We start from the raw sequence: 57,671 nt of genomic DNA, 5'->3' as shown, positions 1-57,671 counted from the left end.
ATATTGCAACCTTAAACGAAGACGCCAACGTCTTTATCGACCTAACCGTTGAAAGAGGTCGTGGATACGAACCCAGCGAATTGAAAAAAGATGAAGTCACACAAATTGGGGTCATCCCCATTGACTCCAACTACACCCCAATTCGCAGAGTCAACTGGAAGGTAGAAAACACAAGAGTTGGACAAAGAACAGACTATGACCGTTTAATTTTAGATGTAGAAACCGACGGATCCATGCCTGCCGATGAGGCAGTATCCTTGGCCGCCAAGATTCTGACAGAACATCTAAACCTCTTTATAGGCCTAACGGACCATGTCAGTGACGTCAACATTATGGTGGAAAAAGAAGAAGACCAAAAAGAAAAAGTTCTGGAAATGACTGTAGAAGAACTGGACCTTTCTGTGCGTAGTTTCAATTGCTTAAAAAGAGCAAACATCAATACTGTAGAAGAACTTACACAAAAAACAGAAGAAGATATGATGAAGGTCAGAAACCTGGGGAAAAAATCCCTAGAAGAAGTCCAAAATAAACTAGAAGATTTAGGACTATCCTTAAAAGAATCGGAAGAGTAAGGGGGAAATCATGGCAACACTTAGAAAACTAGGTCGTCCAACAGCCCATCGTAAAGCTATGCTTCGGAACCTAACAACAGACGTACTTGCAGAAGGACGGATTACAACAACCGTAACCCGGGCCAAAGAAACACGTCGTCTTGTTGATAAAATGATTACCTTAGGCAAACGTGGTGACTTACATGCAAGACGCCAAGCCTTGGCATACATTTATGATGAAGATGTTGTGACAAAACTTTTTGAAGAAATTGCACCAAAATACGCAGACCGCAATGGTGGATACACCCGGGTCTTAAAAATGGGACCACGCCGCGGAGACTCTGCTGAAATGGCAATTATCGAATTAGTTTAAGATCCATTCATAGAAAAGAGGTTCTATAATAAATGTTGGGGTCCCCCTAGACTCCAACATTTATTTTTTGCCATAAAAAATGCACTTATCTCTTTTTTCCTTTACAATAAAGTTACCACAACAAAATGAAAGGGTGAGATAAGTGCAAAACTATACTAACACAAATCTATTGAATTTAAAAGGTGTCTCTATTGACGAGGTGGTCTCTTTTGATGATCACATTGATGTAAAACTCCATTCTTTATACAAGGAGGGACTTTGTCCTGTTTGTGGGCATAAGACCTCTCGCATCCATGATTATCGTCTGCAAAGGATCCAACATACGCCCATTGGCTTGCGGAAGGTCTTTCTTTTTCTTCGGAAGAAGCGCTTTGTTTGTCCTCATTGTCAGAAGCGTTTTTATGAGTCTTTGGATTTCTTAGCTCCTTATTCTAGACGGACTAAGGATCTCCACTTCTTTATCCAAGACCAATTAAAACAGGTCCGGTCTTTATCTTCTATTGCCAAGGACTTGGGTTTATCTTCCTCTTGTCTCACAAGCTATCTAAAGTTGGCTCCAAGGAGGCGGCCAAATCTTCCTCGGGTCTTAAGTATGGATGAGTTTAAGGGAAATGCTGGTGGGGATAAATACCAATGTATTTTAGTGGATCCAATCCATCACCAGGTACTGGATATTTTACCCTCTCGACGAAAGAAGGCTTTAATGGACTACTTTTCTTCTTTTCCCAAGGAAGAACGAAGAAGGGTGAAGTATGTGGTTATGGATATGAGTCATCTTTTCTACGCCGTCTTAAAGGAATTCTTCCCTCAGGCAACCTTCATTGCGGATAAGTTTCATTTTGCCAGACAAGTCTTTTGGGCCTTAGAGAATGTCCGCAAGACACGACAAAAGGCAAGGGATGCAAAGTATCGTCTCTACTTTAAACGGTCCAAGTCCATCCTACGGAAAAAAGGCAGTCGGCTAAGCCCCGAAGAAAAAGAAAAATTGGAGCTAATGCTTTGGCAAGACAAGGAAATCAAAGAAGCTTATCTCTTAAAAGAACGCTTTTATGACGTCTTAGATGCCTCCAGCAAAGAAGAAGCAAGACAGGCCTTAGACAAGTGGCTGTGGGTTGCTAAAGAAAGTGGATTAAAGGAATTTAAAGCCAGTATTCGGGCCTATGAAAACTGGAAAGAAGAAATCCTAAACGCCTTTTCCACAGGCATCACCAATGGACAAACAGAAGGCTTTAACAACAAAATCAAAGTGATTAAACGGGTTTCCTATGGGTATCGGAATTTTGAGAACTTTAAGAGTCGCATTTTAATGGTCTTTCGAGCATAAGAAAGGGGCGAGAATGAATCTCACCCCAACATTTGACAAAGAGCCAGAAAAGATAAGGGACCTGCCTGGCAGGTTCTTTTTTTCAATCCAGATAAAGTATTGTAATAGGCAGAAAAAACCACTACAATAAAAGAAGCAAAAGAGAAAGGAAAAGGACATGGACGATAAAAAAAGTTTATCCGCCCCGGGCCCAGTGGCCCTAGCCCGGACAAGGACTGACTCCTTACATAAAGCAAGAAAGCCATGGAAGCTCCTTGGGGAAGAAAGGTCCCCGGGAGGTAGGCAGCCATGACCCTTAAACAAAAAAACATCCTCTATATCCTCTTTACCTCCCTCTTGTGGGGGTTAAATGGAAACATGGGAGCCTATCTTTTCCGGACCACCAACCTCAGCCCAGCAGGCCTTACCGCCATGCGGCTTCTTTTTGGTGGGGCCCTACTCCTGGGATTAACCCGGGCCTCTGGCCAGGACATTTTCGACATCCTAAAGACCAAGTCCAACCTGGTTTGGCTGGCTCTCTACGGGATTTTCGGCCTCTTTGTCATGCAATTTGCCCTCTATGCCTGTATCTTTTATTCCAATGCCCCTACAGCCTGTCTCTTGCAATACTGCGGAATCTTCCTGGTGATTTTTTATTCCGCCGTCTTTATGAAGGTGCCGCCCCAAAAAATGACCTGGATCGCCCTGGTCCTGACAGTGGTTGGAGTGGTCCTCCTCCTAACCAAGGGGGACTTTAACCAGCTCCATATTTCAGGAATCACCCTCTTGACAGGCTTTATCGCCATGTTGGGCTACACCGTCAGCAATATTGTCCCCCTGCAATTAACCCTGCGCTATCCCACAAAAATTGTGGCCGGCTGGGCCATGGTTATTGGGGGCCTCTTTATGGTCCTGGTCTGCATCTTAAGGCAAGAAGCCCTGCCGGACCTGGGTGGATTTTCCCTCTTGGCGGCCCTCTATTGTGTTATCTTTGGCACAGTGGTACCCTTTAGCCTATACCTGGCCAGCCAAAGGGTCGTAGGCCCCACCATTGCATCCCTGTTGGGCCTAACCGAGTCCGTTTTTTCCACAATCTTTAGTATTTTTTGGCTCAAGGAAGTCTTTTCCCTGACAGACCTCTTGGGCATGACCCTAATCTTTATTGGGGTCGTTCTCATGAGCTTGCCAGACGAATTTTGGCAAAAACCCCGCCTGTCCGGGAAGGTCTTGCCGGCAGAAAAGAATCCAAGAAAATCCACAGGCTAGGCCAGCTTTTTGTTGAATTAGCCGTATAAATATGATAAAATCAATATATTATGAAGTAGTAGAGGAGGTCACTATGCGTACACTTTTATCCGTTATCATTGCAATTGCATGTTTAGTTGTTATTGTAGCCGTCATGCTGCAAGAATCCAAGCAAGCGGGTCTAGGTACCTTGGACGGGTCCGCCGATTCATCTTGGGGGTCCTATGCAGGGACAAGCCGCAAGCAAATGCTTGAAAAAACAACCTTGATCGCATCCATTGTGATGATTGTTGCGCTCATTGCAGTTGCAGCACTGTAAGTAAATATTTTTAGAGGGGAGTAAACTATGAACATTTTAATTATTGCAGCCATAGTGGGTGTACTTGCTCTCGTTTTTGCTCTATACAAGGCATCCTTTGTAGGCAAGCAAGACGAAGGCAGCGACCGGATGAAGGAAATTGCCGGTCATATCCACGATGGGGCAATGGCATTCTTAAAGAGAGAATACCGATCTCTTATTATTTTTGTTGTCGCTTTATTTATTATCCTAGGTATCGGCATTTCATTTAAAACAGCCGTTTGCTTTTTAATCGGAGCCCTATTTAGTGTTTGTGCAGGTTATATCGGCATGAACGTAGCCACAAAGGCCAACGTTCGGACAGCCAATGCAGCCTACCAACATGGAATGGGAAAAGCCCTAGACATTGCCTTTTCAGGTGGTGCGGTTATGGGACTTTGCGTTGTTGGACTTGGAATTATCGGAATTAGTATCTTATATTATATCTTCCAAGATGCAAATATCATCACCGGATTTTCCCTAGGAGCTTCATCCATCGCCCTTTTTGCCCGGGTAGGTGGAGGAATCTACACCAAGGCAGCCGACGTTGGAGCTGACCTGGTAGGAAAGGTTGAAGCAGGAATCCCAGAAGACGACCCAAGAAACCCGGCTGTTATTGCCGATAACGTTGGAGACAACGTAGGGGACGTTGCCGGAATGGGAGCCGACTTATTCGAATCCTATGTAGGAGCCCTTTTGTCCGTGATTACCCTGGGAGTTGTATCCCATGCTGAAGCCGGCGTATCTTACGGAATCGGCATTGCAGCAGTAGGGATCCTGGCCTCTGTTGTATCCATGTTCTTCGTTCGTGGAGACAAAAACCCACAAAAAGCCCTGAACATGGGAACCTATATTGCCAGTATCATCACCATTATCGTATCTGCCATCTTGGCCAACCACTTCTTCGGGGACTTAAAATTCTTTATTCCCGTTATCGTAGGAGTTTGCGTAGGCTTGATTATTTCTAAAATTACAGAATACTACACAGCAGACCAATACAAACCCGTTCGTCACATTGCCAAAGAATCCGTTACTGGAGACTCTACCAACATCATTGCCGGCCTATCCGTTGGGATGATGTCCACTGTTGGACCCATCATTGTCCTGGCCATTGGAATCATCCTGGCCTACAACCTGTCTGGTGGAACAACAGAAGCCATTGACGGCCTTTACGGGATTTCCCTGGCTGCAGTAGGAATGTTGGCCACCACCGCATCCACCATTGCTGTAGATGCCTACGGCCCCATTGCCGACAATGCCGGTGGGATTGCCGAAATGTGTGAACTACCAGAAGAAGTACGGGAAATTACAGACTCCCTAGACTCTGTTGGAAACACCACAGCAGCCATTGGTAAGGGATTTGCCATTGGGTCCGCAGCCCTGACAGCCCTATCCCTTTTCGTATCCTATATTCAAACCACAGGCTTGACAGGAATCGATATTTCTAAACCCGCCGTTATCGCTGGGACCTTCATCGGAGGGATGCTTCCCTTTGCCTTCTCAGCCCTAACCATGTCAGCAGTAGGAAATGCTGCCGGAGCCATGATTGACGAAGTTCGTCGTCAATTCAAAGAAATTCCCGGCATTATGGAAGGAAAAGCAGCACCGGAATACGCAAAATGCGTAGACATTTCCACAGGAGCAGCCCTGAAAGAAATGATCGTTCCCGGAATGATTGCCGTAATCGTTCCAATCCTAGTTGGCGTTTTAATCGGTACAGAAGCCCTGGGTGGTCTCCAAGCAGGAGCCCTCATTACAGGGGTTCTTATGGCCATCTTTATGTCCAATGCCGGTGGAGCTTGGGATAATGCAAAGAAATACATCGAAGGTGGAGCCCATGGAGGAAAAGGAACTGTAGCCCACAAGGCAGCCGTAACAGGCGATACAGTAGGTGACCCCTTTAAAGATACCTCTGGCCCATCCTTGAATATCTTGATTAAATTAATCACTGTTGTATCCTTGGTCTTTGCACCCCTATTCATCCACTTTGGAGGAATTCTCTTATAAGAAAGACCCCAAGACCATAAGAAAATTAAAATCGACATGGAGCCTAGGCCCATGTCGATTCTTCTATTCCCGAATCCCAAGGAGGAAAACATGCCATCTGAAAATCTCACCAACCTCATCATCCTCTTTTTTAGCTTTTCAGTCCTGGGTTGGATGATAGAAGTTAGCTTAAAATTCATAGACTTTGGCCGCTTTATCAACCGGGGCTTTTTCATTGGCCCCTATTGTCCCATCTACGGCCTGGGGTCCATCCTCATCATCCTGGTGACCCAAAACTTCCGAGAACATTCCCCAGCCCTGGTCTTTTTAATTTCCCTCCTGGTTTGCGGCCTGGTGGAATACCTGGTTTCTTACTTTTTGGAGGCAAGATACCATGCCAGGTGGTGGGACTATAGCAACCGGCCCATGAACCTCAACGGGAGAATTTGGATTGGCAACCTGGTCCTATTCGGCCTGGGAGGTCTGGCCATAGACCGAGTCTTTGAACCCTGGATTATGGACGGGCTGGCCTTGATGCCCTTAGTTTGGAAACAAGGCCTGGCCCTTGCCATTGTCCTGGTTATGCTGGTGGACCTCTTGATGTCCTACTTCGTCATGAAGCTGGTCAAGGTCAATGTAGAAGGATCCAAGGCCGACAACACCCAGGCCATCCGGCAAGAAATGAAGGTCCTGGTAACCAATAAAAACATCCTTTACCGGCGCTTTATCAACGCCTATCCCGATGTAAAATACCGGACAGACCGGATTAAGGCCAAACTCAGAGAATTTGACCTGGAAAGCAAGCGGATTAAAGAGGCCATTGAAGAAAACATCGACCTTGAAAAAGCCCAACTCAAGGCCGACCTGGAACCTACCAACCTCTTAAAAACCCAAATCATCCAAAGGCAAGGAGACCTGATTCAGCTCTTGGAGGAAGGACAAGATCCGGAAGCCATCCAGGCCTTGAAGGAAGAAATCCAAGACAAAAAAGAAATCCTCAACCGCCGACGTCGCCGGCTCCACTTGGAAGAAATCCATTAAAAATTGGATAGGAAGCAAGCTCCGAAGCCCCTGAGGCTCCGGAGTTTTTTTATGACCCAAGTCAAAAAAAGAACAATTTTTCATAAAAGCAAACAATTTTCCTAAAAGAATTGTAATGTGAACCAATAAAGTATAAAATATAGAGATAGGGTATCTTACCCTAAATATAAAAAGAAAGGAGGGAGAGAAATGAAGAAAAAATTGAGGCAAGTATTAACGACAAGCTTTTTAACCCTATGCTTAGCCGGGACCATTTATGCCAACCCTGAAGAGGGGAAAGAGGCCCTGATGCCTACAAGTCCATCTATTCATACAGCCTCTCCAATCCAAACCCAGCCAGGATCTGGTAACAAGCAAGACCTAGGAGGGACTCCGGAAGACCAAAAGCCCATGGCAGATCCATCTTCTAAGGAGCCTGACGAAAATCGAGTAAGTAAGCCCGACGAGACCGAAAAAGGGGAAAACCCAAAAGCGGTAGAAGCAGCCAGCAGTCAGCCGACACCTTCAGAAGAAGCCAAGGCCCCTGGCCAAAGTAGACAGGCCAATCCGGTCCCGGCCCCAGGTTCCCAAGAGAATCCAAGTCCGGCTAATCCGGACCCAGGTCAAGGGCAAGCATCTGATCCAAAAGGGGAAGACAAAAAAGACAAGCCACAAGTGGACCCTAAAGGGGATAAAGGCTTAAGCGACTTGCAAGAGCAAATTGACAAGGCAAACGCTGCAAAAGACACTAAAACAGAAGCTGCACTTCAAAAGGAATACAATGAAAAGCTCTTTAAGAAGATTGAAGAAACTGGATCCGATAAGTATGCAGATGATACAGCCAAGCGCCTAACAGACAAGGATCAAATTGCCCTGTATAACCAAATCAAGGAAAAGAAAAAAGAACTTGATGAAAAGTTGGAAAAAGGAACTTTAACAACAAAAGATGTTAATGACTTCAATGAACTTTTGGGAAAATTTACACCGCCAAGAGCCCTTACAGGGGATGAAAAAGACGCTGTAAACAAGCTTCAAGAAACACCCTATGTTCCTGGAGTTACAAAGGATGAGGGAAATCTTTACGATACCTATGATAAGGCAAAAAAAGCCTTAGAAGCTGCTCTTGACCCCAGTAAAGATCCACTTAAAAAAGAAGACTTGGACAAACTCGTTCAAGCCTTTAAGGATGCTGAAAAAGCTTTAATTGAGGGGATTAGATCAGGTAAAGTCACTCCAAATTATGCAAAAGGTGATCCTGAAATTTATATTTACCCACTAGACAGCAATGGAAAAGCTAATAAGGAACCATTGAAGAATAAGGAGACTTATTACATTCCTGACGATACTGGCCTAGACCTCTTATTCCAAGTTAATAAGAATGACCAGCCGAAAGAATTTACTTTTACAATTAAAAATTTGGAAAAAGTAGGAAATCCAACCCTACCAAAAGTAGAGAAGGATAATTTAAAGAGCCTGGTATTTTTAAATGGAAAACCAGTTGAACTGAAAGACAATGGTGACGGGACTTATTCATTTACTACAACAGAAGCAAACCAAAACTTTGGGATTGCCCAGTTGAAGTTCAATATGCCTGGCTTTAGGGCATCCTTCCACGAAGGATTTAAACTTACGCTTGAAGGTACTGGTGGTGCCAATAAAGTTGAAACTACCTTCTTAATTACCAAGAAGGGCTACGAAGACTACACCAACCTCAACGGAAAGGGACTCCAAAAACCAGGTAAAGAAAAACCAGGTGAAAAAGAGGACATTCCAGAAATTGATGGAGGAGCAACTGAGGACAATATTGTCGACCAAAACACAAAAGAGCTCCATGATTTCTTTGTAGAACTCAAAAAGAACAATGCCTACATTGACGACGTCTTAGTGAACTCAGCCAATGGAAGGTCATTACCCTTATCGTCTGTGGACATTACCATTACTGCACCAAAAAACTTTAATGGAAACTTTGCAGACTTTATTCATAAGTCAGGACTTAACTACCATGACAATGGAAATGGAACGTATACCTTAAAATTAAACTTAGAAAAGTTTAATAAGAAAAACTTCTCTGTAGATGAAAAAGGCAATCTAATGTACGATGGGCAACCCATTGAAAACAAAAAACTTACAGATGCTATCCTAGAATCAACTGAAGGTAAAAAATACCTTGATGAAAATGGTAAAGAACATGATATAACAACAACAACTGTTCTTGAAGGTACACTTGGTGAAGGAGCTAATGCAGTAACTTACCAAGTTAGACTGGACAAGGACCATAAGGTTCAAAGCCTTTGGAAAAAGAATGCTGATGGTTCTTACGAAAAGCTTGGAGACTTCAAAGAAGGAAAAGTTACTGCTAACGGCAGAACCTATGAAGTCCGTGGTAACGACTTAATTTCCTATAAAAAGGAAAATGAAGTTTACGAAGGCAATGTTTCTAATGACAAAGAAGGCAAGGCAGATCCAACTGTTACACCAACTTTTGAAGGAACACAAGTTACAGTTAAAGAAAAAGGCAAAGATAAAACTTCCTACGGTGGAACCATCGTAGAAGATAAAATTTTCCAAAAAATTGGAAAAGACGAATATCGCTACCTTATCAATCAAACCGGCTTAAAAAGAACAGACAAAGCTTGGGTTGATGGAACTGGGAAAGAAGTTACAGAAGGAACTGCTGGGGCAAGACCAGTTGAAAAAGCAGTATTTAAAGAAGTTACTAAAGATGGTAAAGTTGAATACTATATCGTTGATGGCTTAGAATACAAATCAGGTCTAAACCTGATTGACAAGTTTGGTCGTCTCATGAATAACATTACTGTTGAAAAAGATGGCGATAATTACACCTTTACTCATGCTATTAAGAAAGATGAGAAAGGGAAGGCATTAAAGATAGAAGCCAAAAAAGAAAAAAGCGGCAATGTTTGCAAAGTCACCTATGGTGATAGAACCATCACAGTTGGACAAAACAAAGAAACAATCTTTGTTGACAATACAAACTACATTGTCAATGATGGTCATACAGCCAAAGTTGGTCACTACTACTATGACAAGGAAAAAGATCAATTTGTATCAATAGACAAAAAAGACGTTATTGGTGACAAGTACTACCAAGACCTTAAAAAGTCTGAAAAGCTTGAAAGAAAAACCATAGAAACTTATGATAACGGCAACAAGGTAATTACTGATGACAAGATTCAAAGATACTATGGCAGCCTTGATCCCAAGGAATACTTTGAAGTTGAACGCAGAACTTATGTTAAAAAAGGTTCAGGTGCTCAAACTTACCTAGAAAGTGCCGATGGTAAAGATGCAAATATTATTGCAGGCTTCGATAGTCAAGCAGTTGTTCAAACTTTAGGCGAAGGAGATAAGGCTAAAAAAGTTATCACCAATGAAACAGATATTTTTGACGCAGTGCAAAATGCAAAATTTGCCTTTAGGTATCCTGGCTTCCTAGCTGGTAAGGACATTGTTTACAGTGCCAAAGCTCAAGTGAAAGCTTATTATAAGGATCCTAACCAAAACAACACAGAAGTTTCTATTTTTGGAGAAGAAAATTCTAAGACAGTAACTAGGTACTTTACACTAAAGACCAATGACATTACAAATCCTAGATTCTTTAAGAACAAACCAGAAGAATTTGAAAAATATGGTATTCCAAACTACAACTTCTTCAATATCTTCTATAGGGATTCCACTGACCGTCAAAGAGATAACTTACTGAAACCTTTATTAAAAGAAAAAGAAGTATATGACGGAAAAACTGAAGACGAAAAGAAGAAGGTAGATGAAGAGACTCTAAATAAGTTAAAACTTCTTGAGACTATCCAAAAAGAATTGAAAAACCGCTTTGAGGGAGCACAATTTGCCTTAAACAATGAAGGCGAAGTTGTCATCCAAGACAAAGATGAACAAGTTATCAAAGAAGAGGAAGTAAACAAAATGCGGTCTCTACTTTGGGAAATCGGCTTTACATCGAAAAAAGGCGACTTGTTATTCCCAGAAGACAGAGACACCTCCATCGTAGTAGAAGACTACAATATGGACAACCGTCTAGTCTATGATGAAATTATCATCAATGACACAAAAGAAAACTGGAAAAAGGCTAAAGATAAAAAAGACCCAACACAAGCTCAAGAAGCATATGATGCTGCCAAAAAAGCAGTAGAAGAAGCTGAAGAAGCCTATAAAGCTAATAATAGTGAAGCTAATAAGAAAGCTCTTGAAGAAGCGAAAGAGACTCTAAAGGAAAAAGAAGAAGCTCTTGATAAAGCAACCTTCAAAGGCACTGACCAATACTTCTTCTTAGACCAAATCGATAACATTCGTTTTGGTGTAAGCAGGGGCTATCTTGATGGCGACTTTATAGCTGTTGGAAAAGACTTTATGATTACAAGAAAGCAAATTGAAGATGCTCTAGGTTATAACACAGAAGCTGTTACAGATGATAAGACAGAAACTGAACTTACACTTGGACCAAAAGAACCAAAAGATAAGACATTTACTGTTAAACTGACACGTGACACAGAAAAGGGACAAATTAGAATTAAGGTTCTCAAGGCCTTCTATCAAGAGAATAAAGAGTATTCTAAAGATGACAAAGCTAAAGATAATAAATTCTACAGTCCAGTCCAAGAAGCTTACGAAAAACAACGTAACGACTTTATTGAACATGCTGACAAGTACTTTAAGGCTGAAGCTAAAGATAGTGCAGAAGCAACAAAAAAAGCCTTCCAAGAATCTTTTAAAAAGTTCATAATACAAACCTATGATGCAAGAAGTGACTGTTTTGGAACTTTGAGCCATCTCTTTGAAGAAAGACTTAAAAAAGTTTCTACAAAAGATGCAAATGGCAAGGATAAAACTCCAGATGCAATTGCAGAAGAATTAGCAGATATCAGAAATGCCATGGTTAAGGCAATGGACACCATGGATCTTAAGTATCTTGATCCAAGCAAGGGCGACTACAAGTTTGACGATATGCGTTTCAACGCTATCCGGGTTGAATTAAAACCCAACATGGTTATCGGTGGTGCTATGACACCCCAAAGAACCAAGAAGTTTGGCATCACTTCCGTTATTGTTCCAGATGTGGACATTCCTTACACCGATGAATTCGGCAAGCCAATGACAAATAAGGATATGTACCTTAACAAGTTTATTAAGGAAGTAGTAAATGATGAAAAATTCACTAAAACAATAGATGGATTTGATAAGGATAACTGGAATACAAAAGAAGAATCCTATGTTAAGGTTATGGAAGAAGCCTACAGAAGACTGAACGAAAAGTATGAGTCTAAGATTGTTCCACTTGTTACAGCAAGTGGCGAAAAAGAAAAATTTGCTTGGAACAAGTACACTATTAAAAAAGGCAATGAACTTGAATCAGGAGACTTATCCATTGATGGTAAGCCACTGATGGATCCAAAAGGTGGCCGAATCAATCCTTTGTATATCCTAACGGAAGAAAAGGATAAGGATGGAAATCCTGTAAAAGATAAGGATGGAAATCCTGTAAAAGATAAGGATGGAAATCCTAAGACAAAGCTTGTAAAAATTACTGATCTTGTAACAGATAAAGAAGTAAAAGAAACTCTCAATCAAAAGTATGGCAACAAGCCAATTGACTTAATTGCCTACTATATGATTAAGGATGGCTACAACAGACCAACCTTTAAAAACTTTGCCCAATACAAGCTACCCAAGCAAAAGCAAGGTCCTGGCATCTATGGCGAAGACAACAACTGGAAGGAAAAAATCTGTCATTCTGGTATCATTGGCAAGTGTATTGAAATGTCCGGTGGAGACCAAGAGCCTCCAACACCTGGCAAGAATGCTAAGGGTGACGACGGCTTTAAGGCCAACGATGACATAACCATCGATTATCCAGAAACAGACGATAAACCGAATGAAGAACATCCAGAGGTAAAGAAAGAGTCTGATAAAAAGAATATCGATCTTTCTGAAAAAGACCAAAAGATCAACTTTACCATTGGTGTCAGCGTCAACCAAATGACCAAGACAGAAAAGCAAATCTATGATGCAGAAACTGGTAAGACGAGCCAAATCAAAGACGGAGACTATTCAGCCAATGGTCACTACAGATACCAAGATGGCACCTTGATTATGGACATCCTACCAAATATCTTTAAGCTTTCTAATGGTGAAAAAATTGAACTTAAAGTTCATTCTGACAAATTAATTAGCGGTGGATCATTTGAAAATGAAGAAGCCGTTAATAAGTGGAAAGCAGGCATCAAGTACCAATATGTTGAAGACCTAAAAGCTTATATCGATGGCTTAAAAGATCCAAAGCAAAAAGAATTATTGCAAAAAGCCTATGATAAGGCAGTTAAAGATGGCGAAAAAGTTCAAGCTGTTATCGCTTGGCTACCAGCCTTTGATGCACCTACTGGAACTACAAAGCACTTTACCTTTAAGCTAAACAATGTCCTAGTGGACAAGAAAGAATTTAAAGACTATATTGGTAAAGGAAATGGGATTGGTGAAATTTATACCAACCATGCTATCTTTAAAGACAATGGAAAAGTTTACTATGCAAGCACAGATATTACCATCAAAAAGGATAAGGAAGGCAGCGTTGATAAGTTTCTGAGAATCTATGATGAAAAAGGAAAAATTATCAATGGAAAAACTGCCAAGGAATGGTTCAAGGGCAATGCTAAGTTGAAATTTGGCGACAAATTTGACTACAAGCTTGTCTATAAGGCTGAGACTGATATCGAAGATACCAGCCGTGTAGGTGAAAAGCTTATAAAAGTTGAACTTAAAGACCTATTTGAAGGAAGAAAGGGCTTTAAGCCAGTTCTCAATGACTTTGTCCAAGTTCAAGACAAATACAAAGATAAATTTATCATCAAGTATCAAATTGGTAAAAACCAATACACTCAAGAAGAGCTTGAAAAAGCAGGCTTAAAGTTAAAAGATGTTACAGGTATCTTTGTCAAATCAGCAGATGGCGGCGTTAATGCCGGTGAAGCTCCTGAATTTATCCTACCCATGATGGTTCCAAACCTGGATGCTAAAATTGAAGACGGAAAAGTTTTCTATATTGGCACAGACGGAGAAAAGCATGAACTTGGTGATGCAAAAGACTTCTTTGACCTAAAGAAACTATTGGATTCAGGGGCTGAAATGGCCTTTGAAAACAAAGTAGAAGGTTTCAACACAGTTACTGTCTACCTTGAAAAGGAACGCTTTATCAAGGTCTTCAAGGAATTCCTAGATGGTCATGGCCAAAAGCTAAAGAATCTTGATAACTTAGAAGCTAAGTTTGACATCTACCAAATCATTGAAGAAAATGGTGTCAAGAAGCGGGTTAAGGTCGGTCAATTAACGGCCAACAAGGCCAATGACTTTACCGACATGCTGGACCACCTACCCATCTTTAAGAAGACAACCACCATTGATGAAAAGGGTAATGTTAAAGTAGAAGAAGTCAAGTATGACTATGAACTTCAAGAAGTTCCCATGGCTGGATTTGAAGGTAAGGTTTGGCAACTGAAGGACGATGAGGGTCTTGGTTTTGTATGGAAGGCTGAAAACACTGAAAAGCCTGAAAGACCACCCCACAATCCACCGGAAGAACCCAAAACTCCACCGGAAACTCCACCGGAAGAACCGGGAAAACCACCGGAAACTCCAGGGGAAAAACCCAAGTATCCTCAAGATATTCCTGGGGACACGCCGGGTAAACCGCGTAAGCCACGGACTCCAAACAATTTGCCAAAGACGGGTCTTGTAGAAGACTTAGGCCTTGTATATTTAAGTGGACTGGCTCTTGTGGGTCTGGTCCTCTTGAGAAAAAAATATTTTCTAGACTAGGAGCAGGTTATGAAAGGGAAGAGACTTTTTATCAATAGTTTAATTATTCTTGTGGCCATCTTTTTTGCCTACAAGACCCTTTCCTACCTGCGAATTCAAGTGGATGAAAAAAAGTCAATGGAGGCCTATTCTGGTCTTGAGACCCAGGCTTTTTCCAAGGGTCCGGGGTCTCAAGATGGGGGCTTGGACTTAACCAAGCTCCGGGCTGTGAATCCGGACATTTTTGCCTGGATTCGGTCCCAGGATGGGGCCATTGACTATCCCCTGGTCCGGGGCGGAGATAACGACCGTTACCTCCACACCGGGGCCAATGGGGAGAGAAATGCCCTAGGGGCGATTTTTATGGACTATCGGAATGGGTCTTTAGAAGACCCCTTTATCCTGATTTATGGCCATATGATGAAAAATGACTTGATGTTCGGGTCCTTGAAGTCTTTCAAGACCCAACCCAGGAGTCTGGAATTTTACCTGGACACGGGGGAAAAGACCATCAAGACCAGGGCGGTTTTGGCTGGGATCCTTTCTGGCCAAACCATCCTGGACCCTAGGGATTTCTCTACATATGAGAAAAGATTGGATTTTTACCGGCGCTTGCAAAAAGAAGCGGTCTATGACCCGGGCTATGACTTGCAGCCCCAGGACCAAATTATCAACCTGGTTACCTGCACTTATGAAAGGGCCAATGTCCGTCTTTTTGTCCTGACGGTAGTGGAGAAAGCTTGAACCATCCCCCAGGGGGTGGTTTTTTCTGGCTCTTTGTCAAATGTTGGGGTGAGATTCATTCTCGCCCCTTCTTTATGCCCGAAAGACCATTAAAATGCGACTCTTAAAGTTCTCAAAATTCCGATACCCATAGGAAACCCGTTTAATCACTTTGATTTTGTTGTTAAAGCCTTCTGTTTGTCCATTGGTGATGCCTGTGGAAAAGGCGTTTAGGATTTCTTCTTTCCAGTTTTCATAGGCCCGAATACTGGCTTTAAATTCCTTTAATCCACTTTCTTTAGCAACCCACAGCCACTTATCTAAGGCCTGTCTTGCTTCTTCTTTGCTGGAGGCATCTAAGACGTCATAAAAGCGTTCTTTTAAGAGATAAGCTTCTTTGATTTCCTTGTCTTGCCAAAGCATTAGTTCCAGCTTTTCTTTTTCTTCGGGGCTTAGCCGACTGCCTTTTTTCCGTAGGATGGACTTGGACCGTTTAAAGTAGAGACGATACTTTGCATCCCTTGTCTTTTGTCGTGTCTTGCGGACATTCTCTAAGGCCCAAAAGACTTGTCTGGCAAAATGAAACTTATCCGCAATGAAGGTTGCCTGAGGGAAGAATTCCTTTAAGACGGCGTAGAAAAGATGACTCATATCCATAACCACATACTTCACCCTTCTTCGTTCTTCCTTGGGAAAAGAAGAAAAGTAGTCCATTAAAGCCTTTTTTCGTCGAGAGGGTAAAATATCCAGTACCTGGTGATGGATTGGATCCACTAAAATACATTGGTATTTATCCCCACCAGCATTTCCCTTAAACTCATCCATACTTAAAACCCGAGGAAGATTTGGCCGCCTCCTTGGAGCCAACTTTAGATAGCTTGTGAGACAAGAGGAAGATAAACCCAAGTCCTTGGCAATAGAAGATAAAGACCGGACCTGCTTCAATTGGTCTTGGATAAAGAAGTGGAGATCCTTAGTCCGTCTAGAATAGGGAGCTAAGAAATCCAAAGACTCATAAAAGCGCTTCTGACAATGAGGACAAACAAAGCGCTTCTTCCGAAGAAAAAGAAAGACCTTCCGCAAGCCAATAGGCGTGTGTTGGATCCTTTGCAGACGATAATCATGGATGCGAGAGGTCTTATGACCACAAACAGGACAAAGTCCCTCCTTGTATAAAGAATGGAGTTTTACATCAATGTGATCATCAAAAGAGACCACCTCGTCAATAGAGACACCTTTTAAATTCAATAGATTTGTGTTAGTATAGTTTTGCACTTATCTCACCCTTTCATTTTGTTGTGGTAACTTTATTGTAAAGGAAAAAAGAGATAAGTGCATTTTTTATGGCAAAAAATAAATGTTGGAGTCTAGGGGGACCCCAACATTTATTATAGAACCTTTTTTCTTTTGCCTTGAGGGCCTTGAAAATATGTGGATTAAGTGGTAGTATTATTAGTGGTTTAGAGAGTGGCCCTAGGGCCCTTGAATGAAAAGATATAAAAAAATGGAGGGAAAAATGGGTTTTATTGAAGAATTAAAAAGTAAAGTTTCCGCGCAATGTCCAAGCATTGTCTTTCCAGAAGGGGAAGATGAACGGATTTTAGGTGCTTGTGTTCGTCTACAAGAAGAAAGAATTTTAGCACCAGTTGTTTTGGGAAACATTGATAAGATTAAAGAAACAGCCCAAGCAAAGGGCTTAAACATTGACAATCTTGCTGTCATTGATCCATTAAATTATGATGATACAGATGCCCTGGCAGATGCCTTTGTAGAACGTCGGAAGGGAAAAATCGACAAGGAAGGCGCCATTGAAATGCTCAAGGATCCAAACTATTTTGGAACTCTTTTGGTTTACACTGGTCGGGCTGCCGGCATGGTTTCCGGTGCTGTTCACACCACTGGGGAAACAGTAAAACCTGCCCTTCAAATTATTAAGACCAAGGAAGGCTTTAAACGGACCAGCGGTCTTTTCGTTATGCTTAGAGGGGACGAACAATACCTTATGAGTGACTGTGCCATCAACCTGGAAATGGATGCTCCAACCATGGCTGAAGTGGCTGTCATTACAGACATGACCGGGAAACAATTCGGCATGGATCCCCATGTAGCCATGTTGTCCTTCTCCACCAAGGGGTCTGCAAAATCAGACGAAGTAACCATGGTTCAAGAGGCAACTGCCCTGGTAAAAGAAAACCATCCTGAAATTAAAATTGACGGGGAACTTCAATTCGACGCAGCTTTTGTTGAAACAGTTGCCAAGAAAAAAGCACCTGGTAGCCCAGTTGCAGGTCATGCTAACACCTTTATTTTCCCAAATCTTGCAGCCGGAAACATCGGTTACAAAATCGCCCAAAGATTTGGTGGCTTTGAAGCCATTGGGCCAATTCTTCAAGGTTTGAACCATCCTGTAAACGACTTGTCCAGAGGATGTAACGAAGACGAAGTTTATTCCTTAAGTATTATTACAGCTGCCCAAGCTATCTTATAATTTTTAGTGAGTATTTGAAAGGCTTTCAGGTTTCTGAAGGCCTTTTTTCTTGTTTAGAAAGAGTGTAATATGGAAGATATACGAGATTATTTAAGGGGCTATCCCTCGATCCTGGTGGCTTTTTCCGGGGGAGTGGATTCTAGCCTTTTAATGGACCTGGCTGTGGAAAGCCTAGGAAGGGACCGGGTCCTGGGAGTTTTTATGAATATGGCTTTCCAAACCCAAGAAGACAAGAGGATTGTTTTAGAGGAGGCGGAAAGGCGGCAGTGGCCCTTGGAGATCCTTGAACTGGACTTTCAAGACCTGCCGGACCGGGTTGTGGCCAATCCGGAAAACCGCTGCTATTGGTGTAAAAAAATGATCTTTGAGAAGTTTTTGGACCTGGCCCGGGAAAGGGGCCTGGCTGTGGTTTGTGACGGGAGCAACCTGGACGACCTGGGTGACTACCGGCCTGGTCGCCAAGCCCTGGAAGAGCTGGGAGTGGTTAGCCCCTTTTTGGCCTGTCATTGGACCAAGGACCAAATTCGTCAGGAGGCCAAGGCCAGGGGACTGTCAACCTGGAACCGGCCCAGCGATGCCTGTCTTGCCAGTCGGATCTACCCCAACCACGCCATTGAAGCTGAGGACCTAAAAAGGGTGGAAGCAGGCGAGGCCTATCTGAAGTCTTTGGGCTTTAACCATGTCCGTTTACGGACCCTGGGAAGGGGGACTTCTATTGAAGTAGAGGCAAGTCAGGTGGCTCGGGCCCAAGACTTGCTGGCCCCCATCCGGGAAGAGTTAAAGAAGTATGGATATGACCAAGTGGATATCGACCCCAGGGGTTACCGCCAGGGGTCTTTAAACAAGGAGAAGAAATGAACTTACAATTGGAACCTTTTGCAGGAATTAGCGGAAATATGTTTTTGGCCCTACTCTTGGACCTGGGAGCCCGGGAGGAGGTCCTTCGGCAGGAATTGGCCAAGGTGGACTTTGCCGGCTATGAGATCCAGGTCAGTCATTTGGAAAAAAATGGCATCCACTCCTGCTATGTAGATGTCATTTGTTCCCAGGGTCATGACCATGCTCACCATCATGACCACCATCATGACCACCACCATGGCCACCGGGACCTAAAGACCATCCTGGACCTCATTGACCGGTCGGGTCTCAAGGACCGGGTCAAGGAGGATGCGAAAAATCTCTTTATCCTTTTGGGAAAAAGTGAAGCCAAGATCCACCACAAGCCCCTGGAAGAGGTCCACTTCCATGAGGTAGGGGCTACGGATTCCTTAGTGGACATGATTGGGGCGGCTATTTTGATGGACGACCTGGGTCTTGATTCCTTCGACTTTACCAGGCCCAATGTAGGGGATGGCTTTGTGACTTGTGCCCATGGTCTCTATCCGGTGCCGGCTCCGGCGACCCAAGATATTCTCTTACAGGCCGGCATTCCCTTTAAAAAGGGACCTGTAGAGATGGAACTGATGACACCGACCGGAGCATGTATTTTGGCCTACTATGGCAAGTATTCTTCAGGATTCTTCCAAGGAGGAAAAGTGGGCTATGGGGCCGGCAGTCGGGACCTGGACATTCCCAATGTCTTAAGGGGGGTCTTGACCCAAGAGGATGGAAAAAAATCCATCTATCAAATGGACTGCAACCTGGACGATATGCTGGGAGAAGACCTGGCCTATTGCATGGACAAGCTCTTTGACCTAGGGGTCTTGGATGTTTGGTTTAGCCCCGTCTATATGAAGAAAAACCGACCAGCCTACCTGCTTTCCATCTTGGTGGAAGAGGACCTTTTAGAGGGGGCCCGAGACCTGGTTTGGGCCCACACCACCAGCCTGGGTTTACGCTATTATCCTGTGGACCGCTATGAGAGGAAGCGGAAGCTGGAGACTTTTACCAGCTCTTTTGGCCCTCTAGGGGTCAAGGTCTTTGACGGGGGCTATAGTTTTGAGTATGAAGATTTGAAAAAAATTGCAGACCGAGAGGGTATGAGTCTTTTGGACCTGCGAAAGAAAGTGGAAAGGGAATACCATGGCTAAGTATTATGCAGTACGCCAGGGCCGGGTCCCGGGGATTTACAGGTCCTGGCCTGACTGCCAGGACCAGGTTCGGGGCTTTAAGGGGGCCCAGTTTAAGAGTTTTAAGACGGAAGAAGAGGCCCAGGCCTACCTGGTTGGGGGACCTGAGGCCAGTCTAGACCGGGAGGCTTTGACCCAGGCTCCAGACCCCGATACGCTGGTGGCCTATGTAGACGGGTCCTACCGCCAGGAGGATGCTTCCTACTCTTTTGGGGTCTATTGCCTTTTTGGAGACGGGGACCAGGCAGAGTGGTCTGGGCGTTTTCACAAGGACGAGGCATCTTCCATGCGGAATGTGGCGGGAGAAATTTACGGGGCCATGGAGGCCATGAAGTTTGCACAAAAAAAGGGGATGAGTAAACTCATCATCCATTATGACTATGCCGGGATTTGCCATTGGGCCCTGGGAGACTGGAAAAGGAACAAGGTCCAAACCCAGGCCTACCATGACTTTTACCAGTCCATTAAGGACCAGGTCCAGGTGGACTTTGTCAAGGTAGAGGCCCATACTGGGGTTGCCGGCAATGAAAAGGCTGACCAATTGGCCAAGGAAGCGGACTTTATCCTTCCTGACCAGGATTGATTTGCTCTAGATGGACGCCGTTTTTTTCAAAAAGGTCCAGGGCGTAGTCGTCCACCCGGTAGGCATTTTTATAGTAGATTTTTTCGATGCCAGCCTGGATTAGGGCCTTGGAGCAGTTGAGGCAGGGGAAGTGGGTGACATAGGCAGTGCAACCCTTGACGGGGATCCCCTCCTTGGCACAATACAAGAGGGCGTTCATTTCTGCATGGATGGTGGCAATACAGTGGCCATCTCGCATGGTGTGGCCCACTTCAGAGCAGTGGGGGTTGCCAGCCACAGACCCGTTATAGCCTGTAGAGACAATCCGGTGGTCCTTGTTGACTAAGACGCAGCCCACAAAGGCCCGGTCGCAGGTGGACCGGCTGGCCACCATTTCTGTAATTTCCATAAAATATTCATTCCAACTTTTACGCATGATATCCTCCTTTTAGGAATATTATAGCAGAAAAAGGGGTATCACTACATAGAAAGAAAGAATAGAAAGGAGATTCAGATGAAAAAGACCTTGCAAGAATTTAAAGACTTTATTGCCCAGGGCAATGTCATAGATATGGCCATCGGGGTCATTATTGGAGGGGCCTTCGGGAAAATTGTGGCCTCTTTAGTGGACGATGTCATTATGCCCCTGGTGGGCCTCATTATTGGGGGGATTGACTTTAGTAACCTCTATATTGCCCTGGATGGCAAGTCCTACCCCAACATTGCAGCGGCCAAGGAGGCTACGGCAGTCTTAGCCTATGGAAGTTTTATCCAGAATATTGTCAACTTCCTTATTATTGCCTTTGTCATCTTTATTACTCTGAAGAAAATCCTGGCTGCACCTAAACTCTTTAAGAAGGAAGAAGTGGCAGAGCCTACGACAAAAACCTGTCCTTATTGTTTAAGTGAAGTCCCCTTAAAGGCCAGTCGTTGCCCCCACTGTACCAGCCAATTGAAGGATGAAAAATCCCATGAAGCTTAAGGATCTTTTTCAAAAGAGGCAGGCAGGGCCCCTTTTTATAGAGAACCGCCATGCCGTTTTGATTCCCCTAATCCGGGTCCAGGGAGGCCTCCGCATCTTATTTGAAAAGAGGGCGGCGGACTTAAGGACCCAGCCTGGGGAAATTTCCTTTCCCGGAGGGTCTATTGAAGAAGGAGAGAGTCCTCGCCAGGCTGCCCTAAGAGAAGCCATGGAGGAACTCAACCTGGAAGAGTCCCAAATTGAAATCTATGGAGAGGCGGACTATGTCATCCGGCGAGATGGCCGGGCTGTCCGGGCCTTTGTAGGGGAAATTCGAGGCCTTGACCTGGAAGACATCCGGCCCAATCCTCGAGAGGTGGACCATGTCTTTGCAGTGCCCCTAGATTTTTTCTTAAAAGAAGAACCCCAGGCTTATGACCTGAAAACCAGCCTGGACTTGCCGGAGAACTTTCCCCTAGGACTGATTCCGGGAGGTAGGGACTACCCCTGGTCCTTGACCAAGGAGAGGATTTATTTTTACTCTTGGCAGGACTATGTCATCTGGGGGATGACGGCGGGCCTAACCCTAGGTCTTGTCCAAGTCATTAAAAAAGGTGAAAACTCTTGACCTGTCACCGAATTGTAATAATTAAATAAAAAGGCGAAAAACTGCTTGGTTACTTGTTTTAACCGGGCAGTTTTTATTTTTTTGCGCTAAAAAAGAGATCTTTCATTGACAAAAAGAAACAAAAAGGTTACAATTAGACTTGTAAAAATTACAGAAGTAACAAATTAGTAACAAATTATACAAGATTGTAATCAAAAAATTATTGGAGGTGTCCGTAAAACATGAATTGGCGCAAAAGACTCAGCCTGGTATCCATGGCTGGCCTACTCACTGTTACGCCATTGTTAACAGGTTTTATTGGGGGAAAAGTAAACATACAATTTAACGGAAGTAAAAAAGAAATCAGCCTAAAGGGACAAACCCTGGCAGATGCTTTAAAAGAAGAAGGAATTCTGGTAAGCGACAAGACCTGGGTAAGTCCTGAATTGACAACCCCCCTGGATGAATTAAGGGATAAGGAAATTGTGGTTTCTCAAGAAAGAGACCGGGTTTTAATCGTAGACGGACAAATCAAACGAGTTCGGGTTGCTGGAGATACGGCCCAAGGAATCCTAGGGGCGGCAGGTGTCTATATAGAAGACCAAGACCAAGTCCTTCCAGCAAGAGACCAAGTGGTTCCTTTGGGAACAGTAGTTCAAGTAACCACCCACCGGACCAGCAAGAGTGTCCAAACTCGGGAAATTCCTTTCACTAAGGAAACGGTGGAAACCGACCAACTCTACAAGGGACAAAGAAAGGTCATCCAAAAGGGAATCAATGGAATTGTCAACGACCAAGTGGAAGTGACAAAAATTGCTGGTCAAGTGACAGGAACCATGGTAACCGCCAGTCAAGTGGTTCAAGAAATGCTTCCGGAAATTACCCAAGTGGGAACCAAGGAAAGACCACAAACATCCACCTATTCCAAGGTGAATTTTGAAGGCAAGCAAGTTCTTAAGAAGATTGTCATGCAGGCAACAGCCTATGACCCCAGTGCCGGTTCCAGGACAGCCCTGGGAACCCGGGCAAGAATTGGCGCCGTAGCTGTAGACCCCAGAGTGATTCCTCTTGGAAGCAAGCTCTACATTGAAAGTGCTGACGGTTTTCCAACCTATGGCTATGCAGTAGCAGAAGATACCGGCGGAGCCATCAAGGGAAAAAGAATCGACCTTTTCTACGGGTCCAGCGCTGAAGCCAGACGCTTTGGCCGTAGAAATGTTGTTGTCTATGTATTAGAAAATTAAGAAGCGGTGGGAAACCACCGTTTTTTTATTGGGAATTTTTCCTGTTGAAATGGGACAAATGGGGTATAAATAGACTAGAAAGAGGTGAGTCTATGTTTAAACGTATTTTAATCCCCATCGATGGGTCCAAGGCCTCGAAAAAGATTATCAAGGCGGCCTGTGAAATTGGAGAAAAATTCCAATCCGACCTTATTATCCTGACTGTTATTCCGGAAGTCAGTATTTTTGAGCAATATCCATCGAATTTCCCCTATAGCATGGAAGTGTCCAAGGCCAACCAGGAAAGGGCGGAATTTATCCTTGAAGATGTGGAAAAAAGCTTAAAGGACTATCCCTATGGTCTTGAAACCCTCTACACTACAGGTAGTGCCTCCCAAGAAATTGAAGAAGTGGCCCTGGAAAAAGAAGTGGACTTGATTGTCATGGGTAACCGGGGCCTAGGGGCCTTCTCCAGGACCCTCCTGGGCAGTGTTTCCTCCAAGGTCCTGAACCAATCCAAGGTTTCTGTCCTGGTGGTTAAGTCAAAAGAAGATTAAAGAAAAAAGGCTCTTTGTCAAATGTTGGGGTGAGATTCATTCTCGCCCCTTTCTTATGCTCGAAAGACCATTAAAATGCGACTCTTAAAGTTCTCAAAATTCCGATACCCATAGGAAACCCGTTTAATCACTTTGATTTTGTTGTTAAAGCCTTCTGTTTGTCCATTGGTGATGCCTGTGGAAAAGGCGTTTAGGATTTCTTCTTTCCAGTTTTCATAGGCCCGAATACTGGCTTTAAATTCCTTTAATCCACTTTCTTTAGCAACCCACAGCCACTTGTCTAAGGCCTGTCTTGCTTCTTCTTTGCTGGAGGCATCTAAGACGTCATAAAAGCGTTCTTTTAAAAGATAAGCTTCTTTGATTTCCTTGTCTTGCCAAAGCATTAGCTCCAATTTTTCTTTTTCTTCGGGGCTTAGCCGACTGCCTTTTTTCCGTAGGATGGACTTGGACCGTTTAAAGTAGAGACGATACTTTGCATCCCTTGTCTTTTGTCGTGTCTTGCGGACATTCTCTAAGGCCCAAAAGACTTGTCTGGCAAAATGAAACTTATCCGCAATGAAGGTTGCCTGAGGGAAGAATTCCTTTAAGACGGCGTAGAAAAGATGACTCATATCCATAACCACATACTTCACCCTTCTTCGTTCTTCCTTGGGAAAAGAAGAAAAGTAGTCCATTAAAGCCTTCTTTCGTCGAGAGGGTAAAATATCCAGTACCTGGTGATGGATTGGATCCACTAAAATACATTGGTATTTATCCCCACCAGCATTTCCCTTAAACTCATCCATACTTAAGACCCGAGGAAGATTTGGCCGCCTCCTTGGAGCCAACTTTAGATAGCTTGTGAGACAAGAGGAAGATAAACCCAAGTCCTTGGCAATAGAAGATAAAGACCGGACCTGTTTTAATTGGTCTTGGATAAAGAAGTGGAGATCCTTAGTCCGTCTAGAATAAGGAGCTAAGAAATCCAAAGACTCATAAAAACGCTTCTGACAATGAGGACAAACAAAGCGCTTCTTCCGAAGAAAAAGAAAGACCTTCCGCAAGCCAATGGGCGTATGTTGGATCCTTTGCAGACGATAATCATGGATGCGAGAGGTCTTATGCCCACAAACAGGACAAAGTCCCTCCTTGTATAAAGAATGGAGTTTTACATCAATGTGATCATCAAAAGAGACCACCTCGTCAATAGAGACACCTTTTAAATTCAATAGATTTGTGTTAGTATAGTTTTGCACTTATCTCACCCTTTCATTTTGTTGTGGTAACTTTATTGTAAAGGAAAAAAGAGATAAGTGCATTTTTTATGGCAAAAAATAAATGTTGGAGTCTAGGGGGACCCCAACATTTATTATAGAACCAGAAAAAAGTGCTGGATTTGGATCCAAGCACTTTTTTTTGTGGAAGGGCATAAAAAAAGAGAGCCGAGGCTCTCTTTGATGAATTACATATTCTTAGAATAGAATTCAACGATTAATTGGTCTTCAATTTCTACTGGAATATCTTCACGGTTGATTTCAGCAGAGAAGGTTGCCTTTAGGTCCTTGTCCTTGCTGATGTAAGGATAGGAAGTTACGAAGTTTGTTTCGTAGTTGTCTTTAAATAAGTCAACTTTTTTTCCTCTTGGAGCTAGAGCAACTTGGTCGCCAACGCTTAAACGGTAGGAAGGAATATCTACTTTTTTACCATTTACAAGCATGTGTCCATGGGTTACCATTTGACGAGCTTGACGGATGGAAGAAGCAAATCCCATGCGGTAGGTCATGTTGTCCAAGCGAGATTCAAGAATCTTAACTAGGGCTGGACCTGTTTGTTCCTTGGATTTCTTTGCTTCTAGGAAGTAGTTTACAAATTGTTTTTCCATAACGCCGTAGTAAGCACGAAGACGTTGTTTTTCTAATAATTGCTTACCATATTCAGTTAATTTTTTGTCTGAACGAGCAGTTCCCTTTACGGCACGTTTCATAGCCTTTGGATGCCCGCATACATTTAACCCCAATCTTCTAGATTCTTTAAAACGGGGTCCCATCATCTTTGCCATTAAATTTTCATCTCCTATAAATTTTCTGCCGCGATAATTTATAAGCCATGAAGCATTATACACTATTTGGAGCCTGGGGTAAAGGGTTTAAGGAAATTTTTGCTAAAAAGACCGGAAAAATCTTATGTAAAAGGACCCATCTTTTGATATACTAAAAGAAAAGGGGGATGATTATGTCATTATTGATTAGAAATACACGTTTTTTAGATGTAATTGAAGAAAAAATCCAGGAGGATATGGACCTCTATATTGAGGAGGGGCGGATTGCCAAGATTGGGAAAAATTTAGACGTCCTGGCAGACGAGGTCTTGGATGGTCGGGAAAAATTAGTAACCCCGGGCTTTATCAACGGACACACCCACCTGGGCATGAGTCTTTTACGGAACTATGCCGACGACTTAGAACTGCAAACCTGGCTGGAAGATGCCATTTGGCCCATTGAAGCCAAGTTAAACCGGGAGGACATCTACTGGGGGTCCCTGCTGTCCATGGCTGAAATGATCCGGTCTGGGGCCACTTGTTTTTGTGACCAATACTATGAAATGGACCGGGTGGGAGATGCCGCCTTGGAAATTGGGATGAGGGGTATCTTGACCCGGGGCTTGATTGAGGACGGGGACAAGGATTTGAAGCTGGACCAAACCCGGGCCCTCTATCAAAAATACCACAAAAAAGGCAAGGGCCGTCTCCGGGTGGTGCCTTCTCCCCACGCCATCTACACCTGTGGCGAGGACTATTTAAAGGAAATTATTGACCTGGCCAAGGAAATGGACGGGGTTATTAACATCCACATGTCCGAAACCATCAAGGAAGTGGAAGACTGTAAACGGGACCACTACATGACCCCCATCCAATATATTGAATCTTTGGGTATGTTGGACCTCCATGTCATTGCGGCCCACTGTGTCCACATTACTGAGGAAGAGATGGACCTGGTAAAGAATCGGCGTTTTTATCCCATCTACAACCCCTCCAGTAACCTAAAATTGGCCTCAGGCTTCACCCCGGTACAAAAGATGCTGGACAAGGGCATTGTCATGGGGATTGGAACCGATGGAGATTCCTCCAACAACAATCAAAATATATTGGAAGAAATCCACATTGGATCCATTGTCAACAAGGCTGTCAGCATGGATCCCAAGGCCCTACCGGCCATGGAAATCTTAAAGATGGCCACCATTAACGGGGCCAAGGCCCTGGGGCTAGAGGACCAAGTAGGATCCATTGAAGAGGGTAAGGCAGCTGATTTAGCCATCTTCAACTTGAAATCAGCCTCCTTTACCCCCAAGAACAACCTAATCTCCGCCCTTTGCTATTCTGCCCAGGCAGAAGATGTAGAATCGGTCTTAATTGATGGGGAATTTGTCTTAAAGGACCGTCAATTGACCAAGATTGACTATGACAATCTTTTAAAGACAGTTCAAGACCGGATGGACCAACTAGTCCGTCGCTAGGTCTGGTAGGATGACTCTGCGGTCCCGGGCCCGGTCTTGTAAGGACTGGAAGACCTTGCCTGAATATGCCCTCTTGGATTGGTTGAGGTAGAGGCTCTTTAGGATGCTTTCTTCCACCACTTCCACAGTGGCGCGAAAGATGGGGTTTAGGTCAGGATCTTTGATAGAAGGATTAGGGCAGCTAGTAAAGGCCAGGGCGAATTCTCCGCTACCGTGACCGCTAAAGGACCCGGTTCGGGCGATGCCGGATTGGACCCTTTTACAAAGGCGGAGGAGCTGGCGGGAATCCAGGGGAAGGTCTGTGGCCAGGATGGTGACAATGGATCCCTGGTCTTCCGTTTCCTCTTGGACTAGGTCAGGACCCAGCTTTTGACCCAGGATGCAAAGGTCCTGGGTGGATCCAAAATTGGCTAGGACCAGGGCTCCCAGGGTGTAGGTCTTGTCTTGGACTTCCAGGACCCTGGAAGCGGACCCGATGCCTCCCTTGAGGCCATAGCAGACCATGCCAGTTCCGGCTCCTAGGGATCCCTGGTCAAAATCTTCTCTGGCAGACTGGATGGCTTCCAGGGCATGTCCAGGCTCCAGGGCCATGAGGCGGATGTCATTGATATTCCCATCATTACACTCCAAAACCAGGGGGTTGATGGTGGTGGGACGGCCAATGGTTGGGTCCAAGTCTATCATGTAGTCCAAAAGTCCCCGACAGGCATCCCCAATGGATAGGGTGTTGGTTAAGAGGATGGGGGACTCAATCTCTCCCAGCTCCCGGACTTGGTCCAGGCCCAGGGGCTTGCCAAAGCCGTTGATCCGGTGGGCGGCGGCAATGAATTTATCCCGATAGGGGTTGTCTCCCGGTGGTAGGATGGCCGTAATCCCCGTGTGGACTCCCCGGCTAGGGTCTTCCAGGGTCAAGTGGCCCACCCGGACTCCCGGGACATCGCACAAGTTATTTTTCGGACCTTTTTTATAAAACCAATACATAGATTTCCTCCTTAAGTGTTTGCCTTCTATTGTAACACAGGGAAGATTTCTTTTGAAAGACCATCAGCAGTTTGAAAGGAAATTTTATGGATAAAAAAATCGTATATAGTGGAATTCAACCCTCAGGGAACCTAACCCTGGGAAATTATATAGGGGCCTTAAGGAACTTTCCGCCCCTCCAAGAAGACTATGACTGTATTTATTGTATAGCCGACATGCACGCTATAACCGTCCCTCAAGAGCCCAAGGTTTTAAGGGCCCATAGTCTGGACATCCTGGCCCTCTACCTGGCTGTAGGGATTGACCCAGACAAGTCTACCATCTATATCCAGTCCCACGTTCCGGCCCATGTGGAATTAATGTGGCTCTTAAATACCATGACAGGCCTGGGTCAATTGCAAAGGATGACCCAGTTTAAGTCCAAGGCAGAAAAAACCAATGAAGTCAATGCCGGCCTCTTAAACTATCCTGTCCTTATGGCGGCAGACATCCTCCTTTATGGGACCCACTATGTCCCGGTGGGAGACGACCAAAAGCAACATATTGAAATTACAAGAGACCTGGCAGAACGTTTTAACTCTCGCTATTCTGAAACCTTTGTCTTGCCGGAAATGCTCAAGGCCAAGGTGGGAGGTCGGGTTATGAGCCTCCAAGACCCCACCAAGAAGATGTCCAAGTCCGATGCGGATGAAAACTCCTTTATCTTGATTTTGGACCAAGACGATGTCATCCGTCGGAAGTTCAAACGGGCTGTGACGGATTCAGAAGGCCATATTGCCTACAATGACCAGCAAGCCGGGGTGAAAAACCTCCTGGATATCTATTCTGCTTGTTCCGGTCGGACCATTGAAGACCTTTTAAAGGACTATGATGGCAAGGGCTATGGAGTCTTAAAGGAAGACGTGGCGGAAGCTGTCATTGGAGAAATTGGACCCATCCGGGACCGCTTCCATGAAATTCGCAGCGACAAGGCCTACTTGGAAGAAGTCTACCGCCAAGGGGCAGAAAAGGCCTCAAGACGGGCGACTAAGATTTTACGGAAGGTCTACAAGAAAATGGGCTTTACTCCCCGCTAGGTTAAAAAATTGGACCCCACCTGGTTTGCCAGGACGGGGTCTTTTTTTCTTTTGGGAAAAGGGGCAGGAAGTTTCTTGACAGGCTGGGCCCCAGCTCTTATAATGAATGTATATACCGTATAAGAAAGAGGAGTAGCTGGTGGAAGCTTACAGAGAGTCAATGCTTGCTGGAAATTGACAGGGGAAGCCGGTGAAGGTTGCTTTTTGTTGGGAACCAAGGGTTTCGGGTGACTCCGTTATGGGTTAAAAGTGTCGTATAATTACGAAATTAAGGTGGTACCGCGTTCCTCGTCCTTTTGGATGGGGATTTTTTTATGGATATATTGAGGAGGTCAGAGTGAAAGAACTAGCAAAAACATATGATCCCAAGGATTTTGAGGATCGAATTTATGGGGAGTGGATGGAGAACCATGCCTTTCATCCGGAAGTAGACCGGTCAAAGGAACCCTACACCATTGTCATGCCCCCGCCAAATGTAACGGGAAATTTACACATGGGCCATGCCCTAAACAACACCATTCAAGATATTTTAATCCGCTTCAAACGCCTTAAGGGTTACCAAGCCCTCTTCTTGCCGGGAACAGACCATGCGTCTATTTCCACCGAAGCCAAGGTCGTGGAAAAACTTAAATCCCAAGGCAAGTCCAAGGAAGCCCTGGGCCGGGAAGAATTTTTAAAGGAAGCCTGGGCCTGGACAGAAGAATATGGTGGCAATATCAAGAACCAGTTGAAGAAGCTGGGAGTGTCCTGTGACTGGGATCGGGAGGCCTTTACCCTGGATGACAACCTATCCAAGGCTGTGGAAGAGGTCTTTATGGAACTCTATGAAAAGGACCTAATCTACCGGGGAGACCGGATTATCAACTGGTGCCCCCACTGCCAAACAGCTATTTCTGATGCAGAAGTAGAGCACATTGAGCATGATGGAAAGATTTGGACCTTCAAATACCCCTTGACAGACGGGTCGGGTTATTTACAAGTAGCCACCACTAGACCCGAAACCATTCCGGGGGACTTGGCTGTGGCCGTCAATCCAGAAGATGACCGCTACACAGACCTGGTAGGCAAGACCATCCAACTACCCTTTATGGACCGGGAGATTCCCATTATTGCCGACAGTTATGTAGAAATGGACTTTGGAACTGGGGCTGTAAAGATTACCCCCTCCCATGACCCCAACGACTTTGAAGTTGGAGCACGTCATGACCTGGGCCAATGTATTGTCATTGACCAAAAGGGTTATTTAAATGAAAATGCAGGACCCTATGCCGGCCTGGAACGGTTTGAAGCCCGGAAGAAAATTGTAGAAGACTTTGATCAAAAGGGTCTTTTAGTTAAAATCGACAACCACCACAATGCAGTAGGCCATTGCGAGCGCTGTAAGACAGTTATTGAACCCTTGATTTCCAAGCAATGGTTTGTCAAGATGGAACCCCTGGCCAAACCGGCCCTGGAAGCCTACCAAAAGGGAGACCTCCACTTTATTCCTGACCGTTTTGGAAAAATCTACAGCCATTGGCTGGAAAACATCCGGGACTGGTGTATCTCTCGTCAACTTTGGTGGGGCCACCAAATGCCTGTCTACTATTGCGACCACTGCGACCATGTAGAGGTTTCCACCAAGGAAATTGACAAGTGCCCCGCTTGTGGCGGGTCGGTCCACCGGGATCCCGACACCCTGGACACCTGGTTCTCCTCAGCCCTTTGGCCCTTCTCCACCCTGGGATGGCCCAATAAGACCCAGGACCTGGACTATTTTTATCCCACCAATGTCCTCTGTACAGGTTATGACATTATCTTTTTCTGGGTGGTTCGGATGGTTTTCTCTGCCTTGGAACAAACGGGCCAATTACCCTTTAAGGATGTCTTTTTAACGGGTCTGGTTCTGGATGAGCAAGGACGGAAGATGTCCAAGTCCTTGGGCAATGGAATTGACCCCTTGGAAATCATCGACCAATACGGAGCAGATGCCCTGCGCTTTACCCTAATTACAGGAAATAGCCCCGGCAACGACATGCGGTTTTCCATTGACCGGGTGGAAGCCAACCGGAACTTTGCCAATAAGCTTTGGAACGCCTCTCGTTTTGTCTTTATGCACATGACTGACGACCTCTATGACCTAAAAGACATCAAGGACTTGCAACTGGAAGACCGGTGGATCCTTTCCAAGGGCCAAAGAGTGGCCCGGGAAGTGGCAGAAAAATTAGACCACTACGACCTGGGACTGGCTGCCGATGCCGTCTTAAACTATATTTGGTCCGACTTCTGTGACTGGTATATTGAACTGGTAAAACCCCGTCTCTTTAGCCAAGATGCAGAAGATAAGAAAGTGGCTGTGAGCGTTTTGGCTGCTGTCTTAAAAGACATCCTCCGCCTGCTCCATCCCTTTATGCCCTTTATTACAGAAGAAATCTGGTCCAAGCTTCCTGACAGCCAAGACTTCTTAATGGTCAACCATTGGCCAGAAGAAGACGACAGCTACCTGGATCCTGAGGCAGAAGACAAGTTGGGAAGGGTCCAAGAAGCCATTCGGGCCATCCGGAATGCCCGGGCAGAAATGAACATTGCCCCCAACAAAAAATCCAAGACCCTCCTTTACAGCCAAGACACCAAGGCTAAAGAAGCCCTGGAAGGGACTGAAGGATTCTTTAAAACCCAAGGCTTCTCCACAGGTTTTGAATGGATTGAAAATCCCAAAGACCTGGAAGGAGACCACCTATCTGTTGTATCCCAAGGGGTAGAATACTACATGCCCCTGGAAGACCTGGTAGACTATGAAAAAGAAGTCCAAAGATTGAAGAAAGAATTGGCCACGGCCGAGTCCGAATTAGACCGGGTGGTGAAAAAATTAGCCAACCAAGGCTTTGTAAGTAAAGCACCCGAAGCTCTAGTAGCCAAGGAAAGAGAAAAAGAAGGGCAGTTTAAGACCCAAATCGACCAATTGAAAAAACGGATTGAGAGCATTGAAAACCGTTAAAAAGAACTGATCCTAAGACAAGGGCATAGAGCCCTTTTGGAAAGGAGCCAAGCCATGGCCAGCTACAAAAAGACCTTATTGAGTAAACTTTTCCCAGTCTTGGTCTTGTCCATATTTTTGCTAAGTGCTTGTAGCAATAAAAATAGCCCAGCTTCAGGGGAAGTCCTAGACTTTCCCCTAGATGACAAGGGCTATCCCAAAAATAATCTAGCCTTGGTAAACGGTAAGACCTACCCCATGGACCTAGTAGGGGGAGTCCACACAGGCTCTGAAATAGAGGTAAAAATAGACAAGGGAAGGGATGACCTTGAAATTAGTCTTCCCCAGTACCTCCCTATAAATACCTGGAGTCTTGAGGAAGGGGCTTATTTGGACCTAACTTCCTATAACAAGATAGCCTATCCCATAAAGAAAGAAAACATGCTGGAAGGGATATCGCCAAATGTGCAGAATTTCAAGATCCAGTTGCCAGAGGGGGAAGGGACAGAGCTAGTCTTTAAGTGGGCCAATGTCAATGAAGCCGACAAGCTCTTTAAGGACAAGCAGGAAGATTATCTCTTGAAGATCATCCTGCGAGACTAAAAAATAGATTAAGAAGCGATTAGGGATAAAAGATTCCTAGTCGCTTTTTTAAAAGACTTGTCTCTTTCACCAGGATCATTGGCTAGAATTTTTAAAAAAGTGAAGGACAAAAGCCATGGCTCTTCTGCAAATATCTTTTGAAATCTCTTTCGTGATATACTATGATAGAAGTAAAGATTTCAGGGAGGACCTATGCTTTTTAATTCCATTTCTTATTTGCTTTTCTTTCCCATGGTAGTGGTTTTTTACTTCCTCTTGCCGGGAAAACTAAAAAAACCTTTTTTACTGGCAGCCAGCTTATTTTTCTATTCTTGCTGGAATGTAAAATACACCCTCCTGATGGTCCTGTCGATTTTGGTGACCTATGTCACGGGACTCTTGCTGGATAAGAGTCAGGATGAGACCCGGAGGAAGGTCTTTGTCTTTTTTTGTTTTCTCATTAACCTGGGGATTTTATTTCTTTTTAAATATGCCAATTTTGCCATCCAGAGCCTAAACTTTTTTGCTGGGGTCTTCCACATGAGTCCCTTAAAGAGGACAGTGGACTTTCTCTTACCTGTGGGGATTTCTTTTTATACCTTCCAGGCCCTGGGCTATACTCTGGATGTCTACCGCAGAGAACTGCCGGCAGAGAAAAACCTCATCCAATACGGTCTTTTTGTGTCCTTTTTCCCCCAATTGGTGGCAGGGCCCATTGAGCGGTCTGTAAACCTCTTGCCCCAATTAAAAAGGGGAGGGACCTTTGCCTATGAAAACTTGGTCTTGGGAGGTCTGGACCTGGCCTGGGGCTATTTTCTTAAATTGGTCCTGGCTGACCGGGTGGCGATTTTTGTCAACGAAGTTTTTGGCAACCTGGAAAGTTTTTCGGGCTTTAGCCTCTTGATGGGGGCGGTCTTTTTTACCCTGCAAATCTATTGCGATTTTTATTCCTACTCCCTTATAGCCAAGGGGTCGGCCAAGATTCTGGGTATCGACTTGATGGATAACTTTAAGGAGCCTCTTTTGTCCAAGTCCATTGTGGAATTTTGGCGGCGCTGGCATATTTCTCTATCCAGCTGGTTTCGAGACTATCTCTACATCCCCCTGGGAGGCAGCCGGGTGAGCCTGGGAAGGAACCTGGCCAACATCCTCATTGTCTTTGGAGTTTCGGGCCTTTGGCACGGGGCAGAGATGAGTTTTGTCCTATGGGGGCTCATCCATGGATTTTTTAACAGTCTGGAAGTTTGGTTGAAAAAGACAAGACCGGCTAAAAAGACTCAAACAGAAGGAGGATCTTTTATCCTGTCGGGTCTCAAAAGGGTCTATACTTTTACCATTGTCGTCCTGGCCTTTGTTTTTTTCAGGGCAGATAATATCTCCCAGGGCCTGGCCTATATTGGTCAATTTTTCCGGGCCCATTGGGGGATCCGGACCTGGCTTGGGGAAGTTTCTGCCAGTCAATTGGGTATGACGGGGCTCTATCCCATCCTAGGGAGCTTGCTGGTCTTGACCCTGGTAGATGGAATCAAGTACCGGGGCTATCCCTTGAGAGAATCTTTGGCCAAGGGGCCCTTTGTCCTCCGCTGGGTCCTGGTCTTGCTCTTAATTGTGGCCACCTTGATTTTCGGAGTCTATGGCCCGGGATATTCGGAATCTCAATTTATTTATTTTCAATTTTAGGAGTTGTTGTCATGGGGAAAAAATGTCTTAGGGCAGGGAAGGTCTTGGTCTTCCTGGTCCTGGTCCTCTGGACCCTGTCCCAGTTAAATCAAATTTTTATTCGCAAGTCCTTGGATAAGCCCTGGGATATGTCCAATAAAATCGGGGGTTTTTACAATAGCCAAGAGGACTATGACCTGTATTTTCTAGGGACCAGTCACAGTTATTGTTCCTTTTCGCCCCTGGAAATTTATAGGCAAACAGGCCTCAAGTCCTATGTCCTGGCCAGCCAGCAGCAGCCCCTGGATGTGACCTACTATTATATGAAGGATGCTGTGAAAAAACACAAGCCCCAGGCAATTGTCCTGGATGTTTTTTCCTGCCTTCTCCAGGAAGATGCGAGAGACCCGGGGATTGTCCATTCCTACAGCGACGACATGCCCATGAGCTTAAACAAGTTGGAGATGGTCTACCGGGTCGTGCCCAAGGATATGAAGGCCCAGGTGGTTTTTCCTCTGATTAAGTACCATGACCGTTGGCCTGACCTGGAAGAAAGAGACTACCAGGTCAAGTACCGGGACTACCATGATCCCTACCGGGGCTATGTGGCCTTGGAGGGACAAAGTCAAAAGTTTAAGACAGACCTGGAGGGGGGCTTAAGGGGAAAAATTGCTACAAAAGTCTCCCCTAAAAACAAGGAAACCCTCTTACGGATTGGGAACTATTGTGCAAAGAGGGGGATTGACCTGGTTTTGGTCAAGACGCCCACTTTTGAAGACCAAAGCTATGCAAAAGCCTTGGATGATTTGGAAAAATTTATGCAAGTAGAGGGCATGGACTACATCAATTACAACCTAGAAAAAGAAGCCATGGGCCTGTCTGCCCAAGACTACTATGACGGCTACCATATGAACCGGCAGGGGGTGAAAAAATTTACCAAGGTCCTGGTTGGGGACTTAGAAAAGTTTGTAGACCTTAAAAAGGACCAGGCTCAAGATCCCCATTGGGTCCGGGACCTGGCCTTGCTTGAGAAAGACAAGGGATAGGGAGAAGACATGAAAGATAAAACAAGAAAGCTTATACAAGTTATTTTACTTTTGATTTTGCTCTTTAACCTCTACAAGATTGGGGCCTACTACCAGGCCGGTGGAGCCTATGACCGGGGAGTTCAAAAAATCCAAGCCCAGGTCCAGGACCAGGAAAAAGAGGACCAGGCTCCCAACCAGTCTCCGGACCAAGAATCCATAGAAAAAATCCAGGCCCTGGAAAAGACCTATCCTGAAATTAAGGCCTGGATCTTCCTGGACCAAACCGAGATCAACTATCCTGTGGTCCAAGGAAAGGACAATGACTACTACCTCTACCACAGCTATGAAAAAGAATCCAACCCCTTTGGAGCCATCTTTATGGACTACCGCAACCAGGCCGATTTTTCCGACCAAAACACCATTATCTATGGCCACAATGCCAAGAGGGGAGGCTGCTTCAAGGACCTCCACCAATACGAAAACCCAGACTTTGTCAGCCAGGCCCCCTATATAGAAATTGATAGCCTGGCGGGCCACAAGCGCTATGAAATTTTTGCCGTCTACAAGGCAGACCCCAGGGACCCCTTCCGCCATACCAGCTACCAGGGCCAGGACCTGGAAAACTTCCGGGCCTATGTCCAAAAAAGAAACATCCTCAAAAGACCCCTGCCGGAAAAGCTGGACCACTTTATCACCCTCCAAACCTGCTCTCCAGGCGACACACGTTTAGTTATCCAGGCCGTCCAAGCCCAATAAAAAAACTCCCTCAAGGGAGTTTTATTTTTGTAGGGAGTTTAAAAGGTCCTGGTAGACTTGGGAGGGGTTTGCCTTAAAGGTCTCCATCATTTTCTTCCCTTCTTCCACGGAAGAAACCGTAAGCTCGATGTTTAAAATGGGGGCCTGGTGTTCGATAATTTGCAGGACAATGTTGTAGGTGCCATTGGGGTTGGGAAGGAGGTTGGCCAGGATGGAGTTTTCCTCTTGGACCAGGGTCTTGGCATCCTCCAGGAGACTATCCAGGGTTTGGGTTGTTTCCTGGCTCAAGCTTTCCAAAAACAAGTGGAAGGCTTGGTCGCCGGCCTGGGAGGGGTAGAGGAAGTTATTTTGCTCGTAGACAAGCCCCACCCGAACCAGTTCCAGGCTGTATTGGTTGACTAGGAAGTAGTTCATCAGGCCATGGGAAAGGACAAAGTCCACCAGGCTTGTTTTTGTGAATTTTCCCGGGAGCTTATGAATAATATAGAGTAGAATTAATTTTTGATTCAGTAGGTTTGACCATGCCTTGTTATCCATTTTTCACCTCTTTTTCCTATAGTATACCAGGTCTGGGGAAAAGATGGTAGTTGTCTGGAAATAAAATTGGGTAAAGGGCCCATCCATGGTATAATAGGGATAAGTTTTAAGAAGGAGGACCTAGATGGCAAAAGAACGTGTACTTATTAGTCGTGAAGAACTAAGAGAAAGAATAGAAGAATTGGGAAAACAAATCACCCGGGACTACCAGGGCAAGGACCTGGTCTGTATTGGCCTACTTAGGGGAGGCTTTATTTTTCTGGCGGACTTGATCCGGGAAATTCCCCTGGAAATGGATGTGGACTTTTTGCGGACAGCTTCCTATGGACATGGGGAAAAGTCCTCGGGGATTGTGGAGATTTTAGACCGCCACAAGGTGGATATCCGGGGCAAGGAGGTCCTTTTGGTGGATGATATTATCGATTCCGGCCGGACTATTTCTACTGTTGTGGACCTTTTGAAAAAGGAAGAACCTGCCAGTATCAAGACTTGCCTCATGTTGGACAAGCCATCCAGGAGGGAAGTGGACTTCACTCCGGACTATGTGGCCTTTGAGATTCCAGATGTCTTTATCGTGGGCTGTGGCTTAAATTATGGGGACTACTGCCGGAATGTTCCCTATATCTATACCTATGACGATTAAGAAGTTGCCCTTGGGGCTCTTTCAATTGGGCCTGTGTATTTTTTATTTCATTTTTTACTACTTCACCCAGGCCATTGACTCCTGGGCCATGGTGGGCTTGACTTTGATGGAACTGGCCCTCTTGATTATTGGAGGAAGTATCTACTTGGCTTGTGGGGGACCGGGTCAGTTGGGCCACCCCTATCAAAAGCAGGACCTGGCCTTGGCTGTCTTAGTTCCACTTTTAATCTACCCCATCCTCCTCCTGTGCAACGGTCTCTTTTTAAGCCTTTTGAGTAAGTTTATTGACCTGGAGGATGCCTCGGCAGGCTTTGTGGGCAATGGCATGGGGCTTTCGGTCTACTTTTTTTATGGCCTCCTACCGGCAATTTGTGAAGAGGCCTTTTTCCGGGGTGGGCTTTTTTCCTACTACCGGCAATTTGACGAAAGATATAGTTTGTGGATGACCAGCCTTCTTTTTGCCCTCTTCCACTTTCACATTCAAAATTTTGTGGTTCCTTTTTTATTGGGATTGGGCCTGGGGCTTTTGGTCCTGCGGACTGGCAAGGTCATGTATGCCATGATTGGACATTTTGTAGCAAATACGGCGGGAATCCTCTTTCGTCGGAGCCTGTCGACGGAAAACATTGCCTGGCTCAGGTCCTTGGGCCTGGTCCAAGCCATAGGATCTTTCGAAAAGAGCCTGATCCTTGTCTTGGTCCTGGCCAGTATCCTGTCCCTGGTGGTCTTAAGGCTTTGGCTGGGGCGCCAGGCTCGAACGGAAAGAGTCGTGGGAAGGGGAAACCGGGAGGTCCTCCTCTTTGGGTCCTTGCCCTTGTTAGTGGTTGTGGTTTTTTATTGTATAAAAGTTTTTTAGGAGGAAAAGATGGAATACCAAGAAGCTGCAAATTTAATTCTTCAAGCAAAAAATATGTATGCTTTAACGGGAGCGGGGATTTCTACGGAATCCGGCATTCCGGACTTCCGGTCGGACACCGGCTATTACAAGGAGTTTGATGGGGCGACAGCCCTTTCCAGGGATGTCCTCTTAGGGGACCCGGACCGCTTTTACCATGAGGGCTTTGTCATGCTCAAAGACCTTTTTGCTAAAAAACCCAATGCCGGCCACAAGGCCTTGAAAAAATTAGAAGACCTGGGCTACTTAAAGGGAGTCATCACCCAAAATATTGACAACCTCCATACTCTGGCTGGGTCCAAGAAGGTTTTTGAAGTCCATGGCCACACCCGGACAGTCCACTGCATGTCCTGCCACAAGACCTATCCCTTCCAAGACTATGTGGACCTGGTTACTGTGGAGGAAGAAATTCCACCCCGCTGTCCAGCCTGCCAGGGAGTTTTGAGACCTGATGTGGTCATGTTTGGGGACATGATGCCCCAAGACTTCCAGGATGCCTATGAGGCTATGGAAACTTGCGACCTGCTTTTGGTGGCAGGGTCTTCCCTGGCGGTGGCTCCTGTAAGCTACCTGCCGGGTATGGCCAAGAAGTTGATTATCATCAACAAGGAAGCAACCCCCTATGACTACAAGGCTGATGTGGTGATCCATGAGGGGATTGGCCAAGCCCTGACAAAAATTTTAAGCCTGGTGGAAGAAGGAGCGAGCCGGTGACCTATGAGTATTTAGCCTCTGTCTACGACGATTTAATGACAGACTACGACTACAATGCCTGTCTGGCCTGGTTGGAGTCCCAGGAGCCAGGCTATAGAAATATCTTAGAAATGGCCTGTGGCACAGGGACCTTGACGGGAAAATTGGCCAAGAAGGGACCGGTAACAGCCTTTGACGGGTCTGAGGCCATGTTGGAATGGGCCCAGAAAAAGATTGGTTACAATCCTCGGGTCCGGCTCTTGCGCCAGGACCTAACCTCTTTTCAATTGCCGGAAAGCTACGACACCATTGTCTGCTTTTGCGACAGCCTAAACTACCTCTTGGACCCCCAAGACCTGGAGGCTTGTTTTAGCCGGGTGGCTCAAGTTTTAAGTCCAGGAGGGGCCTTTTACTTTGATGTCAACACCTCTTACAAGTATGAGGAAATGGGGGCAAACTTATTTATGCAGGAAAGTCCTGGGGCCCTGGCCCTGTGGCAAAATAATTATTCTAAAGAAGATAAAATAAATGACTACAACCTGACCATCTTTCGGGAAACGTCTCACCAGGAGGATCTCTACCAGCGCTTTGATGAAATTCACAAGCAAAGGGCCTATGACCGGGAGGACTTGGAGGCCCTCTTAAGGGACCTGGGCTTTAAGGACCTGGCCTTTTACCATGGCTATAGCCAGACCCCGGCAGGACCTCAAACCCAAAGATTGGTGGTTAAGGCAAAAAGGAGAGAGAATGGAAAATAAATTAGTTCGAGGAATCAATGGAAATAAAACCATAAAAGTTGCGGCGGTTTATGCCCCAGAGGTGGTGGAAGAGGCCAGGAGGATCCACCAAACCACCCCAACGGCCACAGCAGCTCTGGGTCGGACCCTAATGGCAGGCCTTATGATGGCTGCCGGCATGAAAAACCAAAAAGATTCCCTGACCATCCACATTGATGGAGACGGTCCCTTGGGAAAAATCCTGGTAACAGGGAAAAACGATGGCCATATCAAGGGCTATGTCCAAAACCCCCAAGCCGACCACGACCTCAAGGCCAATGGAAAATTGGATGTGTCAGGGATTGTAGGATCCCAGGGGGTCATGACGGTGGTCATGGACCTGGGCCTCAAGGAACCCTATGTAGGCCGGGTTTCCCTCTTGTCGGGAGAAATTGCCGATGACTTTGCCAACTACTTTGTCCAATCTGACCAAGTTCCCTCGGCTGTAGCCTTGGGGGTCCTGGTGGAAAGAGACCGGACGGTAAAAACCGCCGGAGGCTTTATTGTGCAAATGATGCCGGGAGTGTCGGACCAAGAAGTGGACCAGGTGGAAGAAGCGGTGAAAAAAATTGGGTCTGTAACAGACTACTTTAAGACTGGCAAGGGGCCGGAAGACTTGATCCGGGACCTTTTAGAGGGGCAAGACCCGGAAATTTTAGAAAGTCGTCCCATTGCCTATGCTTGTGACTGTTCCAAGGAAAAGGTGGCAGACTCCCTCTTGTCCCTGGGCTACAAGGAATTGGAAGAAATCCAAGACCAAGACGGCCAGGCTGAAATCACCTGCTATTTTTGCAATGAAGCCTACCACTTTGATGGGGAAGATTTAAAGGCCTTAATTGAAAAATCGAAAAAAATTGATCAAGAATAGGGTCCTTGGACCCTATTTCCCCAGGGGGAAGTTTTGAAAATCGTCTTGACTTTTATTTTAAAATCCGTTAAGATAGTAAAAGTAACGAGTGGGAATACTGGCCCAGATAGCTCAGTCGGTAGAGCAGTGGACTGAAAATCCACGTGTCGCTGGTTCGATTCCGGCTCTGGGCACCATCTTTACTATGAGTATCGCCGGACATGTTATTCTTTGATCCGAAATAATGGAGGGGTATCGAAGTGGTCATAACGAGGCGGTCTCGAAAACCGTTCGGGTCTTCGGGCCCACGTGGGTTCAAATCCCACCCTCTCCGCCAAAATTCAATAGGGCGACATAGCCAAGTGGTAAGGCACGGGTCTGCAACACCCTCACCCCCAGTTCAAGTCTGGGTGTCGCCTCCAAAATCAAAAGCTCTTCGGGAAACCGGAGGGCTTTTTAGCTTGCCTTCATTGAAATAAAGCCACTTAAATGGTATAATAAAAGAATTGAAATTACTTAGTTAAAGGGGAGAACCATGAGAGAAAAACTGGAATTGATTGAAAGGGAATCTTTGGACCAAATTGCAGACTGCCAGTCCTTAGAGGCCCTAGATAAAATACGGGTGGCCAGCCTGGGTAAAAAAGGCCAATTGACAGGGATTTTAAAGGGCATGGGGAAACTCAGTCCGGAAGAAAGGCCCAAGATGGGAGCCTTGGCCAATGAAGTTCGGGAAAGAATTGAAGGGGCCCTGGCCGACAAAAAGGAAAAGTTGGAAAGAGACAAGTTAAACCAACAATTGGACAAGGAATGGATTGACATCAGCCTGGACAAAAAACAGGCCCGTCGAGGCCACATCCACCCCTTGAGTCAAACCAAGGAAGAATTGGAAGACCTCTTTGTTCAAATGGGCTTTATCGTCTATGAGGGACCTGAAATTGAGTCTGTGGCCAACAACTTTGACGCCCTAAATGCGCCTATGAGCCATCCCTCTCGAGATAAGACGGATACTTTTTATATCGATGATACTACCCTTTTAAGGACCCAAACTTCTCCGGTGCAAATCCGGGCCATGAAGGAATTGGGAGCCCCTCTTCGGATGGTTTGTAGTGGACGGGTTTTTCGTCCTGACGATGTAGATGACACCCACAGCCCCATGTTCCACCAATTGGAAGGCCTGGTTGTGGATGAAAAAGTCTCCATGGCCAACCTCATCCATACCCTGGATGTTTTTATCCACGAAATGTTCGGACAAGACATGGAAACCCGTTACCGTCCCCACTACTTCCCCTTTACGGAGCCAAGTACTGAAGTGGACGTAACCTGCCATGCCTGTCATGGGACTGGTTGTAAGGCCTGCCATGGAACCGGCTGGTCCATGGAATTATTAGGGGCCGGCATGGTCCACCCCAATGTTTTAAGAAACTGTGGCATTGACCCTGAAAAATATTCCGGCTTTGCCTTTGGTATGGGGATTGACCGGATTGCCATGGTTAAATATGGCATTTCCGACATCCGCCTACTCTTTGACAACGATGAACGTTTCTTGAATCAATTTTAGGAGGTCCTAGCCCATGTATTTACCAATTGCTTGGTTGAAGCAATATTGCCCAATCGATAAAGATGTAAAAGAACTTGCTGATAAAATTACCCTGACAGGATCTCATGTTGAATCCATCTTCAAAAGCGGCCAAGACATTGACCGGGTTGTAGTGGGGAAGATCTTGTCCATTGAAAAGCACCCTGATGCCGACAAGCTAGTGGTTTGTCAGGTAGATGTGGGTCAAGAAAAAATCCAAATTGTAACAGGAGCCCCCAATGTCTTTGAAGGGGCCCACCTGCCTGTGGCCTTGGACAAGTCCAGCCTGGCTGGAGGAGAAAAAATTAAGAAGTCCAAACTTAGAGGGGTCTTATCCCAAGGAATGTTTTGTTCCTACCAAGAATTGGGCTATGATGTTTCTGTCATCCCCATGGCCTTTCGAGACGGGGTCTTGATTTTAGATGAATCCGTAGAAGTTGGCCGGCCCATCCAAGAAGTATTGGACATGGACCAGGCTGTTTTGGAATTGGAAATCACCCCCAACCGTCCCGACTGCTTAAGTGTTTTGGGCATGGCCCGGGAAACAGCGGCAACTTTTGACCTGGACTTGGACCTTCCCAAGTTGGAGGTTGAAGAAGATGAAAAGCCCATCCAAGACTTTGCCCAAGGGATTGACATTCAAAGTCCAGATTGTCACCGCTACTATTCCAGGGTTCTTTATGATGTAAAAATTCAACCATCTCCCCAATGGATGCAAAATGCCCTGATGCAAAGTGGCGTTCGGCCCATTAACAATATCGTAGACCTGACCAACTTTGTCATGTTGGAACTGGGGCAACCCCTCCATGCCTTTGACCTAGACAAGGTCAAGGACAAGAAAATTATTGTCCGAAACGGACGGGAAGGGGAAGTCCTGACAACCCTGGACAAGCAAGAAAGAAGGGTCAATGAAAAAGACATCCTGATTTGCGACGGCCAAGAAGCCATTGGTCTGGCGGGAGTTATGGGGGGTCTAGATAGTGAAGTAACAGAATCCACCAAGACCATCCTTTTGGAAGGGGCTCTTTTTGACGCCTACACTGTCCGCCAAACGTCCAAAAAGTTTGCCCTGAGAACGGAAGCTTCTACCCGTTTTGAAAAGGGAATGGACCCCAATTCCTGCAAGGAAGCTGTAGACCGTCTTTGCGTTTTGGCCAAGGACCTGGGAGCTGCCAAGGTGGCCAAGGGATCCTATGACCAAAAGACAAAAGACTTCCCGGAAAAGACCATCCACTTGCGGCAAGAAAAGGCCAATGATCTCTTGGGGACCGACCTTAGCTTGGACCAAATGGGCCACTACTTAAAAGGCCTGGGTATCGAAACAAAAGAAAAATCAGGAGGACTTGAGGCCAAGATTCCATCCTTCCGCCAAGACCTAACTATTGAAGAGGACTTGGTTGAAGAAGTGGGACGGCTTTTCGGCTTCCACAACATCACCCCCCAACCTCTTAAGGGAAAATTAACCAGAGGGGGCAAGCCAGCCAGTCGGAACCTGGAAGCCAAGCTGAAGGAAGTTCTGGCTGCCCTGGGCTACAACGAATGGATGACTTTTTCCTTTATGAGTCCTAAGGCCTATGACCGTCTCAACCTGGAAGAAGATTCTCCCCTGCGGAAAAACGTCGAGCTCCTGGACCCCTTGGGAGAAGAATATTCTGTTATGAGAACCACTCTTTTGGCAGACAGCCTGGAAGTTTTATCTAAAAATATGAATCGGAAAAATCCAGAAGCCTTCGGTTATGAGTTCGGCAACACCTTTAGCCTGGACCAAGACCAAGACCACCTGCCAACAGAACACAAGAGATTGGCCATTGGTTTTTACGGAGACCAAGATTTTTATTTCTTAAAGCACACCATCCAAAGACTCTTTGACCGGGCAGGAATTGGGGAAATCACCCTGAAGAGGGCCAGCCAAGGCTACCTCCACCCGGGCCGGAGTGCAGAAATTTTTGTAGATGGCCAATCCTATGGTTTCTTTGGAGAAGTCCATCCCCGAGTTTTAGGTAACTTCAAGATGAAGAAGAGGGCCTATGTGGCCGAAGTGGACTTCCAAAAGATGGTGGAAGCAGAAAAGACGGCCATCCTCTACCAAGATCCTGGAAAATATCCCAGCATCGGTCGAGACCTGGCCTTTATCCTAGATGAAAAAACAGAAATTGGCCAAGTCAAGGCCATTGTCTTGGAAGAAGGGGGAGACCTTTTAGACCATTTTGAAGTCTTTGACATCTACCGGGGAGACTCTATTGACCAAGACAAGAAGAGTGTGGCCTTTAACATGCAGTTCAAGAGCAAGGACCATACGCTGAAGGATGAAGAAATCAACCCAAGTGTTGAAAGCATGATTCAAAGAATCCAAGAAGAACTCAAGGGTCAATTAAGAGACCAATAATAGAAATGGGGGAAATTCTCATGGACCGGATAAAAGTTGATATTGATGGAATGAACTTCTATGTTGTTGGAAGTGATGACCAGGAAAAAATTCAAAAAATGGCTGGGGAGTTGACCCAAAAAATTCAAGAAACAGCCAAGGCCAACTATCGTTTAAACCAAGTCCAAGGCCTAGTCCTAACGGCTTTGAACCTCTTAAACGACCTCTACCAAGCCCGGGAAAACTTAGATGATTTGGCATCTGAAAATCCTGAAAATGAAAAAATTCAAAAGTCCCAAGAGGAAAACCGAGCCCTGAAAGAGGAAGAGCAAAGACTTCTGGAAGAAAAGAAGGGGCTCCAAGAAAAAGTTCAGGACCTGCTCCAAAAGAAAAAAGACCTGGAAGGGGAAGTAAGGGAATTAAAGGGCTACCTGGACCTGGCCAAGAGGGACTTGAAGTCTGCCCAAGACCAAGTGGCCCTCTTTGACCAAAAAGAAAAGGCCTATGAGGACAAGATCTACCAAGACCAAGTAACCATTGTGGACCTACAAAAAGAAGTCTCCCTCTTAAAGGGGAGTGAAGAAGAGTGAAGCAAGTAGAAGTCTTAGCTCCAGCAGGTTCCATGGATGCCTTTAAGGCGGCCCTGGCCTACGGGGCCCAGGCCATCTACCTGGGAGAAAAAAAGTTTTCAGCCCGGGCCCATGCTCAAAACTTTAGCTTGGAGGAGGTCCAAGAGGCAGTGAGACTGGCCCACCTCCAGGGGACCAAGGTCCACGTCACCCTAAACACTCTTTTGGCAGACCAAGAGTTGATGGAGGCTGTGGAAACGGCGAAAAAATTAGCAAAAATCGGAGTGGATGCATTGATTGTACAAGACCTGGGCTTGATACGGATGCTTCGCTCCGTTTTGCCCTATATGGACCTTCATGGGTCAACCCAAATGACCATCCACAATGTTCAAGGGGCCAAGCTTTGCAAGGACCTGGGCCTGACCCGGGTGGTCTTGAGCCGGGAAACTCCTTTTGAAGAAATTAAACGGATCAAGGACCTGGTGGACATTGAAGTGGAGGTCTTTGTCCATGGGGCCCTTTGCGTTTGCTATTCAGGCCAGTGTACCATGTCTTCCTATATTGGTGGCCGGTCGGGAAACCGGGGAGACTGTGCCCAACCCTGTCGGAAAAAATACCAAATTATCCGGGGCAAGGAGCTTTTAAAGTCCGGCTATCTTTTAAGCCCCAAGGACCTTTGGGCCCTGGACCAAATCCCAGACCTGGTGGACTTGGGGGTGGATTCCTTTAAGATTGAGGGCAGGATGAAAAAACCTTCCTATGTAGCCTATGTCACGGAAATGATTAGCAAAGCCTGTCAGGGTCGGCGGGACCGGGACCTGGAACTCAGGGCCCGGGAAAGTTTTAACCGGGGCTTTACCCAGGGGCGGACCTTTGGCGCCTTTGGTCAAGACTTTATCACCCAGGGGCATGGGAAAAATAAGGGGATCTACCTGGGACAGGTGGATGCCAAGGACCCGGCCCTGGTCCATCTCCAAGAGGGGATAAAAGAAGGCGACGGCATATCCTACCTGGACCAGGAAGGATTTTTAAGGGGCTTTGAAGTAGGCCGAGACCTGCCGCCTGGAGAATCGAAACTAACCTTTCCCTATCCGGCTAAGAAGGGATCGGATATCTACCGGACCTTTAACAGTCGCCTGGCCAACTTTCAATTAAAAGACTTGGAAAAAACCGGCCTAAGGGGACGGTTAAGCCTTAAAAAAGGCCAACCTGCATCCTTGGCCCTGGATAAGCCCATAAAAGTTTCCATCCAGGGAGCCCTGGTGGAAGAAGCCCAGAAACGAGGTTTAGACCAAGACCGGGTCCGGAGTCAAATGGGCAAGTTAGGGGACACACCCTTTTATTGGGAAGACCTGGACTTGGACCTGGATCCCAATTGCTTTTTATCCATCAAAGACTTAAATGTCCTAAGAAGGGATTTAGTGGAAGAAATTTTTCAATCCTACCAAGGGGAAGAGGACCGGCTGGGTAAGCTGCCTCCCTTGAAGATGGAAGGACCGGTAGAGGGCAAACGAACCCTCTATATTGAAAACCAAGAAATTGCAAGAGGTCTAAAGAGGCAAGACCTGGAAGCCATGGACCGGATTATGACAAGAGACCTGGACCTCATCGAAGACCTCCAGGGTCTGAATCCAGAAGTCTATTATGTCTTGCCTCCTATTGTGGACTATGACCTGGGTCAGGAAGAAAAACAAAGAGCCCTGGACCTCTATAGGCAGGGAAAGATTGCTGGAGTGGAGGCCACCAGCCTTTGGCCCTTTGCCTATCAAAAAGATTTGACTCCCATGAAAATCCATGCCGGTATGGGGACAGGAGCCTTTAACAGCCAAAGCATATCCATGCTCCGGGACTTGGGAGCCAGCTCCATCGACATTTCCTATGAGGCTACCTACAAGCAAGCCCAGGTCATGGCCAGGAATTGTGGTGGAGACCTGTCCACTCTCTACTATGGATTTTTAACAGGGATGATTATGGACCATTGTCCAAACTCCCTGGTGAAGGGCTGTAAAGATTCCAGCCAGTGTGAGACATGCTCCCTTAATGGGGTTTTTGCCCTAAGAGATGAAAAAAATATGGACTTTCCCTTTCGGAGACAGGGGAAGATTACAAGAATTTACAACAGCCTCCCCCTGTATTTGGATGGGAAAAAGAAAAACTACCTGGAGGAGAAGATTGGCTTGAGGATTGATGCTCAATTTTCCTCGGAACCCATTTCAGAAATTATCCAAAGTCTGGACCACAGGGATGTGGATTGCAAGAAAATCTTAAAAGAAAGTTTTAATGGCTGGACCTATGGTCACTACCAAAGGGGTATTTTAAGGAAGGATTCTCTATGAACCAACGTGTTTTAGACATTTTAGAATTTCAAAAAATTAAGGACAAGCTGGCTAGTTTTGCTGCTTCTGAGCCCGGCAAGGCCCGGGCCAGGGAAATTACTCCTTCCCACCACGAAGCCAAGGTGGAAAGAGGCCTAGCAGAAACCCAAGAGGCTGTTCAAGTCCTAACCAAAAGGTCCCGGCCCGCCCTGGTGGGGATTCGGGACCAGGAAAAAGACTTTAAGCGTCTGGCCCTAGGAGGAACCCTGACCATTGAACAAATCGTCTACCTGGGAGACAGCCTTAGAGGAGTCCAATATCTTAAGGATTATTTTTCTGAGGAAGCGCCACCAGCCCTGATGGGGACCTTGGTGGACAAGCTAACCCCCCTAAGGGGGCTAAGGGAGAAAATTGAACGGACCTTTGAATCAGACCAGGAAGTTTCAGACCAAGCCAGTCCAGCCCTGGCCCAAATCCGCCAGAGCATGGTCCAAAAGAAGGAGGAGGTCCGACGAAAACTCAACTCCTTTGTAACAGGAGATAGTCAAAAGTACCTCCAAGACAACCTGGTGACCATCCGGGCTGGCCGCTATGTTATTCCGGTTAAGCAGGAAAACAAGTCTTCTATCAAGGGTTTAATCCACGACACCTCCTCTTCGGGAGCCACTGTCTTTATTGAACCCCTGGCTGTGGTGGAATTAAACAACCAGCTAAGGGAGTTGGAGAACAAGGAAAGGCAAGAAATCCATCGAATCCTTCAAGAATTGTCCGATCAATTGGCGGAAAACTTACCAGCCCTAAAGCAAAATAACTATGCCATGGTGGAATTGGACTTTATCTTTGCCAAGGGACGGTTGGCCCTGGAAGAAAAGGCCATCAAACCCAGGATTAGCCAAGAAAAGAAACTCAAGATTGACCAGGGCCGCCACCCCCTCCTGGACCCCAGGAGGGTGGTTCCCATTGACCTGGACCTGGGTTATGACTTTAATTCCCTGATTATTACTGGCCCCAACACAGGAGGAAAGACGGTTAGCTTAAAGACTACAGGACTCTTAATCCTCATGGCCCAAGCAGGACTTTTTGTGCCGGCGGGGCCCAATACTGTGATTCCCCTGGTCCATGAAATCTATGCAGACATTGGAGACGAGCAGAGTATTGAGCAAAACCTGTCTACTTTTTCATCCCACATGGTCAACATCGTAGACATCCTGTCCAAGATTACGGACCAGGACCTGGTCCTCTTTGACGAACTGGGAGCCGGGACAGACCCCACAGAAGGGGCGGCCCTGGCCATGACCATTATTGACAAGATGAGGGAGCAGGGAATCTTAACCATGGCCACCACCCACTATAACCAGCTCAAGGTCTATGCCCTAGAAACTCCCGGCGTGGCCAATGCCGGCATGGAATTTGACCTAGAGACCCTGAGCCCCACCTATCGTTTGCGGATTGGAACGCCGGGTAAGTCCAATGCCTTTGAAATATCCAGACGTCTGGGCCTGGGCGAAGATTATATCCAGGCAGCCAAGTCCTTTATCCATTCAGATTCTTTGAAATTTGAAGATGTCCTAGAGGGACTGGAAAGAGAACGCCAAGACCTGAGCCGGAAAAACCAGGCCGAAGAAGCCAAGCAAAGAGAAATTGAGGCCCTAAAGGCTAGGCTCCAAAGGGAAGTAGACAAGTCTGAAAGACAAAGAGACCGGATCCTAGACCAGGCCAATGAAAAGGCGGAAAAGATTTTAAGAGAAGCTAAAGAACAGGCAGACCTGGCCCTTTTAGAGTTAAAAGATATCCAAGCCTCCATGGCCAGCCAGGAGGAAAAAAGACTCCAACAAACCCGAAACTATCTTGGAGAAAACCTAAGAAGTCTTTCCAAGAAGAACAAAAAGGGCCTGGTCATAGAAAAAGTAGCCCGACCCATTGAAGATGTAAAAGTTGGAGACACGGTCTTTTCCAAGAGCTTGCAACAAAAGGGCCAGGTCCTGGAACTGCCGGATAAACAGGGGAATGTCTTGGTTCAATTGGGCATCTTAAAGATGTCCCTTCCTGTGAATTCCTTGACCTATGCAGAAAGTCAAGAAGAAGCCAGGGGAAGGGTCCAAACCAAGTCCATGATTTCCAAAAAATCTAAGAATTTCAAAACTGAATTGGACCTTAGGGGACAAACCTTTGAAGAAGCTAAAATCCAGCTAGAAAAATATATTGACGATGCCTACCTCTCAGGGATGCCCTCGGTGCGGATCATCCATGGGAAGGGAACAGGTGCTTTAAGGGAAAAGGTGCGGAACTTTTTACACCACTACCAACCTGTTAAGAAGATTGAAGACGCAAAAATGAACGAAGGTGGCTATGGGGTCACCATTGCATACTTAAATTAAAGGAGGATACCTTGCATAATTATCGTAATGAAGTTATTGAAGCCATCCATGGCCAATGTCCAGACTTAGATTTGGACCAAATAGACCAACTTATTGAACTGCCACCAAGTTCAGACCTAGGAGACTTTGCCTTTCCTTGTTTTTCCCTGGCCAAGACCTATCGGAAAAACCCGGCTATGATTGCCCAAGAAATGGCAGAAAAAATTGACAACCCTCTTTTTGACAAGGTTGAAAACAAGGGACCCTACTTAAACTTTTTCATCAACAAGGAAGCCTTTACCAAGGATATCTTCCAAGACCTTCAAGAGAAGATGGAAGACTTTGGCAAGACCAACTATGGGGACCAAAGAACTATTGTCTTGGAATACTCCTCTCCCAATATTGCCAAGCCCTTCCACATTGGCCATATCCGGACCACAGTCATTGGGGATTCCCTAAAGAGAATTTCAAACTTCCTGGGTTTTAAGACCATAGCCGTCAACCACCTGGGAGACTATGGGACCCAATTCGGCATGATGATTGAGGCCTATCTAAGATGGGGAGACCATGACGTCATTGAAAAAAACCCCATTCCCGAATTGGTCAAGCTCTATGTGCGAATCAACGAAGAAGCCAAGGACCAACCAGAACTCTTGGACAATGCAAGAAACTGGTTTGTCAAATTGGAAAACCAAGACCCCAAGGCAGTAGAACTTTGGGAGTGGTTCCGCAAGGTCAGCCTGGAAGAATTCCAAAGAGTTTATAAGCTCTTGGACATTGACTTTGACTACTATACAGGAGAATCCTTTTACTCTCCCATGCTCAAGGATACAGTGGACTTAATGGAAGAAAAGGGCGTCCTAACAGACTCCCAAGGGGCAAGAATTGTAGACTTTGGCGACGAACTTCCCCCGGCTATTATCATTAAAAAGGATGGCTCTTCCATCTACCTGACCCGGGATATGGCTACAGCCCTCTACCGGAAGAAGGAGTTTGACTTCTACAAGAGCATCTATGTTGTTGGAAGCCAACAGAGCCTCCATTTCCAACAATTAAAGGCCATCCTAAAGAAGATGGGCTATGATTGGGAAGAAGACATGGTCCATGTGGCCTTTGGAATGGTTTCTCTAAAGGAAGGAACAATGTCCACCCGTAAGGGCAAGGTAGTCTATCTGGAAGATGTCTTAAATAAGGCCATCAACAAGGTGGATGACATCTTAAAGGAAAGAGAAGAATCTCGAGGAGAAAAAATGGAAGACCGGGAAAAATTGGCCCGGGAAGTGGGTATTGGGGCCGTTAAGTTCCAAGAACTCTTTAACCAAAGGATCAAGGACTATGTCTTTGATTGGGACCAAACCTTGAGTTTTGAGGGAGAAACGGGCCCCTATGTCCAATATACCCATGCTCGAATTTGCTCCCTATTAAAGAAGGGGGAATTTTCCATCCAAGACCCTGTAGATGAAAAGGCTCTGGGTCTTCCCGAAGAACAAGAGCTCCTAATGAAGTTGTCTCGCTTTACAGACGTTGTCATTGATGCCCATGAAAAACATGAGCCCTACTTCATCACCCGCTATATTACAGACCTGGCCAAGACCTTCAACAAGTACTATACCCACAACCAAATCAACACAGAAGACCCCAAGGTAAAAAAAGCCAGACTCCTTTTATCTTACGGAATCAAGACAGTGATTGCTCAAGGTTTAAACCTCTTGGGAATCCATGCACCGGAAAAAATGTAATGAAGTTTCTCCTAGTTGGGATTAATTCCAAGTTTATCCACACCAACCTGGCCATCCGCTATCTCAAGGAAGTGTCCAGGGCAGAGACCTCTTTTTTAGAATTTACCATCAACCAGCCCCTGGATACCATCTATGGGGCTTTGCTGGAAGAGGAGGCCCAGGTTTATGGCTTTTCCACCTATATTTGGAACATTCAAGAATGCCTAGACCTGGCCAGAGACTTAAAGGCAGTCCGGCCCCAGGCTCGGATTGTCTTTGGGGGACCAGAAGTTTCCTATGAATCCCAAGCTTTTTTACGAGACCACCCCTATGTGGATGAAATTTTGCTGGGAGAGGGGGAAAGGGCCTGGCCCATCTACCAAGAGAAAGTCATCCAGGGAGGGGACTTAAAAGATGTCCCCAACCTGGTCTACCGACAGGGGGATCAAATTTGTCAAAATCCCCTGGCTCCCTACCTGGACCTTAAGGACTTGCCAGACCCTTATTTGGAAAAAGAGGACCTAACCAATAAGATTGCCTATCTGGAGTCTTCCCGGGGCTGTCCCTTCCACTGCGCCTTTTGCCTGTCTTCCGTTCTGGGGCCGGTACGTTTTGTAGACATGGACCGGGTCTTTAGCCAAATTCAAAGGCTCCTTTCCTATGGGGCGGTGCAAATTAAGTTTATTGACCGGACCTTTAATGCCAGTGAAAAAAGAGCCTTCAACCTGATGGACTTTATCCAAAGCCTGGGCTTAAAAGACTTTAATTTTCACTTTGAAGCCACAGCCCATCTTATGAGCGAGAAGATGATTGACTATTTTTCAAAAAGTCCCCGGGGGCTTTTTCAACTGGAATTGGGCATCCAATCCACCAATGAAAAAACCCTCAAGGCCATCAACCGGACTATGGATTGGCCCCGGCTAAGAGAAGTGGTGGAGAGAATCCGCAGCCAGGGCCGGACCCACCAACATGTGGACTTGATTATCGGCCTGCCCTATGAGGGAGTGGACCAGTTAAAAAAGAGCTTTAACGACACCTATTCCCTGGGGGCTGAAAAAATTCAAGTGGGCTTTCTAAAAGTCCTTAAGGGGTCTCTTTTGAAAAACAAGGCCCAGGACTATGGTCTGGTCTATAGCCACAGGCCTCCCTATGAAATCTTAGAAACCCCCTGGTTGTCGGCCTTGGAAATTCGGCAATTAAAAGTTTTTGAAGACCTGGTAGATAAGTTTCACAATGAAGGCTACTTTGAAAGAAGCAACGGCTACCTTATGAAAAAGCTGGACCAGGACCCCTTTTCCTACTTTTATAATTTCAGCCTATATTATAAGAAGAAAGGCCTCCACCTGGACCAACACCAAAGAAAGAAACTCTATCAAATATTGACCTCCTATGCCCAGTTCTTGGGCCAAGGAGATTCCGATTTTTACCGGGCCCTTTTCTTGGACTATGTCCAAAACAACCAGGGACCCCTGCCGGACTACTTTCCCCAAAGACAGGAGGCCTATCTGGAAAAAAGTAAAATCCATGACCTCTTCCGGCAAAGTCGGGTCCAAGACCTTTTGGGCGTCCAAGACCCCCATATCAAAGACCTGATGAAAAAAGTCCACCCCTACCGATTGGATGGGAAAATAATCCTAGTAGACCGGCGGGACAACCCCGTTAAAATATACGAAATGGAGGAAATTCATGACTGACCTAATCCAAGTTTACCAAGAGGCCCTGCTGGGCCTAGTGGGAAATATTAAAAGAAGGCCCCTGGACCACCTGGTGGGCTTTCTCTTTCCCCTGGTAACTTTTTTTATCGTTAATTATATTTTTTCTTTAAACTATATGGCCAATGACAATCTCGTGGTGGGAGTTGCCCGCTTTATAGTCTATGTGGTTCTTTTATCTTTTTACCTGGGAATCCTATCCCTTATATTAGAAGGAAACCCCATCAGCATTCCAAGTTTTAAGTCCAGTGGCCTTAGAATTCTCAACGATGTTTGGACAGCTTACTTTGTCTTTTCCCTATTTGACCTCTTTGCCGGCAACCTCCTTTCTGGAGGGTTTTTAACCATTGGTCTCTTTCTTGCCTTTAATCCATTTATTGAAATGATTTATGTGGATAAAAAACCGGCGGGCCATCTCCTGGGAGACCTGGCAAGCTTTTACAAGACCAACATCCTCCATTGGCTCTTGCCCCTGCTAATCTATCTTTTGATTTTAGTGGCCCTGGCCCCAAGCTCCATAATGGCCTATGTCTTAATAGGAGCCAATCCCATGGATTTTGCCTTTGGGCCGGCCCGGCTCTTTAGTCAATTTATCCTGGAAGAACCCCTGGTCCTCCTTTTGAGCCAGGCCTTCCACTACTTTTACCTCCTCTACCGAGGCCAGGTCTATAAAATTATTGCCCATTCCAACCCCAGGAAGCGGGCCTATATGAGGGAGTATAACGATGGACTACCAAGATGAACTTGTATTTTTAACCATAAGCCGTAAATTGGACCTGGCGGGAGTGGAAATAGAAGAAGGTCAAGACCTTCCCCTAGTAAAAAGCTCCATGGTTCAAAACTTAAAAGACAAAAACTGGCAAGAAAGCATTCCTTTTATAAACTTTCTTTTGGGGATGGTCCTTTGCCAAACAGTGGACCCTGCTCTAGCTCAAAGCCAGGGCTATGACAAGATTTTACAAAAAAGTCCCTACCAGGGCCAGGTCATTAGCCGGATTATGACAGGAGACTTTGACCGCCAGGCCAAGATGGACTTTTTAACCAGTCTGGAAGAGCTCCATATCAAGGAAGAAGATATCAGCTATCTTAAAACCACCTTAAAAGAAGAAGAAATTCGCCAAGGCAAGAAAGAAGGACAGGACCTGGAGCAAAGCCTGATTCCCATCATCAAAAGCTATGGGAAAGTTTCAGAAGAATCCCCCTTCTTTGGTCAGGCTCTTTTGCGCCTAAGTGGAATCTATGCCGGCCTGGGTCACTATATCAAGGCAAGACACTATGCCCGGGAGGCCCTTTTAAAAGATATGCCGGAAGAAGTGAAAAACCAAGCTCGGTTGGCCATTGAAGAACTAGAAGACTATGCCAATATGGAGGCCGTGGAGTCCTATCTCAACCTTCAAAATCTGGAAAAAGCCAAAGACCACCTGGGAAAAGTATCCCAGCAATACCTCAACCCAGACCATGTTCATTACTTTCTAGCTACCATAGCCTTGGCAGAAAATAAGCTGGAGGAAAGTAAGAGCCACTACCAAGAGGCTTTAAAACTAGCAGACCAAGGCCTCTACCATGAACGTCTAGCCTTTGTAGACAGTCAATTAGGCTTGATTCAGGAGGCCATTGACCACTATGAAAAAGCCCTGGAAAAGGGAAGTGATCCCTATACCATCCACCACAACCTGGCCTATCTCTACCTGGAAAGAGATCCTAAGGAAGCCCTCTACCATGCCAAGGCAGCCTATAACCTCAACAACAGCCAAGAACTTGACGACCTAATAAAAACTTTAGAAAAAAATGAAAAAGACCTTGACAGGAGAGATGGATTTCAGTAAACTATACAAGCTACTCAAAACAAGGCAAAAAGCCTTTTAAGAAGTAGCAAGAAAAACCAAAAAGGTCCTTGACAAAGTCAGGGAGACTTGGTAAACTAATACATGTTGTTTTCCACAAGTAAAAAGCCCGTTAAGAAAAAGCAAAAAAGTTCTTGACAAAGACCTTTTATCGGTGGTAAAATAATTAAGCTATCTCGTAAAGAGATTAGTTACAACAGAACCAAAAAAACTAAACAGTGTAAGAGAATGAACACACAAGCAAAAGCAAAAAAGCGGAACTTCAGTGAAGAATCCGGAGTCAGTCTAAAGACGATAAAATGGAAAAAACTTTTTAATTGAGAGTTTGATCCTGGCTCAGGACGAACGCTGGCGGCGCGCCTAACACATGCAAGTCGAGCGATGAAATTTTAACCGATCTCTTCGGAGAGAAGATAAAATGGATTAGCGGCGGACGGGTGAGTAACACGTGAGAAACCTGCCTTTCACAAGGGGATAGCCTCGGGAAACCGGGATTAATACCCTATGACACATTTCCTTCGCATGGAAGAAATGTTAAAACTCCGGTGGTGAAAGATGGTCTCGCGCCTGATTAGCTAGTTGGTGGGGTAACGGCCCACCAAGGCCATGATCAGTAACCGGCCTGAGAGGGTGAACGGTCACATTGGAACTGAGACACGGTCCAAACTCCTACGGGAGGCAGCAGTGGGGAATATTGCACAATGGAGGAAACTCTGATGCAGCGACGCCGCGTGAGCGATGAAGGCTTTCGAGTCGTAAAGCTCTGTCCTATGGGAAGATAATGACGGTACCATAGGAGGAAGCCCCGGCTAACTACGTGCCAGCAGCCGCGGTAATACGTAGGGGGCGAGCGTTGTCCGGAATCACTGGGCGTAAAGGGTTCGCAGGCGGTCTACCAAGTCCGATGTGAAAGGCATGGGCTCAACCCATGTAAGCATTGGAAACTGGTAGACTTGAGTTAAGGAGAGGTAAGTGGAATTCCTAGTGTAGCGGTGAAATGCGTAGATATTAGGAAGAATACCGGTGGCGAAGGCGACTTACTGGACTTAAACTGACGCTGAGGAACGAAAGCGTGGGGAGCAAACAGGATTAGATACCCTGGTAGTCCACGCTGTAAACGATGAGTGCTAGGTGTCGGGGCAACTCGGTGCCGCAGTTAACACATTAAGCACTCCGCCTGGGGAGTACGTGCGCAAGCATGAAACTCAAAGGAATTGACGGGGACCCGCACAAGCAGCGGAGCATGTGGTTTAATTCGAAGCAACGCGAAGAACCTTACCAAGGCTAGACATTTTAATGATCGGTCTAGAGATAGACCTTTTCTTCGGAACAGTAAAACAGGTGGTGCATGGTTGTCGTCAGCTCGTGTCGTGAGATGTTGGGTTAAGTCCCGCAACGAGCGCAACCCTTACCTTTAGTTGCCAGCATTTCGGATGGGAACTCTAAAGGGACTGCCGATGATAAATCGGAGGAAGGTGGGGATGACGTCAAATCATCATGCCCTTTATGCCTTGGGCTACACACGTGCTACAATGGTCGGTACAGAGAGCAGCGAGCGAGCGATCTCAAGCGAATCTCAAAAAGCCGATCTCAGTTCGGATTGTAGGCTGCAACTCGCCTACATGAAGTCGGAGTTGCTAGTAATCGCGAATCAGAATGTCGCGGTGAATGCGTTCCCGGGTCTTGTACACACCGCCCGTCACACCATGGGAGTTGGTAATACCCGAAGCCGCCGAGCTAACCGTTTGGAGGCAGGCGTCGAAGGTAGGATCAATGACTGGGGTGAAGTCGTAACAAGGTAGCCGTATCGGAAGGTGCGGCTGGATCACCTCCTTTCTAAGGAGTTCAGAAAGAAGTGGGCCTTGAGCAATCAAGTCATTTCTTAACTCTTACACTGGATTTTTTGGTCTTTACCCAATGTGGGGGTGTAGCTCAGTTGGGAGAGCACCTGCCTTGCAAGCAGGGGGTCAGGAGTTCGAATCTCCTCATCTCCACCACAACCACGGACAATAAATCCTTGATTTGTTAGAAGTGGTATTTATTTAATCTTAATAATACGTGTCAACGTATGATTGAGATAGATGCACAATGAAAACTACATACTCCAATTTTAAAAGTAAGAATGAGATTTTCAAATTATTCAATAACGAGAGTAAAGAAAAGACATTTTTACCGGATAGAAACAGTTTTAAGGAAAACTGAAACAAAGGTCAAGTTAGAAAGAGCATCAGGTGGATGCCTTGGCACCAAGAGCCGAAGAAGGACGTGATAAGCTGCGAAAAGCAACGGGGAGTCGCAAATAGACGTGAATCCGTTGATGTCCGAATGGGGAAACCCGTATGAGCAAACCTCATACATCCATGCATGAATCCATAGTGTATGGAAGGAAGACCGGGGGAACTGAAACATCTAAGTACCCCGAGGAAAAGAAAGAAACCTCGATTTCCCAAGTAGCGGCGAGCGAA

The 57,671-nt window shown here is 45.8% G+C and carries 44 protein-coding genes, 4 tRNA genes, 1 rRNA gene and 2 other annotated features (1 of these 51 running past the window's edge); of the genes, 43 read left to right on the top strand and 6 right to left on the bottom strand.

Features of this window, described 5'->3' with window-relative positions; all coding sequences use genetic code 11:
* The 9 genes from BQ7400_RS05685 to BQ7400_RS05640 form a co-directional block, all read left to right on the top strand.
* On the top strand, window positions 1-572 hold the 3' portion of the coding sequence (locus BQ7400_RS05685) for a DNA-directed RNA polymerase subunit alpha (RefSeq protein WP_034437558.1). Its footprint begins 376 nt before the window's first position; only the last 572 of its 948 coding nucleotides appear in the window; its start codon lies off the left edge, out of view; the stop codon is at window positions 570-572.
* 10 nt (window positions 573-582) lie between these two features.
* Window positions 583-924 (top strand): 50S ribosomal protein L17, encoded by a 342-nt coding sequence (rplQ, locus tag BQ7400_RS05680; RefSeq protein WP_034437559.1) that lies wholly within the window; start codon window positions 583-585, stop codon window positions 922-924.
* A 169-nt stretch (window positions 925-1,093) separates the two neighbouring features.
* Window positions 1,094-2,248: an ISL3 family transposase gene (locus BQ7400_RS05675; RefSeq protein ID WP_180371962.1), complete on the top strand. Its 1,155-nt coding sequence runs from the start codon at window positions 1,094-1,096 to the stop codon at window positions 2,246-2,248.
* A gap of 288 nt (window positions 2,249-2,536) precedes the next feature.
* Window positions 2,537-3,493: a DMT family transporter gene (locus BQ7400_RS05665; RefSeq protein ID WP_034437560.1), complete on the top strand. Its 957-nt coding sequence runs from the start codon at window positions 2,537-2,539 to the stop codon at window positions 3,491-3,493.
* Between the two features lie 73 nt (window positions 3,494-3,566).
* A complete protein-coding gene (gene secG, locus BQ7400_RS05660) occupies window positions 3,567-3,791 on the top strand; it encodes a preprotein translocase subunit SecG (protein ID WP_034437561.1) in 225 nt (74 codons plus the stop codon).
* A gap of 27 nt (window positions 3,792-3,818) precedes the next feature.
* On the top strand, window positions 3,819-5,816 hold the full coding sequence (locus BQ7400_RS05655; RefSeq protein WP_034437562.1) for a sodium-translocating pyrophosphatase: 1,998 nt from the start codon (window positions 3,819-3,821) through the stop codon (window positions 5,814-5,816).
* Window positions 5,817-5,906: 90 nt separating this feature from the next.
* A complete protein-coding gene (locus tag BQ7400_RS05650) occupies window positions 5,907-6,836 on the top strand; it encodes a putative ABC transporter permease (protein WP_180371961.1) in 930 nt (309 codons plus the stop codon).
* Window positions 6,837-7,025: 189 nt separating this feature from the next.
* Window positions 7,026-14,660, top strand: coding sequence for a hypothetical protein (locus tag BQ7400_RS05645; RefSeq protein WP_072469751.1), 7,635 nt, complete (start codon window positions 7,026-7,028; stop codon window positions 14,658-14,660).
* Between the two features lie 9 nt (window positions 14,661-14,669).
* A complete protein-coding gene (locus BQ7400_RS05640; RefSeq protein ID WP_072469750.1) occupies window positions 14,670-15,383 on the top strand; it encodes a class B sortase in 714 nt (237 codons plus the stop codon).
* Between the two features lie 72 nt (window positions 15,384-15,455).
* Here the strand turns inward: BQ7400_RS05640 and BQ7400_RS05635 are convergent, their stop codons facing one another.
* Entirely contained in the window at window positions 15,456-16,610 is a 1,155-nt protein-coding gene (locus tag BQ7400_RS05635) for an ISL3 family transposase (protein WP_165478613.1), read from the bottom strand.
* Window positions 16,611-16,878: 268 nt separating this feature from the next.
* Between BQ7400_RS05635 and pta the strand changes: the two genes are divergently transcribed.
* From pta to BQ7400_RS05615, 4 genes are all read left to right on the top strand, one after another.
* Complete coding sequence (gene pta, locus BQ7400_RS05630) at window positions 16,879-17,850, top strand: phosphate acetyltransferase (protein ID WP_034437566.1); 972 nt, start codon at window positions 16,879-16,881, stop codon at window positions 17,848-17,850.
* Window positions 17,851-17,919: 69 nt separating this feature from the next.
* Window positions 17,920-18,708, top strand: a complete 789-nt coding sequence (gene larE, locus BQ7400_RS05625; RefSeq protein WP_072469749.1) for an ATP-dependent sacrificial sulfur transferase LarE — start codon at window positions 17,920-17,922, stop codon at window positions 18,706-18,708.
* Window positions 18,705-19,880 (top strand): nickel pincer cofactor biosynthesis protein LarC, encoded by a 1,176-nt coding sequence (larC, locus tag BQ7400_RS05620; protein WP_072469748.1) that lies wholly within the window; start codon window positions 18,705-18,707, stop codon window positions 19,878-19,880. Before larE ends, larC begins: the two co-directional genes overlap by 4 nt.
* A complete protein-coding gene (locus BQ7400_RS05615) occupies window positions 19,873-20,502 on the top strand; it encodes a ribonuclease H1 domain-containing protein (RefSeq protein WP_072469747.1) in 630 nt (209 codons plus the stop codon). Before larC ends, BQ7400_RS05615 begins: the two co-directional genes overlap by 8 nt.
* Here BQ7400_RS05615 and BQ7400_RS05610 read toward each other — a convergent pair.
* Window positions 20,480-20,917, bottom strand: a complete 438-nt coding sequence (locus BQ7400_RS05610) for a deoxycytidylate deaminase (protein ID WP_034437570.1) — start codon at window positions 20,915-20,917, stop codon at window positions 20,480-20,482. The genes BQ7400_RS05615 and BQ7400_RS05610 overlap by 23 nt on opposite strands.
* Window positions 20,918-20,995: 78 nt before the next feature.
* On the opposite strand from BQ7400_RS05610, the gene mscL reads away from it, so the two are divergent.
* From mscL to BQ7400_RS05590, 4 genes are all read left to right on the top strand, one after another.
* The gene (mscL, locus tag BQ7400_RS05605; protein WP_072469746.1) at window positions 20,996-21,463 is read left to right on the top strand and encodes a large conductance mechanosensitive channel protein MscL; all 468 of its coding nucleotides are present in this window, start codon (window positions 20,996-20,998) and stop codon (window positions 21,461-21,463) included.
* Complete coding sequence (locus tag BQ7400_RS05600; protein ID WP_072469745.1) at window positions 21,453-22,070, top strand: NUDIX hydrolase; 618 nt, start codon at window positions 21,453-21,455, stop codon at window positions 22,068-22,070. Before mscL ends, BQ7400_RS05600 begins: the two co-directional genes overlap by 11 nt.
* A 221-nt stretch (window positions 22,071-22,291) precedes the next feature.
* On the top strand, window positions 22,292-23,293 hold the full coding sequence (locus BQ7400_RS05595; protein ID WP_072469744.1) for a resuscitation-promoting factor: 1,002 nt from the start codon (window positions 22,292-22,294) through the stop codon (window positions 23,291-23,293).
* Window positions 23,294-23,385: 92 nt separating this feature from the next.
* Window positions 23,386-23,829: a universal stress protein gene (locus BQ7400_RS05590; protein ID WP_034437574.1), complete on the top strand. Its 444-nt coding sequence runs from the start codon at window positions 23,386-23,388 to the stop codon at window positions 23,827-23,829.
* A gap of 53 nt (window positions 23,830-23,882) precedes the next feature.
* Here BQ7400_RS05590 and BQ7400_RS05585 read toward each other — a convergent pair whose 3' ends face one another.
* Both BQ7400_RS05585 and rpsD read right to left on the bottom strand, forming a co-directional pair.
* Window positions 23,883-25,037, bottom strand: coding sequence for an ISL3 family transposase (locus BQ7400_RS05585; protein ID WP_165478613.1), 1,155 nt, complete (start codon window positions 25,035-25,037; stop codon window positions 23,883-23,885).
* Window positions 25,038-25,270: 233 nt separating this feature from the next.
* Window positions 25,271-25,867 (bottom strand): 30S ribosomal protein S4, encoded by a 597-nt coding sequence (rpsD, locus tag BQ7400_RS05580; protein ID WP_072469743.1) that lies wholly within the window; start codon window positions 25,865-25,867, stop codon window positions 25,271-25,273.
* 173 nt (window positions 25,868-26,040) lie between these two features.
* Here rpsD and BQ7400_RS05575 point away from each other — a divergent pair, with 173 nt between their 5' ends.
* Window positions 26,041-27,321 (top strand): amidohydrolase, encoded by a 1,281-nt coding sequence (locus BQ7400_RS05575; protein WP_072469742.1) that lies wholly within the window; start codon window positions 26,041-26,043, stop codon window positions 27,319-27,321.
* On the opposite strand, the gene BQ7400_RS05570 is transcribed toward BQ7400_RS05575, so the two are convergent.
* The gene (locus BQ7400_RS05570; protein ID WP_072469741.1) at window positions 27,307-28,302 is read right to left on the bottom strand and encodes a P1 family peptidase; all 996 of its coding nucleotides are present in this window, start codon (window positions 28,300-28,302) and stop codon (window positions 27,307-27,309) included. The genes BQ7400_RS05575 and BQ7400_RS05570 overlap by 15 nt on opposite strands.
* 86 nt (window positions 28,303-28,388) lie before the next feature.
* Between BQ7400_RS05570 and trpS the strand changes: the two genes are divergently transcribed.
* The 6 genes from trpS to srtB all read left to right on the top strand — a co-directional run bounded on the left by trpS (window position 28,389) and on the right by srtB (window position 36,359).
* Window positions 28,389-29,378 carry a tryptophan--tRNA ligase gene (trpS, locus tag BQ7400_RS05565; protein WP_072469740.1) on the top strand — a complete coding sequence of 330 codons (990 nt, stop codon included), beginning with the start codon at window positions 28,389-28,391 and terminating at the stop codon, window positions 29,376-29,378.
* Window positions 29,379-29,488: 110 nt separating this feature from the next.
* Window positions 29,489-29,677 (top strand) — a binding site (T-box leader).
* 38 nt (window positions 29,678-29,715) lie between these two features.
* Window positions 29,716-32,355, top strand: a complete 2,640-nt coding sequence (locus tag BQ7400_RS05555) for a valine--tRNA ligase (RefSeq protein ID WP_072469738.1) — start codon at window positions 29,716-29,718, stop codon at window positions 32,353-32,355.
* Window positions 32,356-32,409: 54 nt separating this feature from the next.
* Complete coding sequence (locus BQ7400_RS05550) at window positions 32,410-32,937, top strand: hypothetical protein (RefSeq protein ID WP_072469737.1); 528 nt, start codon at window positions 32,410-32,412, stop codon at window positions 32,935-32,937.
* 192 nt (window positions 32,938-33,129) lie between these two features.
* On the top strand, window positions 33,130-34,596 hold the full coding sequence (locus BQ7400_RS05545; RefSeq protein WP_072469736.1) for an MBOAT family O-acyltransferase: 1,467 nt from the start codon (window positions 33,130-33,132) through the stop codon (window positions 34,594-34,596).
* 11 nt (window positions 34,597-34,607) lie between these two features.
* Window positions 34,608-35,621 carry a hypothetical protein gene (locus BQ7400_RS05540; RefSeq protein ID WP_072469735.1) on the top strand — a complete coding sequence of 338 codons (1,014 nt, stop codon included), beginning with the start codon at window positions 34,608-34,610 and terminating at the stop codon, window positions 35,619-35,621.
* A gap of 9 nt (window positions 35,622-35,630) precedes the next feature.
* Window positions 35,631-36,359, top strand: coding sequence for a class B sortase (gene srtB, locus BQ7400_RS05535; RefSeq protein WP_072469734.1), 729 nt, complete (start codon window positions 35,631-35,633; stop codon window positions 36,357-36,359).
* A gap of 21 nt (window positions 36,360-36,380) precedes the next feature.
* Here srtB and BQ7400_RS05530 read toward each other — a convergent pair whose 3' ends face one another.
* Window positions 36,381-36,896 carry a DUF4364 family protein gene (locus tag BQ7400_RS05530; RefSeq protein WP_034437586.1) on the bottom strand — a complete coding sequence of 172 codons (516 nt, stop codon included), beginning with the start codon at window positions 36,894-36,896 and terminating at the stop codon, window positions 36,381-36,383.
* Between the two features lie 124 nt (window positions 36,897-37,020).
* Between BQ7400_RS05530 and hpt the strand changes: the two genes are divergently transcribed.
* From hpt to BQ7400_RS05435, 19 genes are all read left to right on the top strand, one after another.
* Window positions 37,021-37,539 carry a hypoxanthine phosphoribosyltransferase gene (gene hpt, locus BQ7400_RS05525; protein WP_072469733.1) on the top strand — a complete coding sequence of 173 codons (519 nt, stop codon included), beginning with the start codon at window positions 37,021-37,023 and terminating at the stop codon, window positions 37,537-37,539.
* Window positions 37,529-38,395: a CPBP family glutamic-type intramembrane protease gene (locus BQ7400_RS05520; protein ID WP_072469732.1), complete on the top strand. Its 867-nt coding sequence runs from the start codon at window positions 37,529-37,531 to the stop codon at window positions 38,393-38,395. The genes hpt and BQ7400_RS05520 overlap by 11 nt, the downstream gene beginning before the upstream one ends.
* A 9-nt stretch (window positions 38,396-38,404) precedes the next feature.
* The gene (locus BQ7400_RS05515; protein ID WP_072469731.1) at window positions 38,405-39,148 is read left to right on the top strand and encodes an SIR2 family NAD-dependent protein deacylase; all 744 of its coding nucleotides are present in this window, start codon (window positions 38,405-38,407) and stop codon (window positions 39,146-39,148) included.
* Window positions 39,145-39,885 (top strand): class I SAM-dependent DNA methyltransferase, encoded by a 741-nt coding sequence (locus tag BQ7400_RS05510; RefSeq protein WP_072469730.1) that lies wholly within the window; start codon window positions 39,145-39,147, stop codon window positions 39,883-39,885. The genes BQ7400_RS05515 and BQ7400_RS05510 overlap by 4 nt, the downstream gene beginning before the upstream one ends.
* Window positions 39,875-40,771 carry an Hsp33 family molecular chaperone HslO gene (hslO, locus tag BQ7400_RS05505; protein WP_072469729.1) on the top strand — a complete coding sequence of 299 codons (897 nt, stop codon included), beginning with the start codon at window positions 39,875-39,877 and terminating at the stop codon, window positions 40,769-40,771. Before BQ7400_RS05510 ends, hslO begins: the two co-directional genes overlap by 11 nt.
* A gap of 100 nt (window positions 40,772-40,871) precedes the next feature.
* Window positions 40,872-40,947: transfer RNA gene (locus BQ7400_RS05500), tRNA-Phe, on the top strand.
* A gap of 49 nt (window positions 40,948-40,996) precedes the next feature.
* Window positions 40,997-41,087: transfer RNA gene (locus BQ7400_RS05495), tRNA-Ser, on the top strand.
* A gap of 11 nt (window positions 41,088-41,098) precedes the next feature.
* Window positions 41,099-41,172: transfer RNA gene (locus tag BQ7400_RS05490), tRNA-Cys, on the top strand.
* A gap of 113 nt (window positions 41,173-41,285) precedes the next feature.
* Complete coding sequence (gene pheS / locus BQ7400_RS05485) at window positions 41,286-42,308, top strand: phenylalanine--tRNA ligase subunit alpha (protein ID WP_072469728.1); 1,023 nt, start codon at window positions 41,286-41,288, stop codon at window positions 42,306-42,308.
* 13 nt (window positions 42,309-42,321) lie between these two features.
* A complete protein-coding gene (gene pheT / locus BQ7400_RS05480) occupies window positions 42,322-44,712 on the top strand; it encodes a phenylalanine--tRNA ligase subunit beta (RefSeq protein WP_072469727.1) in 2,391 nt (796 codons plus the stop codon).
* Window positions 44,713-44,732: 20 nt separating this feature from the next.
* Window positions 44,733-45,281, top strand: a complete 549-nt coding sequence (locus BQ7400_RS05475) for a cell division protein ZapA (RefSeq protein WP_180371960.1) — start codon at window positions 44,733-44,735, stop codon at window positions 45,279-45,281.
* Window positions 45,278-47,596: a peptidase U32 family protein gene (locus BQ7400_RS05470; protein WP_072469726.1), complete on the top strand. Its 2,319-nt coding sequence runs from the start codon at window positions 45,278-45,280 to the stop codon at window positions 47,594-47,596. The genes BQ7400_RS05475 and BQ7400_RS05470 overlap by 4 nt, the downstream gene beginning before the upstream one ends.
* Window positions 47,593-49,953 (top strand): endonuclease MutS2, encoded by a 2,361-nt coding sequence (locus BQ7400_RS05465; protein WP_072469725.1) that lies wholly within the window; start codon window positions 47,593-47,595, stop codon window positions 49,951-49,953. The genes BQ7400_RS05470 and BQ7400_RS05465 overlap by 4 nt, the downstream gene beginning before the upstream one ends.
* 11 nt (window positions 49,954-49,964) lie before the next feature.
* Complete coding sequence (argS, locus tag BQ7400_RS05460; RefSeq protein ID WP_072469724.1) at window positions 49,965-51,671, top strand: arginine--tRNA ligase; 1,707 nt, start codon at window positions 49,965-49,967, stop codon at window positions 51,669-51,671.
* Window positions 51,671-53,344 carry a B12-binding domain-containing radical SAM protein gene (locus BQ7400_RS05455; protein ID WP_072469723.1) on the top strand — a complete coding sequence of 558 codons (1,674 nt, stop codon included), beginning with the start codon at window positions 51,671-51,673 and terminating at the stop codon, window positions 53,342-53,344. Before argS ends, BQ7400_RS05455 begins: the two co-directional genes overlap by 1 nt.
* Window positions 53,337-54,104 (top strand): hypothetical protein, encoded by a 768-nt coding sequence (locus BQ7400_RS05450; protein ID WP_072469722.1) that lies wholly within the window; start codon window positions 53,337-53,339, stop codon window positions 54,102-54,104. Before BQ7400_RS05455 ends, BQ7400_RS05450 begins: the two co-directional genes overlap by 8 nt.
* Window positions 54,088-55,188, top strand: a complete 1,101-nt coding sequence (locus tag BQ7400_RS05445) for a tetratricopeptide repeat protein (protein WP_072469721.1) — start codon at window positions 54,088-54,090, stop codon at window positions 55,186-55,188. The genes BQ7400_RS05450 and BQ7400_RS05445 overlap by 17 nt, the downstream gene beginning before the upstream one ends.
* A 331-nt stretch (window positions 55,189-55,519) precedes the next feature.
* Window positions 55,520-57,042: ribosomal RNA gene (locus tag BQ7400_RS05440) — 16S ribosomal RNA — on the top strand.
* Window positions 57,043-57,127: 85 nt separating this feature from the next.
* Window positions 57,128-57,203 (top strand) — tRNA-Ala (locus tag BQ7400_RS05435).
* Between the two features lie 256 nt (window positions 57,204-57,459).
* Window positions 57,460-57,671 (top strand) — a sequence feature (23S ribosomal RNA rRNA prediction is too short).

Origin of the sequence: Urinicoccus massiliensis (genome assembly GCF_900120405.1) — a bacterium.
GTDB lineage: Bacteria > Bacillota > Clostridia > Tissierellales > Peptoniphilaceae > Urinicoccus > Urinicoccus massiliensis.
Note: the sequence above shows the minus strand (reverse complement) of the source record. Positions and strands in the feature narration are given on the sequence as shown.

What these genes read in the sequence shown, in the direction of transcription:
- BQ7400_RS05640 (WP_072469750.1), top strand. Translation starts at nt 14,670, where the DNA reads ATGAAAGGGAAGAGACTTTTTATCAATAGTTTAATTATTCTTGTGGCC.
- BQ7400_RS05575 (WP_072469742.1), top strand. Translation starts at nt 26,041, where the DNA reads ATGTCATTATTGATTAGAAATACACGTTTTTTAGATGTAATTGAAGAA.
- BQ7400_RS05570 (WP_072469741.1), bottom strand. Translation starts at nt 28,302, where the DNA reads ATGTATTGGTTTTATAAAAAAGGTCCGAAAAATAACTTGTGCGATGTC.
- BQ7400_RS05610 (WP_034437570.1), bottom strand. Translation starts at nt 20,917, where the DNA reads ATGCGTAAAAGTTGGAATGAATATTTTATGGAAATTACAGAAATGGTG.
- BQ7400_RS05595 (WP_072469744.1), top strand. Translation starts at nt 22,292, where the DNA reads ATGAATTGGCGCAAAAGACTCAGCCTGGTATCCATGGCTGGCCTACTC.
- BQ7400_RS05590 (WP_034437574.1), top strand. Translation starts at nt 23,386, where the DNA reads ATGTTTAAACGTATTTTAATCCCCATCGATGGGTCCAAGGCCTCGAAA.
- trpS (WP_072469740.1), top strand. Translation starts at nt 28,389, where the DNA reads ATGGATAAAAAAATCGTATATAGTGGAATTCAACCCTCAGGGAACCTA.
- BQ7400_RS05655 (WP_034437562.1), top strand. Translation starts at nt 3,819, where the DNA reads ATGAACATTTTAATTATTGCAGCCATAGTGGGTGTACTTGCTCTCGTT.
- srtB (WP_072469734.1), top strand. Translation starts at nt 35,631, where the DNA reads ATGAAAGATAAAACAAGAAAGCTTATACAAGTTATTTTACTTTTGATT.
- rpsD (WP_072469743.1), bottom strand. Translation starts at nt 25,867, where the DNA reads ATGGCAAAGATGATGGGACCCCGTTTTAAAGAATCTAGAAGATTGGGG.
- larE (WP_072469749.1), top strand. Translation starts at nt 17,920, where the DNA reads ATGGAAGATATACGAGATTATTTAAGGGGCTATCCCTCGATCCTGGTG.
- BQ7400_RS05475 (WP_180371960.1), top strand. Translation starts at nt 44,733, where the DNA reads ATGGACCGGATAAAAGTTGATATTGATGGAATGAACTTCTATGTTGTT.
- larC (WP_072469748.1), top strand. Translation starts at nt 18,705, where the DNA reads ATGAACTTACAATTGGAACCTTTTGCAGGAATTAGCGGAAATATGTTT.
- pheT (WP_072469727.1), top strand. Translation starts at nt 42,322, where the DNA reads ATGTATTTACCAATTGCTTGGTTGAAGCAATATTGCCCAATCGATAAA.
- BQ7400_RS05450 (WP_072469722.1), top strand. Translation starts at nt 53,337, where the DNA reads ATGACTGACCTAATCCAAGTTTACCAAGAGGCCCTGCTGGGCCTAGTG.
- pheS (WP_072469728.1), top strand. Translation starts at nt 41,286, where the DNA reads ATGAGAGAAAAACTGGAATTGATTGAAAGGGAATCTTTGGACCAAATT.
- mscL (WP_072469746.1), top strand. Translation starts at nt 20,996, where the DNA reads ATGAAAAAGACCTTGCAAGAATTTAAAGACTTTATTGCCCAGGGCAAT.
- pta (WP_034437566.1), top strand. Translation starts at nt 16,879, where the DNA reads ATGGGTTTTATTGAAGAATTAAAAAGTAAAGTTTCCGCGCAATGTCCA.
- BQ7400_RS05530 (WP_034437586.1), bottom strand. Translation starts at nt 36,896, where the DNA reads ATGGATAACAAGGCATGGTCAAACCTACTGAATCAAAAATTAATTCTA.
- BQ7400_RS05515 (WP_072469731.1), top strand. Translation starts at nt 38,405, where the DNA reads ATGGAATACCAAGAAGCTGCAAATTTAATTCTTCAAGCAAAAAATATG.
- rplQ (WP_034437559.1), top strand. Translation starts at nt 583, where the DNA reads ATGGCAACACTTAGAAAACTAGGTCGTCCAACAGCCCATCGTAAAGCT.
- BQ7400_RS05545 (WP_072469736.1), top strand. Translation starts at nt 33,130, where the DNA reads ATGCTTTTTAATTCCATTTCTTATTTGCTTTTCTTTCCCATGGTAGTG.
- BQ7400_RS05455 (WP_072469723.1), top strand. Translation starts at nt 51,671, where the DNA reads ATGAAGTTTCTCCTAGTTGGGATTAATTCCAAGTTTATCCACACCAAC.
- BQ7400_RS05665 (WP_034437560.1), top strand. Translation starts at nt 2,537, where the DNA reads ATGACCCTTAAACAAAAAAACATCCTCTATATCCTCTTTACCTCCCTC.
- hslO (WP_072469729.1), top strand. Translation starts at nt 39,875, where the DNA reads ATGGAAAATAAATTAGTTCGAGGAATCAATGGAAATAAAACCATAAAA.
- BQ7400_RS05650 (WP_180371961.1), top strand. Translation starts at nt 5,907, where the DNA reads ATGCCATCTGAAAATCTCACCAACCTCATCATCCTCTTTTTTAGCTTT.
- secG (WP_034437561.1), top strand. Translation starts at nt 3,567, where the DNA reads ATGCGTACACTTTTATCCGTTATCATTGCAATTGCATGTTTAGTTGTT.
- BQ7400_RS05600 (WP_072469745.1), top strand. Translation starts at nt 21,453, where the DNA reads ATGAAGCTTAAGGATCTTTTTCAAAAGAGGCAGGCAGGGCCCCTTTTT.
- BQ7400_RS05645 (WP_072469751.1), top strand. Translation starts at nt 7,026, where the DNA reads ATGAAGAAAAAATTGAGGCAAGTATTAACGACAAGCTTTTTAACCCTA.
- hpt (WP_072469733.1), top strand. Translation starts at nt 37,021, where the DNA reads ATGGCAAAAGAACGTGTACTTATTAGTCGTGAAGAACTAAGAGAAAGA.
- BQ7400_RS05520 (WP_072469732.1), top strand. Translation starts at nt 37,529, where the DNA reads ATGACGATTAAGAAGTTGCCCTTGGGGCTCTTTCAATTGGGCCTGTGT.
- BQ7400_RS05540 (WP_072469735.1), top strand. Translation starts at nt 34,608, where the DNA reads ATGGGGAAAAAATGTCTTAGGGCAGGGAAGGTCTTGGTCTTCCTGGTC.
- BQ7400_RS05445 (WP_072469721.1), top strand. Translation starts at nt 54,088, where the DNA reads ATGGACTACCAAGATGAACTTGTATTTTTAACCATAAGCCGTAAATTG.
- BQ7400_RS05550 (WP_072469737.1), top strand. Translation starts at nt 32,410, where the DNA reads ATGGCCAGCTACAAAAAGACCTTATTGAGTAAACTTTTCCCAGTCTTG.
- BQ7400_RS05615 (WP_072469747.1), top strand. Translation starts at nt 19,873, where the DNA reads ATGGCTAAGTATTATGCAGTACGCCAGGGCCGGGTCCCGGGGATTTAC.
- BQ7400_RS05465 (WP_072469725.1), top strand. Translation starts at nt 47,593, where the DNA reads ATGAACCAACGTGTTTTAGACATTTTAGAATTTCAAAAAATTAAGGAC.